The 55,681-nt window shown below is 33.6% G+C and carries 65 protein-coding genes, 1 tRNA gene and 1 pseudogene (1 of these 67 cut by a window edge); 39 read left to right on the forward strand and 28 right to left on the reverse strand.

Translation table 11 applies throughout. The features are described 5' to 3' along the window. Positions 1-149: 149 nt before the first annotated feature. Genes B0A64_RS20655 through B0A64_RS20665 form a run of 3 tightly spaced genes read left to right on the forward strand, consistent with a single transcriptional unit; the run spans position 150 to position 6,784 of the window. The gene (locus B0A64_RS20655) at positions 150-3,356 is read left to right on the forward strand and encodes a SusC/RagA family TonB-linked outer membrane protein (protein ID WP_089481380.1); all 3,207 of its coding nucleotides are present in this window, start codon (positions 150-152) and stop codon (positions 3,354-3,356) included. A 16-nt stretch (positions 3,357-3,372) separates the two neighbouring features. Next, positions 3,373-5,175 (forward strand): RagB/SusD family nutrient uptake outer membrane protein, encoded by a 1,803-nt coding sequence (locus B0A64_RS20660; RefSeq protein ID WP_089481381.1) that lies wholly within the window; start codon positions 3,373-3,375, stop codon positions 5,173-5,175. 43 nt (positions 5,176-5,218) lie between these two features. Further along, positions 5,219-6,784, forward strand: a complete 1,566-nt coding sequence (locus tag B0A64_RS20665) for a DUF5123 domain-containing protein (protein WP_089481382.1) — start codon at positions 5,219-5,221, stop codon at positions 6,782-6,784. 117 nt (positions 6,785-6,901) lie between these two features. Here the strand turns inward: B0A64_RS20665 and B0A64_RS20670 are convergent, their stop codons facing one another. From B0A64_RS20670 to B0A64_RS20705, 8 genes are all read right to left on the reverse strand, one after another. Beyond that, complete coding sequence (locus B0A64_RS20670; RefSeq protein ID WP_089481383.1) at positions 6,902-7,474, reverse strand: pentapeptide repeat-containing protein; 573 nt, start codon at positions 7,472-7,474, stop codon at positions 6,902-6,904. A 41-nt stretch (positions 7,475-7,515) separates the two neighbouring features. Beyond that, positions 7,516-7,716, reverse strand: coding sequence for a hypothetical protein (locus B0A64_RS20675; RefSeq protein WP_089481384.1), 201 nt, complete (start codon positions 7,714-7,716; stop codon positions 7,516-7,518). A gap of 70 nt (positions 7,717-7,786) precedes the next feature. After that, positions 7,787-8,707 (reverse strand): helix-turn-helix domain-containing protein, encoded by a 921-nt coding sequence (locus tag B0A64_RS20680; RefSeq protein ID WP_089481385.1) that lies wholly within the window; start codon positions 8,705-8,707, stop codon positions 7,787-7,789. Positions 8,708-8,710: 3 nt separating this feature from the next. Then, positions 8,711-9,274 carry a DUF6642 family protein gene (locus tag B0A64_RS20685; protein WP_089481447.1) on the reverse strand — a complete coding sequence of 188 codons (564 nt, stop codon included), beginning with the start codon at positions 9,272-9,274 and terminating at the stop codon, positions 8,711-8,713. Between the two features lie 233 nt (positions 9,275-9,507). Next, positions 9,508-9,855, reverse strand: a complete 348-nt coding sequence (locus tag B0A64_RS20690; protein WP_208863559.1) for a hypothetical protein — start codon at positions 9,853-9,855, stop codon at positions 9,508-9,510. A gap of 310 nt (positions 9,856-10,165) precedes the next feature. Continuing rightward, complete coding sequence (locus B0A64_RS20695; protein WP_089481386.1) at positions 10,166-10,492, reverse strand: DMT family transporter; 327 nt, start codon at positions 10,490-10,492, stop codon at positions 10,166-10,168. A 66-nt stretch (positions 10,493-10,558) separates the two neighbouring features. Then, a complete protein-coding gene (locus tag B0A64_RS20700) occupies positions 10,559-11,122 on the reverse strand; it encodes a Crp/Fnr family transcriptional regulator (protein ID WP_089481448.1) in 564 nt (187 codons plus the stop codon). Positions 11,123-11,155: 33 nt separating this feature from the next. Beyond that, positions 11,156-12,661 carry an aminotransferase-like domain-containing protein gene (locus B0A64_RS20705; RefSeq protein WP_244285460.1) on the reverse strand — a complete coding sequence of 502 codons (1,506 nt, stop codon included), beginning with the start codon at positions 12,659-12,661 and terminating at the stop codon, positions 11,156-11,158. 43 nt (positions 12,662-12,704) lie between these two features. Between B0A64_RS20705 and B0A64_RS20710 the strand changes: the two genes are divergently transcribed. The 5 genes from B0A64_RS20710 to B0A64_RS20730 all read left to right on the forward strand — a co-directional run bounded on the left by B0A64_RS20710 (position 12,705) and on the right by B0A64_RS20730 (position 18,904). After that, positions 12,705-14,567: a TonB-dependent receptor plug domain-containing protein gene (locus B0A64_RS20710; RefSeq protein WP_089481387.1), complete on the forward strand. Its 1,863-nt coding sequence runs from the start codon at positions 12,705-12,707 to the stop codon at positions 14,565-14,567. A 366-nt stretch (positions 14,568-14,933) separates the two neighbouring features. Next, the gene (locus B0A64_RS20715) at positions 14,934-15,782 is read left to right on the forward strand and encodes a helix-turn-helix domain-containing protein (RefSeq protein ID WP_089481388.1); all 849 of its coding nucleotides are present in this window, start codon (positions 14,934-14,936) and stop codon (positions 15,780-15,782) included. 79 nt (positions 15,783-15,861) lie between these two features. Next, positions 15,862-16,587, forward strand: coding sequence for a siderophore-interacting protein (locus tag B0A64_RS20720; protein WP_089481389.1), 726 nt, complete (start codon positions 15,862-15,864; stop codon positions 16,585-16,587). A 275-nt stretch (positions 16,588-16,862) separates the two neighbouring features. After that, positions 16,863-18,122 (forward strand): putative DNA modification/repair radical SAM protein, encoded by a 1,260-nt coding sequence (locus B0A64_RS20725; RefSeq protein ID WP_089481390.1) that lies wholly within the window; start codon positions 16,863-16,865, stop codon positions 18,120-18,122. Positions 18,123-18,127: 5 nt separating this feature from the next. After that, positions 18,128-18,904: a TIGR03915 family putative DNA repair protein gene (locus B0A64_RS20730; RefSeq protein WP_089481391.1), complete on the forward strand. Its 777-nt coding sequence runs from the start codon at positions 18,128-18,130 to the stop codon at positions 18,902-18,904. Between the two features lie 122 nt (positions 18,905-19,026). Here the strand turns inward: B0A64_RS20730 and B0A64_RS20735 are convergent, their stop codons facing one another. The 5 genes from B0A64_RS20735 to B0A64_RS20755 form a co-directional block, all read right to left on the reverse strand. Next, complete coding sequence (locus B0A64_RS20735) at positions 19,027-19,572, reverse strand: nuclear transport factor 2 family protein (RefSeq protein WP_089481392.1); 546 nt, start codon at positions 19,570-19,572, stop codon at positions 19,027-19,029. 4 nt (positions 19,573-19,576) lie between these two features. Further along, entirely contained in the window at positions 19,577-19,978 is a 402-nt protein-coding gene (locus B0A64_RS20740) for a tautomerase family protein (protein ID WP_089481393.1), read from the reverse strand. Between the two features lie 51 nt (positions 19,979-20,029). Further along, positions 20,030-20,605, reverse strand: a complete 576-nt coding sequence (locus B0A64_RS20745) for a Crp/Fnr family transcriptional regulator (protein ID WP_089481394.1) — start codon at positions 20,603-20,605, stop codon at positions 20,030-20,032. 100 nt (positions 20,606-20,705) lie between these two features. Continuing rightward, positions 20,706-21,470, reverse strand: coding sequence for a type I methionyl aminopeptidase (map, locus tag B0A64_RS20750; protein WP_089481395.1), 765 nt, complete (start codon positions 21,468-21,470; stop codon positions 20,706-20,708). Positions 21,471-21,558: 88 nt separating this feature from the next. After that, the gene (locus B0A64_RS20755) at positions 21,559-21,921 is read right to left on the reverse strand and encodes a nuclear transport factor 2 family protein (RefSeq protein WP_089481396.1); all 363 of its coding nucleotides are present in this window, start codon (positions 21,919-21,921) and stop codon (positions 21,559-21,561) included. A 398-nt stretch (positions 21,922-22,319) separates the two neighbouring features. Between B0A64_RS20755 and B0A64_RS20760 the strand changes: the two genes are divergently transcribed. Both B0A64_RS20760 and B0A64_RS20765 read left to right on the forward strand, forming a co-directional pair. Then, positions 22,320-22,730 (forward strand): hypothetical protein, encoded by a 411-nt coding sequence (locus B0A64_RS20760; RefSeq protein WP_089481397.1) that lies wholly within the window; start codon positions 22,320-22,322, stop codon positions 22,728-22,730. 2 nt (positions 22,731-22,732) lie between these two features. Further along, positions 22,733-23,992: a hypothetical protein gene (locus B0A64_RS20765; RefSeq protein ID WP_089481398.1), complete on the forward strand. Its 1,260-nt coding sequence runs from the start codon at positions 22,733-22,735 to the stop codon at positions 23,990-23,992. Positions 23,993-23,994: 2 nt separating this feature from the next. Here B0A64_RS20765 and B0A64_RS20770 read toward each other — a convergent pair whose 3' ends face one another. Further along, a complete protein-coding gene (locus tag B0A64_RS20770; RefSeq protein ID WP_089481399.1) occupies positions 23,995-25,794 on the reverse strand; it encodes a glycoside hydrolase family 2 protein in 1,800 nt (599 codons plus the stop codon). Positions 25,795-26,125: 331 nt separating this feature from the next. On the opposite strand from B0A64_RS20770, the gene B0A64_RS25620 reads away from it, so the two are divergent. Further along, positions 26,126-26,515, forward strand: a complete 390-nt coding sequence (locus B0A64_RS25620; RefSeq protein WP_244285461.1) for a hypothetical protein — start codon at positions 26,126-26,128, stop codon at positions 26,513-26,515. Between the two features lie 29 nt (positions 26,516-26,544). On the opposite strand, the pseudogene B0A64_RS25625 reads toward B0A64_RS25620, so the two are convergent. The 3 genes and pseudogenes from B0A64_RS25625 to B0A64_RS20785 all read right to left on the reverse strand — a co-directional run. Then, positions 26,545-26,613 (reverse strand): annotated as a pseudogene (locus tag B0A64_RS25625) (GIY-YIG nuclease family protein); the annotation flags it as partial. 219 nt (positions 26,614-26,832) lie between these two features. Then, positions 26,833-27,507 (reverse strand): hypothetical protein, encoded by a 675-nt coding sequence (locus B0A64_RS20780; protein WP_089481401.1) that lies wholly within the window; start codon positions 27,505-27,507, stop codon positions 26,833-26,835. A 181-nt stretch (positions 27,508-27,688) separates the two neighbouring features. Next, complete coding sequence (locus B0A64_RS20785; protein ID WP_089481402.1) at positions 27,689-28,084, reverse strand: helix-turn-helix domain-containing protein; 396 nt, start codon at positions 28,082-28,084, stop codon at positions 27,689-27,691. Between the two features lie 649 nt (positions 28,085-28,733). Here B0A64_RS20785 and B0A64_RS20795 point away from each other — a divergent pair. The 7 genes from B0A64_RS20795 (at position 28,734) to B0A64_RS20825 (ending at position 32,328) form a co-directional block, all read left to right on the forward strand. Continuing rightward, the gene (locus B0A64_RS20795) at positions 28,734-28,940 is read left to right on the forward strand and encodes a hypothetical protein (protein WP_089481404.1); all 207 of its coding nucleotides are present in this window, start codon (positions 28,734-28,736) and stop codon (positions 28,938-28,940) included. A gap of 89 nt (positions 28,941-29,029) precedes the next feature. Next, a complete protein-coding gene (locus tag B0A64_RS20800; RefSeq protein WP_089481405.1) occupies positions 29,030-30,778 on the forward strand; it encodes a hypothetical protein in 1,749 nt (582 codons plus the stop codon). A gap of 18 nt (positions 30,779-30,796) precedes the next feature. Then, complete coding sequence (locus B0A64_RS20805; protein WP_089481406.1) at positions 30,797-31,021, forward strand: hypothetical protein; 225 nt, start codon at positions 30,797-30,799, stop codon at positions 31,019-31,021. Then, positions 31,018-31,362: a hypothetical protein gene (locus tag B0A64_RS20810; RefSeq protein ID WP_089481407.1), complete on the forward strand. Its 345-nt coding sequence runs from the start codon at positions 31,018-31,020 to the stop codon at positions 31,360-31,362. The genes B0A64_RS20805 and B0A64_RS20810 overlap by 4 nt, the downstream gene beginning before the upstream one ends. A 75-nt stretch (positions 31,363-31,437) precedes the next feature. After that, positions 31,438-31,713 (forward strand): hypothetical protein, encoded by a 276-nt coding sequence (locus B0A64_RS20815; RefSeq protein ID WP_089481408.1) that lies wholly within the window; start codon positions 31,438-31,440, stop codon positions 31,711-31,713. A gap of 64 nt (positions 31,714-31,777) precedes the next feature. Then, positions 31,778-32,077 carry a hypothetical protein gene (locus B0A64_RS20820; protein WP_089481409.1) on the forward strand — a complete coding sequence of 100 codons (300 nt, stop codon included), beginning with the start codon at positions 31,778-31,780 and terminating at the stop codon, positions 32,075-32,077. Between the two features lie 5 nt (positions 32,078-32,082). Further along, positions 32,083-32,328, forward strand: coding sequence for a hypothetical protein (locus tag B0A64_RS20825; RefSeq protein ID WP_089481410.1), 246 nt, complete (start codon positions 32,083-32,085; stop codon positions 32,326-32,328). Between the two features lie 288 nt (positions 32,329-32,616). On the opposite strand, the gene B0A64_RS20830 is transcribed toward B0A64_RS20825, so the two are convergent. The 4 genes from B0A64_RS20830 to B0A64_RS20845 all read right to left on the reverse strand — a co-directional run bounded on the left by B0A64_RS20830 (position 32,617) and on the right by B0A64_RS20845 (position 36,742). Beyond that, positions 32,617-33,594, reverse strand: coding sequence for a DUF6438 domain-containing protein (locus B0A64_RS20830; RefSeq protein WP_109746209.1), 978 nt, complete (start codon positions 33,592-33,594; stop codon positions 32,617-32,619). Between the two features lie 95 nt (positions 33,595-33,689). Continuing rightward, positions 33,690-34,274 carry a hypothetical protein gene (locus B0A64_RS20835; RefSeq protein ID WP_089481412.1) on the reverse strand — a complete coding sequence of 195 codons (585 nt, stop codon included), beginning with the start codon at positions 34,272-34,274 and terminating at the stop codon, positions 33,690-33,692. 106 nt (positions 34,275-34,380) lie between these two features. After that, a complete protein-coding gene (locus B0A64_RS20840) occupies positions 34,381-34,983 on the reverse strand; it encodes a hypothetical protein (protein WP_089481413.1) in 603 nt (200 codons plus the stop codon). A gap of 7 nt (positions 34,984-34,990) precedes the next feature. After that, positions 34,991-36,742, reverse strand: coding sequence for a hypothetical protein (locus tag B0A64_RS20845; RefSeq protein WP_089481414.1), 1,752 nt, complete (start codon positions 36,740-36,742; stop codon positions 34,991-34,993). 460 nt (positions 36,743-37,202) lie between these two features. Here B0A64_RS20845 and B0A64_RS20850 point away from each other — a divergent pair, with 460 nt between their 5' ends. The 18 genes from B0A64_RS20850 to B0A64_RS20935 all read left to right on the forward strand — a co-directional run bounded on the left by B0A64_RS20850 (position 37,203) and on the right by B0A64_RS20935 (position 48,941). Beyond that, the gene (locus tag B0A64_RS20850) at positions 37,203-37,907 is read left to right on the forward strand and encodes a transglutaminase-like domain-containing protein (protein ID WP_089481415.1); all 705 of its coding nucleotides are present in this window, start codon (positions 37,203-37,205) and stop codon (positions 37,905-37,907) included. Positions 37,908-37,917: 10 nt separating this feature from the next. Further along, on the forward strand, positions 37,918-38,484 hold the full coding sequence (locus B0A64_RS20855; protein ID WP_089481416.1) for a hypothetical protein: 567 nt from the start codon (positions 37,918-37,920) through the stop codon (positions 38,482-38,484). A gap of 19 nt (positions 38,485-38,503) precedes the next feature. Beyond that, the gene (locus B0A64_RS20860; RefSeq protein ID WP_089481417.1) at positions 38,504-39,073 is read left to right on the forward strand and encodes a hypothetical protein; all 570 of its coding nucleotides are present in this window, start codon (positions 38,504-38,506) and stop codon (positions 39,071-39,073) included. Positions 39,074-39,149: 76 nt separating this feature from the next. After that, positions 39,150-39,713 (forward strand): hypothetical protein, encoded by a 564-nt coding sequence (locus B0A64_RS20865; RefSeq protein ID WP_089481418.1) that lies wholly within the window; start codon positions 39,150-39,152, stop codon positions 39,711-39,713. 72 nt (positions 39,714-39,785) lie between these two features. Beyond that, positions 39,786-40,151, forward strand: a complete 366-nt coding sequence (locus B0A64_RS20870) for a hypothetical protein (protein ID WP_089481419.1) — start codon at positions 39,786-39,788, stop codon at positions 40,149-40,151. Between the two features lie 11 nt (positions 40,152-40,162). Then, on the forward strand, positions 40,163-40,480 hold the full coding sequence (locus tag B0A64_RS20875) for a hypothetical protein (RefSeq protein WP_089481420.1): 318 nt from the start codon (positions 40,163-40,165) through the stop codon (positions 40,478-40,480). Beyond that, positions 40,468-41,232 carry a hypothetical protein gene (locus tag B0A64_RS20880; protein WP_089481421.1) on the forward strand — a complete coding sequence of 255 codons (765 nt, stop codon included), beginning with the start codon at positions 40,468-40,470 and terminating at the stop codon, positions 41,230-41,232. Before B0A64_RS20875 ends, B0A64_RS20880 begins: the two co-directional genes overlap by 13 nt. Continuing rightward, entirely contained in the window at positions 41,220-41,423 is a 204-nt protein-coding gene (locus tag B0A64_RS20885; protein ID WP_089481422.1) for a hypothetical protein, read from the forward strand. Before B0A64_RS20880 ends, B0A64_RS20885 begins: the two co-directional genes overlap by 13 nt. Before the next feature lie 11 nt (positions 41,424-41,434). Continuing rightward, complete coding sequence (locus B0A64_RS20890) at positions 41,435-41,914, forward strand: hypothetical protein (protein ID WP_089481423.1); 480 nt, start codon at positions 41,435-41,437, stop codon at positions 41,912-41,914. Then, positions 41,914-42,342, forward strand: coding sequence for a hypothetical protein (locus tag B0A64_RS20895; RefSeq protein ID WP_123875938.1), 429 nt, complete (start codon positions 41,914-41,916; stop codon positions 42,340-42,342). Before B0A64_RS20890 ends, B0A64_RS20895 begins: the two co-directional genes overlap by 1 nt. Before the next feature lie 109 nt (positions 42,343-42,451). Continuing rightward, positions 42,452-43,084 carry a peptidoglycan-binding domain-containing protein gene (locus tag B0A64_RS20900; protein WP_089481425.1) on the forward strand — a complete coding sequence of 211 codons (633 nt, stop codon included), beginning with the start codon at positions 42,452-42,454 and terminating at the stop codon, positions 43,082-43,084. Positions 43,085-43,186: 102 nt separating this feature from the next. Continuing rightward, positions 43,187-43,882 (forward strand): glycoside hydrolase family 19 protein, encoded by a 696-nt coding sequence (locus B0A64_RS20905; protein WP_089481426.1) that lies wholly within the window; start codon positions 43,187-43,189, stop codon positions 43,880-43,882. Beyond that, positions 43,879-44,217 carry a hypothetical protein gene (locus tag B0A64_RS20910; RefSeq protein WP_089481427.1) on the forward strand — a complete coding sequence of 113 codons (339 nt, stop codon included), beginning with the start codon at positions 43,879-43,881 and terminating at the stop codon, positions 44,215-44,217. The genes B0A64_RS20905 and B0A64_RS20910 overlap by 4 nt, the downstream gene beginning before the upstream one ends. A 33-nt stretch (positions 44,218-44,250) precedes the next feature. Further along, positions 44,251-44,775: a hypothetical protein gene (locus B0A64_RS20915; protein WP_123875939.1), complete on the forward strand. Its 525-nt coding sequence runs from the start codon at positions 44,251-44,253 to the stop codon at positions 44,773-44,775. Between the two features lie 11 nt (positions 44,776-44,786). Further along, entirely contained in the window at positions 44,787-45,269 is a 483-nt protein-coding gene (locus tag B0A64_RS20920; protein ID WP_123875940.1) for a hypothetical protein, read from the forward strand. Position 45,270: 1 nt separating this feature from the next. After that, on the forward strand, positions 45,271-47,529 hold the full coding sequence (locus B0A64_RS20925) for a zincin-like metallopeptidase domain-containing protein (protein ID WP_089481430.1): 2,259 nt from the start codon (positions 45,271-45,273) through the stop codon (positions 47,527-47,529). Positions 47,530-47,636: 107 nt separating this feature from the next. Continuing rightward, positions 47,637-47,843 (forward strand): hypothetical protein, encoded by a 207-nt coding sequence (locus B0A64_RS20930; RefSeq protein ID WP_089481431.1) that lies wholly within the window; start codon positions 47,637-47,639, stop codon positions 47,841-47,843. 3 nt (positions 47,844-47,846) lie between these two features. After that, positions 47,847-48,941, forward strand: coding sequence for a hypothetical protein (locus B0A64_RS20935; RefSeq protein ID WP_123875941.1), 1,095 nt, complete (start codon positions 47,847-47,849; stop codon positions 48,939-48,941). Positions 48,942-49,186: 245 nt separating this feature from the next. Here the strand turns inward: B0A64_RS20935 and B0A64_RS20940 are convergent, their stop codons facing one another. After that, a complete protein-coding gene (locus B0A64_RS20940) occupies positions 49,187-49,546 on the reverse strand; it encodes a hypothetical protein (protein ID WP_089481433.1) in 360 nt (119 codons plus the stop codon). A gap of 217 nt (positions 49,547-49,763) precedes the next feature. On the opposite strand from B0A64_RS20940, the gene B0A64_RS20945 reads away from it, so the two are divergent. Further along, positions 49,764-50,138, forward strand: coding sequence for a hypothetical protein (locus tag B0A64_RS20945; protein WP_089481434.1), 375 nt, complete (start codon positions 49,764-49,766; stop codon positions 50,136-50,138). A gap of 103 nt (positions 50,139-50,241) precedes the next feature. On the opposite strand, the gene B0A64_RS20950 is transcribed toward B0A64_RS20945, so the two are convergent. Together B0A64_RS20950 and B0A64_RS20955 are read right to left on the reverse strand one after the other, a co-directional pair. Continuing rightward, positions 50,242-51,384, reverse strand: coding sequence for a tyrosine-type recombinase/integrase (locus B0A64_RS20950; protein ID WP_089481435.1), 1,143 nt, complete (start codon positions 51,382-51,384; stop codon positions 50,242-50,244). Positions 51,385-51,450: 66 nt separating this feature from the next. Next, positions 51,451-51,524: transfer RNA gene (locus B0A64_RS20955), tRNA-Met, on the reverse strand. Between the two features lie 154 nt (positions 51,525-51,678). Here B0A64_RS20955 and B0A64_RS20960 point away from each other — a divergent pair. Continuing rightward, positions 51,679-52,071 (forward strand): START-like domain-containing protein, encoded by a 393-nt coding sequence (locus tag B0A64_RS20960; RefSeq protein ID WP_026727620.1) that lies wholly within the window; start codon positions 51,679-51,681, stop codon positions 52,069-52,071. A 54-nt stretch (positions 52,072-52,125) separates the two neighbouring features. Beyond that, entirely contained in the window at positions 52,126-52,965 is an 840-nt protein-coding gene (locus tag B0A64_RS20965) for an aminotransferase class IV (protein WP_089481436.1), read from the forward strand. Here the strand turns inward: B0A64_RS20965 and B0A64_RS20970 are convergent. From B0A64_RS20970 to B0A64_RS20985, 4 genes are all read right to left on the reverse strand, one after another. Further along, positions 52,962-53,522 (reverse strand): YqgE/AlgH family protein, encoded by a 561-nt coding sequence (locus B0A64_RS20970; protein WP_089481450.1) that lies wholly within the window; start codon positions 53,520-53,522, stop codon positions 52,962-52,964. The genes B0A64_RS20965 and B0A64_RS20970 overlap by 4 nt on opposite strands. A 128-nt stretch (positions 53,523-53,650) precedes the next feature. Further along, positions 53,651-53,923 (reverse strand): HU family DNA-binding protein, encoded by a 273-nt coding sequence (locus B0A64_RS20975; protein WP_017498096.1) that lies wholly within the window; start codon positions 53,921-53,923, stop codon positions 53,651-53,653. A 180-nt stretch (positions 53,924-54,103) separates the two neighbouring features. Then, positions 54,104-55,051 (reverse strand): methionyl-tRNA formyltransferase, encoded by a 948-nt coding sequence (gene fmt / locus B0A64_RS20980; protein ID WP_089481437.1) that lies wholly within the window; start codon positions 55,049-55,051, stop codon positions 54,104-54,106. Beyond that, positions 55,051-55,681 carry the final stretch of a RecQ family ATP-dependent DNA helicase gene (locus tag B0A64_RS20985; protein WP_089481438.1) on the reverse strand. It continues 1,265 nt past the right edge of the window, so the window shows 631 of its 1,896 coding nt (coding positions 1,266-1,896); the start codon falls outside the window, past its right edge; the stop codon is at positions 55,051-55,053. The genes fmt and B0A64_RS20985 overlap by 1 nt, the downstream gene beginning before the upstream one ends.

Below are 55,681 nucleotides of genomic sequence, written 5' to 3' on the forward strand. Positions count from 1 at the left end.
AATAGTAGTTGTAAATAAGTATAAAAGTAAGCTATTACTGAGAAAAAGAAGCTACAGCTATAATAAAAGAGTCGAAAGGCGAACTTTAAAAATAACCACAAAAAATACCTTAAAACAAAAAAACTAATTAATAACTTAAACAATCAACCATGAATTTTAAAGATTTATTTAACAAAGGAGCAAATTGTTGCTTTGCAGTTGTTTTCTTATTGTGCTTACTTGCGGGCCATCAAATGAATGCGCAGACTGTAACACTCGAAGGAACTATAAAAGATGCTGCAGGACTAACTTTACCCGGCGTTAATATATTAGAAAAAGGAACAAAAAATGGTACATCTACAGATTTTGACGGACGTTATAAATTAAAACTTACCAATCCTAAAGCTGTAGTAACCTACTCTTTTATAGGTTTTAAAACCAAAGAAGTAACCGCTGCCGGAAAAACTAAAATAGATGTTGTTTTAGTAGAAGATGCCAACAACCTAAATGAAGTTGTAGTAGTAGGATATGGATCTGTAAAAAAAGGCGATTTGACAGGAGCTGTTTCTACATTGTCCGGAAATGACGTTAGAAAAACGCCAATTGCAAATGTTGCCGAAGCTTTGACAGGTCGTATTGCAGGAGTTCAGGTAATTTCTTCTGAAGGTTCTCCGGATTCTGAAATCAAAATCAGAATTCGTGGCGGGGGCTCTTTAACTCAGGATAGTTCTCCGTTGATAATAGTAGATGGATTTCCGGTGAATAGTATGAATGATGTTTCGCCATCGGATATCGAAACAATTACCACTCTTAAAGATGCGTCGTCTACTGCAATTTATGGTTCAAGAGGAGCAAATGGGGTTATCATTATTACCACTAAAACAGGTAAGGATGGTAAAATTGCCGTAAACTTTAATATGTTTTATGGTATGAAACAAATGGCCAATCAAATTGATGTTCTTGCTCCGGAAGATTTTGTAAAATGGCAATACGAATATGCTTTGCTTGCCAAGGATGTTAATTCGTATGAGAAATATTTTGGATCATGGCAGGATCATGACTTATATAATGGATTGAAAGGAGACAACTGGCAAAAACAAATCTACGGTCGTACCGGAGAAGTTCAAAGCCGTGATTTAGGAATTCGTGGTGGTTCTGATAAAATAAATTTCAATTTTAATTATGCGCATTACGATGAGACCGCAATTATGCAAGGCTCAGATTTTAAAAGAAATAACTTGTCTCTTGCCTTAAAAAGCAAAGCAAGTGATAAGGTAGACCTTACCTTTACAATGCGTTACTCTGATACTCAAATTAATGGTGGCGGAGCAAATGAGCAAAATGAATTTTCGTCAAACGACTCCCGTTTAAAACACGTCGTAGGATATTCTCCAATACCAATGCCGGGTTTAACTACAGATAATACAGACGAAGCTTTGTCCAGTTATCTTGTAAATCCTTTTGTTGCTACGGCAGATAATGACCGTGAGCAACTTAGAAAAAACTTTAATATGCTGGGAAGTTTTTCCTGGAAGCTAACGGATAAACTTGTTTTTAAAACAGATTTAGGCTTAGATAATTATAATTATTTAGATTATCGTTTCTACGGACGCACTACGTATTATGTAGCAAATAAACCTGCTGCTACACTACAAGGAATGCCCGCAATGATTATGAGCGATAGAAAAGATACCCGTTTTAGAAATGCCAATACCCTTAATTATGATTTCAAAAAATCATTAGGGGACAACCATAGTTTAAGAATCCTTTTAGGAGAAGAATCGATAAATTATCAAAGAAATGACGTAACAGATGTTTTGCAGGGTTATCCAAAGTTTTTTGACTTTGATCAGGCAAAAAAGCTGACTTCGCAAGCCACACCAATCGCAGTAGATAATTATTACTTTGCAGATGATAAGCTACTTTCGTTTTTTGGACGTGTAAATTATGATTATAAAGACCGTTATTTATTTACGGCAACTTATCGTGCCGATGGATCAAGTAAATTTTTAGGCAATAACAAATGGGGATTTTTTCCGGCTGCAGCAGTAGCCTGGAAATTATCTGAAGAAAGTTTCCTGAAAAATGTTTCGTGGATCAACACCCTAAAAGTTAGGCTAAGTTATGGTCAGGCCGGAAACAATAATATCCCAACGGGACAAACGTCTCAAACGTTTCAATCGTCGCAATCTTCGTGGATAAACGGAGCAAATAACTATTGGGCGCCTTCGAACACATTGCCTAATCCTGATTTGAAATGGGAAACTACAGTGACGCAAAACTTAGGATTGGACTTTGATTTTTTCAAAAGCCGTATCAATGGATCTTTCGAATTGTATAAAAATGTAACGCAGGACCTTTTGGTTAATTTTCTTATTCCGGGATCCGGATATGCGACACAATATCGAAACATGGGAGAAACACAAAATACAGGTTTCGAGGCTACTGTGAATGTTGTGGCACTTCAAAAACAGAATTATGGTTTAAATTTCTCTTTTAATATCGGAGTAAATAAAAATCGTATCAATTCGCTTGGAGTAATGAATAATTTTAATGCTTCGAGCAACTGGAATTCTGCCATAGGCGATGATTATCAGGTAAATGTTGGTGAGCCAATAGGTATGATGTACGGGTATAAAAATGATGGCCGTTATGAAGTTGCTGATTTTGATTTTGACGGAACAAAATATACCTTAAAACCAGGAATTGCAAACAGTTCAACGATTGTTGGAGCGGTACAACCCGGAACAATGAAACTAAAAGATCTAAATGGCGACGGTGTTGTTACTACGGCAGATCGCGCTATTATTGGGAACTCAAACCCAAAATATACAGGAGGTTTTGTAATTAATGGTAATGCTTATGGTTTTGACCTTTCGGCTTCTTTTAATTATAGTGTAGGCAATGATGTTTACAATGCTAATAAAGTCGAGTTTACGAGCGCTACTCCAAACGGACAATACAGAAATTTAAGTTCTGAAATGGCTGACGGAAAAAGATGGACCAATCTTGATCCTGCAACAGGACAGTTGGTAACAGATCCTGCTGCGCTAACAGCACTTAATGCCAATACAACAATGTGGTCACCGTACATGAATCGTTTTGTTTTTAATGATTGGGCAGTCGAAGACGGTTCTTTCTTAAGGCTTAATACCCTTACGCTAGGGTATACGTCTCCAAATTCTTTAACGTCTGCAATGGGGGTTTCTAAATTGAGATTTTACCTCACCGCTACGAATGTTTTTCTTATTACCAACTATTCAGGACCGGATCCTGAGGTTTCGACAAGAAGAAGCTCTCCTTTGACACCAGGTGTAGATTATTCCGCTTATCCGCGTAGCAGACAGTTGGTTTTTGGTTTAAACCTTAATTTTTAATTTAAAACGTATCAAAATGAAACATAAAATAATTATAGCAGGGTTACTCGTAGCGGGACTTTTTAGTTCTTGTCAGGATGATTTCTTAGAGGCTCCGGCACAATCTACAGTAGAAGAAGAAGCCCTTTTTTCGAATGTAGGTCTGGCCAAAGGTGCTGTTGACGGAATAAAAATACCTTTTGGAGATACCAATGGACATAGAGGTCGTTTTTTGCCTTATTATGGATTTAATACAGATGTAGAATGGTTTAATGCCTCAGAATCTACCTCTGATGATAAAGCAGATTTAAGTATTTATGATGCAAAAGCGATCAACAGCCAGATGGATGTCGAAGTAACTGTTGGCGGTGGCGGAAATCCATGGACTTCCATGTATTCCGGGATTGAGCGTGCCAATGTTTGCATCAAAGGTTTACGCCAATACGGTGATCCAAAACCCGGAACTGAACTGGGGTATTTGTTGGGTGAAGCCCTAACCTTGCGTGCTATTTATTATGCTGATTTAATGAAAGCACATGGCGATGTACCGGCTCGATTTGAACCTGTAACATCAGCTACTATTTATTTGCCAAAATCCAATCGCGATATCATTTACAAACAACTAATTCAGGATCTGGGCGAAGCTGCTACATTAGTGCCCTGGCCTAACGAAACTGCTGCAACCAATAGTGTAGAACACGTTAATAAAGCATTTGTAAAAGGTTTTCGTGCTCGTTTAGCCTTAGTAGCGAGCGGATTTCAGCAATATCCTGATGGTGTTCGAAGAAGTAAAGACGCCGATCTTTCTGTCGAAAAAATGTACAAACTGGCACTGGACGAATCAAGAAGTGTAATCGAGAGCGGAAAAGCACACCTGGAATCTTCATTTGAGACTTTCTGGAAAAAATACAATCAGGAAATTACAGCTGCAGGAGGAGAATCCCTTTGGGAAATTCCGTTTGCAGATGGTAGAGGACGAATGTTGTTTAGCTTCGCAGTCAGACATACAGACACAGATCAGTTTCATGCCAATGGAGCCAATCGTGGTGGAACTGCAGGACCATTACCCTTTATTTTTTATGATTATGATCCGGCAGATACGCGAAGAGATGTTACCTGTGTTCCTTATATCTATGGGAAACCTGTAAACGGAATTGCAAAGCAGGAATTAGGAGCGTTGAACAAATGGTGTTTTGGAAAATACCGTTACGAATGGATGACACGTCGTGTAACCTCAACAAATGATGATGGGGTTAATAAAATTTATATGCGTTATGCCGAAGTACTTTTAATTGCTGCCGAAGCTGCAAATGAAATAGAAGGACCAGCTTCTGCTGCGCCTTACTTAAAAGAAATACGCAGACGCGCTTTTGCTCCGGCAGTTCAGGCAGATAAAGTAGAAAATTATGTAAATGCTTTGACCGGCAAAACAGCTATGTTTAATGCTATTGTAAACGAAAACAAGTATGAATTTACCGGTGAGATGGAACGCAAACAAGCTCTTATTCGTTGGAATTTGCTTAAAGTAAAATTAGAGGAAGCAAAAGCAAAAATGTTCGACTTGCAACAACATAGAGGTGAATATGCTACCGTACCTACTACTTTGTATTTTAAATATAAGACAGATAATGTGTCACTTGATATTTATGGCTTAAACAGAGGAGAAAATGTAAATCCGGGAGCAGATTATACTTCTTTTGCGTGGAGCACTCTGACAGACAGTAAAATAAACTCTCTCTATAAACTAGGAGTTAATCCGGATAACAGACAGTTTTGGCCGGTATGGCAAAAACTTATTAACGGAAGTAATGGGCAATTGGTCAATGATTATGGCTATTAATATCTCAGAAAAAAATAATTATAAATTATAAGTTATTATGTTTATGAAAACAAAATATATACTAAAAGGAGTAATAGCCACATTATTATTCGCATTTGCAATTTCAGGTTGCGAAAGTTTTAATGAGGAATTGATGGATGGGATAGGAGCGACCAGAGAGTTTTCTCCGTTAGGAGTTACAGCAGTAATAAGAACTCAGACGACAGTCGAATTAAACTGGACCACAAAAGAAGATGCAGATCATTATGTGGTAGAGTTTAGTGCCGATGATACTACCTTTAAAACGATTTATAAAACGGTTGAAGTTACTGCAAAACAATTGCCCTTAAAAGTGCAATTAGAAGGAGAAACTACATATTCTATACGAGTAAAAGCCGTTAGTGCAGCAGGTTTGGCAGATTCTAAGTGGTCTGTTATTACCGCAACTACATTGTCTGAGCAACTTTTTCTTGCTTCTGTAGATGGTGATATCGATGCCAAACAAGTTACCCTAAGATGGGTTGCCAATAGTAACGTAACACAAATTGTGGTTAACCCTGGTGCTATTACGCACACCATTACTCCAGCAGAAAAAACTAGTGGTATTGCTGTTGTAACCGGCTTAACTGGCGAAAAAGCCTATACGGCAGACTTGTTTAACGGTACTAAGAAAAGAGGTAATAAAGCATTTACAACTGCAATCGATATTGGAGACGGGATTCTGGTAAAAACTACCGATGACTTAGTACAAAAAATTATTGATGCTCCGGCAGGTTCTGTTTTAGTTTTAGAAGCCGGAGATTATACAGCTCAAATTGCGACTATTGCTTTGGCAAAATCGATAACAATTAGAGGTTTAAGAAGTTTTAATAAACCAAAATTAAAAGTAAACTTCTCTTTGCTTGCAGGAGCTGCAAATGTTAGTTTAATCGACTTGGATCTTACGGGTGATGTAGCATCGGCTAAAAATGATGTTATAAAATATAATGAAGCAGGAACCTATAGTAAACTCATCGTTAGCGGTTGTACCATTCATGATTACAATGGTTCATTTGTTAGCGCAACTAGTGCTGCTGCCAGAATTGAATCGATCACGGTAGATAACGCCTTAATTACAAATGTTGGAGTGGGGTCAACCGGAGAATTTATTGATTTAAGAGGTAGTTTTACAGCTGCTATTAATCTTACCAATAGTACTTTTAACAATTGTGCTCAGGCAAGAGCTTTTATTAGAGAAGATGTCAGTGCTGCATTTGGTACTGGTTTGGTAACAAATACATTAATTGATAGTTGTACTTTTTATGGTGTAACAAATACTATTGCACAAAGCGGTTATCAAATTCTCTATATTCGTTTTGCAACCAATGCTACAATTGTTCGTAATTCGTTATTTGCAGAAACAGTTGCAAGATATGCCAATCAGGCAGCAACTGTAGCACCAACATTCACCAACAATAATTATTTTAATGCAGCAACACTTAATGCAGCGGCACCCGTGTCGCCTTTAAAATCTGATGCTTCAGGAACTGCCTTAAATCCACAATTTACAAATGCTGCTACAGGCGATTTTACACTTAAAAATCAGACCCTGATAGATAATAAAATTGGAGATCCGCGTTGGAGACCATAGTTTTTTTTAAAAAAATTGTTACAAAAAAGGGATGCAGTCTAAAAACTGCATCCCTTTTTTTATAAAGTATAACAACGCTTGTCAAAGTTTTGAAACGCCGGTTACAGATAATTGCAATTATTCAATATCCAGATCAAATTTTTCTAATAAACCTGCAAGTGCCGTCTGAGATACTTTTGTTCTTTTTATTTTATTTTCGGAAGGATCAAAAGCATAATTTCTGGAAGTCCTAAAATCAGTTTTCTCCAAAATACAATCTTGAAAAGTAGCATTTGCAAGATCACAATTTTTAAAAAGAGAAAGCGATAAATCAGTATTCGAGAAGTCGACATCTTTTAGCGAACAATCGATGAAGTTTGTTTTTTTTAGTTTTTTGTAAATAAAAGTCGAATAGTCAAGAAGACAATCCTGAAAAGACATCGAAAATAAAAAACTATTGCTCGCACTAAAATCAAGACCCATTAATTTGCAACCAATGAATTTAATGTTTTTTAAGCCTGTGTTTTTAAGAACCGAAAGCGAAAGATTACAGTTTTTAAAAGTACAATCTAAAAAATCGATAGAACTGAAATCACTTTTCGAAAAATTACAGTTGATAAACTCGCAATTGATAAATTCAGTATCCAATAATTTTTGATCCGTATAATCGATCGTATCAAATGTTTTGTTTTGATGTAATGCTGCTTCCATAGGAGTGAGTTGAGGTTTGAAAAATAATAAGCGAAAGCGATTTATTGTAATTCGATACAATCGAAAATGTCATTTTGTAATGTCATTTCGTTTATTTCGGCTTTGCTTTCAATTCTTAAAATATTATCGCAATCCTCAAGATCAAAATTCCATAAAGATTCAGGAAGCCGGTCATTAAGCAATGCATTTGCGAACTCTAATTTCGATTTAGAATCAACGGAAGTTTTAAAAACATAAATCATAATTTGCTTTTTTTTACAGGGCAAATTTCAACAAATGCTTTTTGAGTTGATAGGATTTTGTAAGCAATAATTAGGATTTATCAATCAATTTTCGATATTGAATAGGAGTGATTCCTTCTTGTTTTTTAAAGAAACGACTAAAGTAAGAATGATCCTCATGTCCTACCTGCATTGCTATTTCATTGATAGAAAGAGTAGTTTGAAAAAGCAAATATTTAGCTTCAAGCAAAATGGCATCATCAATCCATTTGGTAGCGGTTTTGCCCGTTGCAGATTTTACTGATTTGTTTAAATGATTTGGCGTAACATTAAGTAGCGAAGCATAATAATTGACCTGATGATTTGTTTTGATGTTGGCAAAAATAAGTTTTTTAAACCTCGAGGCGAGCACAGCAGAAGCCGTTCCGCTCTTTGGTGTTTTGATGTTATTTTTGTTCATTTCGCAAAACAATGCCATGAGATAGGACTGTACAATATCAAAATTTGTAATATCGCTTTGGACATATTCAGCTTGCAAACGATTAAAAAGGTTAAAGATAAAAGGAGAGTTGGTTTCGGAGAGACTAATTTTTGGATTTCCTCCAACTTTCAGGAAATCAAAATCATTTAACAATTCCGTATTTCCATATTTGCCAACCAAAATATCCGGATCAAATTGACAAATAAATCCGGTGAGCTCATTGTTAATTTGTTCTATCGAAAAAATTTGTTCAGCAGGAACTATCATGATTTCATTTGAAATATAAGTGTATTCCTCGAAACCAATTTTTAAGGATTGCGTTCCTGAAGTGAGAAAAAGAAAAGTATGAGAAAAGTGTTTTGAGGGCGGAACCGGAATGAGAAGCTGATTGATGTCTTCCATCTTTAGACAAAAAAAACGTTCCGAACCTGATTTGAAAAGCTGATGTGCAGGATCTTCCGGATCCAGGAATTTTTCGCGGAAACCCTGAAAACCATACGTTTTTATTTTTTCATTTGTTTTACTTTTCATGGTTTAATAATACAATCTAAAATCAAGTAATTTGCACAAGGCATAATGTTTTTGATACAACTCTTCCACAACCTCTGTAATATCATCATTTTCCTGATACAGGCTAAAAAATGCTTTGTCAATTGTACTGCAACTCGCGATTTTATTATAGGTCGAGCCATATCCTGAAATGGCTCTTGCACCGGTAATATCCAGAAAATATTGGGCTTCGTCATCCTTAAGATCTAATACCTTAAGATTCGCAAAATGTATGATTTTGCCTTTCATTTTACCTTCAAAAAGTTCGGCTATTTCTTCCAGGCTGTAATAATAATCATGAAGGCAAATGGTATTTGCTTCGCCGGGCATAACGAGATAGATGATTTCATAATCCTTAAAATTATGATCTTCATAAAGTAACACATTCAGGCTTTCTTCAAGACCTTCGATCGTATCGCAAGTTTTATAGATACTGGCAATACCTTGATCAATCGCAATTTCTTCTAAATTTTTTACTACCTGAGTTGCCCTGTCATCGTCTACGTCCGGAACACCTTCGAGGCAGAAGATGAATTTTTCGTAATCCATACCATTATGTTTTCTTGTTGCTAATAAGTCTTTGTTTTTCTTTCTCACAAAAGTATTTTTTATTGTCGAAAAACTGCTACGACAATAAAATTTTAACGCATTTTTTACAGCGAAGCAACAATCAGTTATTATTTTAAATAAAAAAAATCCACTTTTAGAAAAACTAAAAATGAATTTTAAAACTAAGTATGAAGGGTTTAATTTTTCAGGTTATAAACACTGTTGGGTATAAATTATTCGGCTCTGTTCAGGACTAATAATTTCTGCCACCATTTAGGTTCTTGTTCTTGAAGTGTTTCGCTATAATTAATAAGTGTAGGCTGTTTTTTATGTCCGCAAGCGGCACAGAAAGCAGCCTTAGAGGTACGATACGGTTTAGAACAATTCTCACATGCTGAACCGTACAACTCGATTCGGTGGTGCATAATCGCATTGGGATTTGTTTCTTCAAATCCGGATAATTCTTTATAATAATCAAGTAAATCCTTGAACCGTTTCTTTCTCGTCATATTACATTTCCCTGTTTTAAAACCATCACGATAGAGATGAGAGGCAATTTTATATTCCGCTTCATCAAGCATAGGAACTTCCATTTTACAACGCCAACACCAAAGGTCTTTCATGGTTATATTTTTACAGGTTAAAAGGTCTAATTATTGTTTTTGTAATATTTGACTTTAATGTCCGGCTAATTTACAATGGTTTATTAAGATTAATTTACGGTTTTTCACATTTCAGTAACAAAAATCGTTTTTTTTAACACTTAAAACAATAAGTAGAAATACCTGTTTTTGCAAAGGCAATTTAAATTTGACAAAAAAAAGCGAATTAGTTGAGGCTAATCCGCTTTTGAATAATTTTGAGATCTACTACTAATAGTATTTGTGTCTGTTAATGTGCAATGAATTTTAGACCTACAATAGAACCAATTAAAGTGCTAAGAAAAAATATCCTTAAAAAAGTTACAGGTTCCTTAAAGACAATAATTCCTAAAAGAACAGTTCCCACGGCTCCAATTCCTGTCCAGACTACATATACGGTTCCCATAGGCAGGGTTTGTAATACTTTAATCAAAAGCCCCATACTCATGACAATAGAAATGGCAAACCCCAAATACCATAAGTACATTTCATTGCCCGTAGCTTCTTTTGCTTTTCCCAGACATAAGGCAAAAATTACTTCAAATAATCCTGCAATCACTAATAAAATCCAATTCATAACTTTTTTTTGCAAAGGTTAGAAAACGAATTGGCAGAGAATTTTACATTTGTTAAAAAATCAAGATTATCTAATTTCGGCTCGAATCCTGCTCAGGCTTACTTGCGAAATTCCCAAATACGAAGCAATATGTCCTAATTGTACACGCCTGATTAAATGAGGATAATCTCTAAGGAGTTCTTTGTAGCGTTCTGTAGCAGTACGAAACTGACTTGAGATAAGACGTTCTTCGGTTTTTACCAATTCTTTTTCTGCAAATTTTCGTCCCCAATTGGCAATGTTTATGTCCTGCCCGAAGAGTTTTTCGAGATTCTTGCTTTTCAATTCATATAATTCGCAGTCTTCCAGAAGTTCAATATCTTCATATCCTTTTTGGTTCGCAACATAACTTTTCATCGATAAAACGGTATCTCCTTCCTTCCCAAACCAAAAAGTTACTTCATTAGCATCGCGATTCGCATAAGCTCTGGCAATTCCTTTTTTGATAAAATAAATAGAGGATTCAATCTTATCCGCTCTCAATAAAATATGACCTTTAGAATACCTTACTTCAGTCACACAGTTTTGAAGCAGCCGTTTTGAAGCTTCCGGTAATGGATATATCAAGTCAAGAATTTGTTCTATTTCCATATCATATTTTTTCATGAATTATTTTACTAAATTTTATATAATTGCATCAAGGGACAGGCGTAAAATTGTTACTGCATTTTCCATTTCAGTTTTATCTAAATGTCCAAAACCTAAACGGGTTGCGGTAAGATCTTTGGTCTGGTATAAAATGGTTTTTGGCAAGAATAAACCGTTTGCAGCACATTGCTTTTGCAGTTTTATCAAATTGAAGTTGTCAAGCCACTCTACCCAAATTGCCAAACCCCGAAGCGGAACCTGAAATTTGATTTTGCCACTTAACTTTTCCTTTAGCAATACAACAAAATAGTCTCTGCGTTCTTTATAGATTTTTTTATTTTTTTTCGAAAGACGATGTACCTCACCTTCCCTGATCCAATCTGTCAAGACCTGTTCTTTGATAACATCAATTCCAGGCTCCAGAATGTTTTGATGTTTTTCGAGTTCTTTAATAAACTCAGCCGGAGCAGCAATAAAACCATAACCAAAACCTGCCGGCAAAGATCTGCCAAACGATCCAATATAAACCACTCTTTCATTAGAATCTAAAGCTGCAAGCGGTAAAACAGGATTGTTGTCGTAATGAAAATCAAAATCATAATCATCTTCCAGAATAACAAATCCGTACCTATTGGCCAATTCCAATACCTCCATTCTTCGTTTGGCACTTAGAGAAGTTGTCGTAGGATAATGATAATTAGAAGTAAGATATAAGATTCTAATCGTATTCTCTTCGCAAATTTGTTTTAGATATTCGGTATTAATTCCTTCTTTATCAACCGGAATAGAAATAATTTGAGCACCACTATCTGTCAAAGTCATGTTAGACATATAATAACCCGGTGAAGCCACAACCACTTTATCACCAGGCGAAATGAGCAGTTTTGTCACCAGGTACAAACTAATTTCATGGCTGCTGGTGGTGAGTAAATTTGAGGTCGAAATGCGAATGCCTCTCGTTAGGTTTAAAAAATTAGAAAACTGGGTTTTAAAATTCAAATGTGATTGTGTTTGAATTTGTTCCCAGGTTTTGGCACTTTTCCTGCTTTTTAATTTCGAAACATAAAGTCTTGCCAAAACATCTGTCTGAACCAATCGCAAATCAGGTAAACCATCCGTAAATTGGTACGGTAAAATACTTGTTTCTTTTGGGTTTTCGAGAATTGTAGAATGCTTAAAAGTAAAACCGGAGCTTGCTCTCGAATTGTTTTTGCTTTCTGTTGGAATAAATTCGTCCTTCTTTTTTTGTTGTTTCTCTGTTAATATAAAAGTTCCTTTATTGGGCAGGATTTCGATCCATCCTTGTAACTCTAAATCCTGGAAAGCTTTTATGAGCGTGTTTCTATTAACGGCTAGTAATTTGCACAAAACCCGCGTTCCAGGAAGTTTTGTGCCCTCTGGAAGTAAGCCTATTTGTATCGCTTTTATAAATTCAAAAACGATTTGCAGATACAATGCTGTCGTTTCTTCAGGCTTGAGCTGAATGAAACTTTTAAAAGGAATTTGAACCGGACTATCCATTTTTGCAAAACTGGTATACATTAGTAGTACGGCAAGATACTACTTTTGCAAAAAAATAAAAAAAATGACAAAACTTTATTTTGCTGCACTGGCTCTGATAAGTGTTAGTTTACAGGCTCAGGTGCAAAAAGATACCATAAATATTGATGAAGTAATTATTCATGAAAATAGGTTTAGTACACCAATATCTAAGAAAAACAGAAATGTTTATATCATAGATAAAGCTACAATTGCAAAATTACCGGGACGATCTATTCAGGAAATCCTACAATATGCAAATGGAGTTGACCTGAGACAAAGGGGGCCTTTTGGTAGTCAGGCAGATGTAAGTGTAGATGGCGGAAGCTTTGAGCAAACCGTAGTTCTTTTGAACGGAACAAAAATCATTGATTCTCAAACGGCACATAACATGCTCAATTTGCCTGTTCCGGTTGAGGCAATCGAGAGAATAGAAATAATCCGTGGTCCTGCCGCGCTTACTTATGGCGTGAATAGTTTAACAGGAGCGATCAATATTATTACTAAAAAACCAACGAAATCCGGATTTTTGGTAAATTCTTACGCAGGCTCGAATTTTGAGAAAGACACACAAAATACAGGTGATACCTTTTATGGCACCGGAATTCAGGCAGGTGGTGTTTTGAGCAAAGAAAAACAACAACATTCGCTTTTTGCCTCTCACGATAAAAGCAACGGATACCGCTATAACACGGCTTTCGAAAATAATAAAATATTTTATCAGGGTAATTTCCAGCTTAATAATACCAACGAGATTTTAACCTCATTTGGATATATTAATAACGGATTTGGAGCGAACGGATTTTATGCGGCTCCGGGAGATAAAAACTCAAGCGAGGTCGTGCAAACCACATTTGCATCTGTGCAATCGAAACATCAATTGTCTGAAAAATGGACGTTGATGCCCCGAGTGAGTTACAGATACAATTATGATGATTACCGTTACTACGGAATCGCTAATCTTAAAGCAGGCAGAAGTCAGCATTACACCAATTCGATAGCGGCAGAAGTGAATACGACTTATAAGATGGAAACGGGAGAATTAGGTTTTGGTGCCGAAGTTCGAAGCGAGGATATTTCTTCGTCTAACATTGGTACGCATGACCGCGAAAACTATGGCATTTATCTGCAATACCGTACTACTTTTATCGAAAAGCTGGATGTAAATTTTGGTACTTATCTTAATTATAACTCAGATTATAAGTGGCAGGCTTATCCGGGACTTGATGCGAGTTATGCTATTACTGATGCTTTTAAGATCATAGGGAATATAGGAACAAGCCAGCGTATTCCGTCTTTTACGGATTTGTACCTCAACCAGCGTCCGGGAAATATTGGGAATCCTAATCTGGAAACCGAAAATGCTTTTCAGAGCGAAGTAGGATTCAAATATATCAAAAGAGATTTTAGTTTTAATGCAAATTATTTTTTCAGAAAGATCAGCAATTTTATAGACTGGACAAGAAACGTAACGACAGAGCCCTGGCAGAGTAATAATTACGGAAATCTGAATACAAATGGATTTAATCTACGAACGAATTACAGAGCAAACCTGTCCGAAAATTCTAAGCTTAATATCAATCTGGCATATTCTTATTTAGATTTTAAATTTCAGGATGTAATTCCGGTTGTTTATTCTAAGTATCTGGTTTCGTCTTTAGAACATCAGGTAACGAATACAATAGATTTTCAACATAAAAATTTTACGGCTTTATTTGCAACACGTTTCAATCAAAGAATTACCGGGCCATCATATTGGGTAAATGATTTCAGAGTAAGTCAGGCGATTAAAAAAGTAACCGTATATGTCGATGCACAAAATATCTTCAATGCTACTTATTATGAAGTAGGAGCAGTGCCGCTTCCTTCAAGATGGTTTAGTCTGGGAGTAAAACTGGTGACTTTTTAATTTTCTTTTTTAGTTTTATTATAATGAAAAAAGCCCTTTTATCTGTTTATGATGAAAGGGCTTTTGTATTTACAATAGATTTTTGTCGAGACAATAAGTTTGAGATTAATTTTACCCGTTAGGTGTAATTATTTTTAACACATAGAAACATTAGCATTGTTGCACTCAGTAAAGGCGTTTCACTTGCAGTAACAAACATAGCTATGTGTAAGAAACAAGTTTCTTTTTGATTTACTTTTTCATAAACATAAAGTCTATGTTTCTATGGGTGCCAATTATTTTTTTTATGCATTACACCCAACGGGTTAATTTTATAAGTTTGTAAAACTTCATCGTTTACTATTTATAATTACAAAAAAAGAAATTTTGAAAATTCCTATTTACAATCAGAGAGCAGAAGCCGTAGGAGGTATATATATCGCTGAATTAACCGCGTTAGGAAGAGATGCAGATAGGGTCAATAAATTAGGGACGCATCGCGATGATTTTTATATTTTTTTGGTATTGACAAAAGGAAAAGCAATCATGGAGTGTGACATGATCGATGTAAAAGCGAGTGAACAAAGTATTATAATGGTCAAACCGTTTCAAATTCATGCACCAAAATTTATTTCGCCAGATGCCGTAGGATATTATATTGGTGTAGCTCCATTTTTAATTCCGAATAATTGTGCTACGGTATTTCAAAACTTAAAAATTACGGATCAGGTTTATAAAATCGATAAACTACAAAAGAAAGATCTCTTAGAAACAGTAGGTTTATTGCATCGTGCTTTCGAGACTATTGCGGTAAACAAAACGGCAATTGTAAATGGATTTTTTACAGCCCTTATATACCGTTTTGTCAATTTATATTCAGAATCAGATCGTTCGTTATCAGAACATAAAAATCAATCGGCTCAGATTTATTCTAATTTTAAAAAGTTAATTTCAAGTACCACTTTTTTAGAAAGTCCTTCTTTTTTTGCTGAAAAGCTAAATATTACTACTTCGCATTTAAATTATTGTGTGAATGCTTCAACTGGTAAATCGGTAACTTACTGGTTGCAAAACGCCATGATTTTAGAAGCACAACGATTGTTGTATTATACAGAATATGATGCCAAAGAAATTGCCTTTATGTTAGGTTTCGAAGATCATACTTATTTTTCGAGATTATTCAAAAAAGTAACTGGAGAAACGCCATTATCCTTTCGATTAAAATTCCGCGAATAGTCCAATCATCCCTATTGGTTATGCAATCTGTATTTCTGGTTTTAATATCAATTTTGCATTTATATTAAAACAGACCACTATGAATTCGATGCCCAAAATTATAGGAGATTTTATGGAACTTGCTTTTACAAACAAGATTACTAAAGTAAAAGTTACCGCTACTCAAATGCTCAGCGAAAATTTAAAACAAATACAATTTAAAGGTCATTTTCCGCATATTAAATTTAAAATAGGACAAGCGATCATTATCAGAATAGATGATACCAATTATCGCAATTATACCCCAAGTAAATGGAATAGTGAAGAAGGCACGTTTGAAGTGATTTTTCATATTCATAAAAAAGGTCCAGGAAGTTGTTTTGTCGAAAATATCAAACCAAATGATCAAATCACAGTGGGATTACCACGAGGTTTTGAGTTTTTTAAGACCGAAGAAAAATATCAGTTTTTTTACGGAGACGAAACCTGTATTAGCGTTTTTAAAAGTTTTAAAGACGAAATTAATGAGAATGAAAACAACTATTTAGGAATTTTAGAATTAGATCCGGCTTCTACAGAAGTGCCAAAAGATTTAGGACTTGCGGTTGACATTATACCAAAGTCTACCAATAGTGCGGATCGTGCCGTAAATATTCTAAATAATTTAGAAGATACAATTTGGGATTTATGGCAACACGCACATTTTTATTTAATGGGAAATGCAAAGTCTATTCAAACTTTTAGAAAAGCCTTAAAAGCAAAAGGTATTTCGAATAAAAAAATCTATACACAGGCGTATTGGGCAGAGGGAAAAATTGGGCTTTGATCATTTATTATTAATTAGATTTAATTGATTAAAAAGGCAATACATTTCTCTTATTGAGATAGCTATGTTTGTTTTAAATAAGTGAAACGCCTTCTTTAAAGAAACCAAGACTATGTTTCTATGTGTTAGGATTATATTCTTATTATTAATCACTTAAGATTGTTTTATTGAAATTTGATACAATTTAGAACAATCAATTTCAGCTGTTTTGCATCTTAAAAGAGTAGTTTTGAGGTTAAACAAATTTAGTTTTTTAACCACTAAAAAGACTCAAAATGGTACATGAAAGGGTGATGGAGAAGTTGGCAATTTTATCAGATGCCGCCAAATATGATGTTTCATGTTCTTCTGGTCAGAGCAACAGGAAAAATAAAGATAAAGGATTGGGCGATTCGTCCGGATATGGCATTTGCCATTCGTATACCGAAGATGGACGTTGCGTTGCGTTGCTGAAAATTTTACTGACCAATCATTGCATTTTTGACTGTGCATATTGCGTAAGCCGAAAAAGCAATGATGTAAAACGTGCCGCTTTTACGGTACAGGAAGTCGTTGATCTGACTATTGGTTTTTACAGAAGAAATTATATCGAAGGCTTATTTTTGAGTTCGGGTATTTTTGATAATCCAGATTATACGATGGAACGTTTGGTCAGGATTGCAAAGAAATTACGATTAGAAGAAAATTTTAATGGTTACATACATCTTAAAGCGATTCCGGGAGCAAGTGATGAACTTTTGAAAGAAGCCGGAATGTATGCGGATCGCTTAAGCGTAAATGTCGAAATGCCTACAGAGCAAAGTCTGAAGTTACTGGCACCCGATAAAAACCATATTGATGTGATTAAACCAATGGAATATCTAAAAAAGGAAATCGTTGGGCATAAAGAAGAGAAAAAACTAAACTATAAAGCACCTGTTTTTGCTCCCGCAGGACAAAGTACACAAATGGTTATTGGCGCAACCCAAGAAAATGATCTTGAGATTTTGGGTATGGCAAATTATTTTTACGAGCAAATGAACATGCGACGGGTCTATTATTCCGGTTATGTGCCTATAAGTCATGATACTCGTTTGCCGGCTATTGGAACTCCGGTTCCTATGATTCGGGAAAACCGATTGTATCAGGCTGATTGGTTAATTCGTTTTTACGGATTTAATGTAAATGAGATTGTAGGGTTTGACCAGCCGAATCTTGATTTGGATATTGACCCAAAACTAGGGTGGGCCCTGCGAAATATGAATCAGTTTCCGGTTGATATCAATACCGCCGATTTAGAACTTATCAAACGCATTCCGGGAATAGGATTTCTGAGTGCTAAGAAAATTGTGGCAGCGAGACGATTTAAAAAACTGGTTCCTCAGGATTTACAAAAGTTAGGAATTGCATACACACGAGCCAAATATTTTCTGGCATTTGCAACACCATTTCAATTGCAAAAAGATTTAACGTCCATGCAAATCAAAGAGCATATTTTAAATATTCAAAAGAGTAAATACAAAAATGACTTTTCGAACCAACTTGCTTTATTTTGATAAAAATGACACAAGTAATTTACGATGGTACTTATGAAGGCTGGGCTACAGCCATATTTGAAATTTATGAATATAAATTGCAGGATGTTGTTTTTGCCAAAAACGAAGCTTTGACCGATTTGCTTTTTTCGACCAATCATACTGTTATTACAGATGAGGTAAAAGTAAACCGGGTTTTAAGCGGATTAAAAAAACGCCTTTCCAAAAATGGATTTCAAGGGCTTTATCATGCCTTTTTATCGGATATCAATAAGATCGAAGAAATCATGTTTCGATATGTGCAATATGTATTGTCGAGTTCAATAAATATAGAAGATGATTTTAGCAACAATGATGTTTTAGAGATGCGAAAAGCAATTAGACTGACCGGAAAAGAAGCGCATCGAATGGAAGCATTTGTTCGTTTTAAGCTAACAAAAGATCAATTGTATTATGCAATCGTTGAACCTGATTGTGATGTTTTGCCTGTCATCGAAAATCACTTTAAAAACCGTTACGCAGATCAGCGCTGGTTAATTTATGATGCAAGACGCAAATATGGGGTTTATTATGATCTTGAAAATATTTCGACAGTCAATCTTCAATTTGATACCAATATGGCTTCTTCAAAATTTTTAGCCGAAATATGTGATCAGGAAGAAGAACTTTTTCAGGATCTGTGGCGAAATTATTTCAAGAACGTAAACATCGAATCCAGAAAAAACACCAAACTTCATCTTCAGCACATGCCAAAACGATATTGGAAAAACTTGATAGAGAAAATCCCTGTGATTAAAAAGTAATGAATCCACCGTTAAAACATAGGATTAGTTTAGTGTTTAGGATAAAACTGCTGGGTGTAATTATTTTTAAGACGTAGTTATTTAGTTAAAAAATATTTTTTTCCCGAATTACACCCAACAGATTATAGTTGTTGTTTTTTATCTTTTTGCCTTTTTGCAAGTGAAGGCTGTTCAAAATAAGACACAAGTTCTAAGGAATAAATAACGCTGGTAATTTTCCATTTTCCATCTCTTTTGATTAAAGTTAAATATTTACCTCCCCAATTTGTCATTTTGTTATTCGCCCAAAAGCTATAATCCATTGTTACAGCTGCAACAGTTCCGTCTTCGATAATATGAATGTTATCAAATTTATCTTCGGTGGATTCGTATTTAAATAATCCTCTTAGAAAACCTTTATAGCTTCCGGTAAAATAATTGGTTCCTGCTTTTTCCAGACCTTTTTTTTCTATCTCTTTACTTTGCGATTTGTCCTTAATGGCAGCACACCAGGTAACAGTTCCTTCATTAAATAAAGTATAAAAAGTGATAGAATCTTTTTTTATCACGCTCTCGCTATATTGATTTATAATTGCGGATATCTCTTGTTTATCGGTTGTTTTTTGCTGTGCATTTGCATGCAGAAGAAACATTATACAAGCGATAATAAATAATTTTGGAGTTTTCATTTTTCTATTTTTTACGATTGTTAATCCATTTATATTCAATCGTTAATCCGTCATAACCATATGCATCAGCTTTCATTTCTTCGATAGCGGTATAGCTTACCGGATGCAGTTTGCCCAGACGCAAAAGCAAGGCTTCATGAACGGCATCGATATATTGGGCTTTGTCCTCTTTTAGATTGGTAGAGTCAGAAATCTTAAGGGTAAGATAAAAACTATTGGTCTTTAATTCCGTCAGGGATTCTGAATTTATAAACCACAGATCGTTTGACACAAAGGAAACCGTTACCACCGTAACTTCGGGTTTTTTGTTTAATACCTCTTTGGTAAGTTTGCTAATGGTGTGGGCTAATTCTTTGGCTAAAGCAGGATTTTGTTCGCCGCTTATTTTTAAATTGATTACAGGCATACTTCAAATATTTTAAATTAATGAAGTACAAAGCTCTGTATAACCAGAACATTATTTATTGATGTAGGTTAAGAGTTTGATTCGGCTTAATGATTCCGGTTTAATACCTAAATACGAAGCGATATGATATTGAGGTACCTTTTGCTCGATGCCCGGATAAAGTACTCTAATCATTTGCAATCTTTCGGCAGCAGAGTTTTTCAGGAAAGAGGTTTCTCTTTTGCACTTTCTGATAAAGTAATTATCAGAGATGTATTTTGCCAGTTTTAAAAAACCGGTGTCTTTTTCGATTAAAGCATTAAACTGTTTGTGTGTGATGGTGTATACTTGTGAGTTGCTCAATGCTTCGATATTGCAGTTTGTAGGCATTTGTGTCAAAAAGCTTGTATAAGCACTTGCAAAGCTATTTTCAAGATAAAAATCATTGTTAAACTCCCCATCATTATTTTGAACATAAGATCTTAATGTTCCTGAAATTACTATGGCAATAAAATCACAAACAGTACCTTCCTGAATTAAAAATTCTTTTTTCTTTAGCGTTTTAAGGTGCAGTTCTTTATGAAATTCTTCAAAAAGAGCATCGTTTAGCCCCAGTACTTCGGTAAAAATAGCTCTTAGTGATTCCATTGTATTTTATGAGATAAAGTGCTGTATAAAGATAATTATACAAGAAACAAAAAGAGGCAGTCAAAGCCTCTTTTTTATATTTCTAATCTTTCACCGGATTTTAATTCCAGATTCCGTTCATCTCTGTCAAAATGATAGGTTTGCCGTTGGTAACTACAATCGTATGTTCGTGCTGCGCCATGTGTCCGCCTTTATTACCCACCATAGTCCAACCATCCTTAAGTTCTACCGCAAGAGAGGAAGATGTAGCTATAAAAGTTTCAATTGCTACAACCGAATCCTTTTTAAAACGCCTTTGGTCAAATCGGTTTTTATAGTTTAATAATTCATCTGGCTGTTCGTGTAAACTTCTGCCAATACCATGTCCACCCAGATTTTTAATGACTTTGTAGCCTCTCTTTTTGGCTTCTGTTTCTATAAGATATCCAATCTCAGAAATTTTTACCCCACCTTTTATATTGTCTATTGCTTTTTGTAAAATATCCTTTGAAGCATCAACCAATTTTTGATGTCCGTTTTTATCTTCGCCAATCACAAACGATCCTCCGTTGTCCGACCAAAAACCATCTAATTCTGCCGAAACATCGATATTAATTAAATCACCTTCGTTTAAGATTCTCTTATCAGACGGAATACCGTGACAAAATTCATTATTTACGCTAATGCAAGTCCATCCCGGAAAACCATACGTTAAATATGGTGCTGATTTTGCGCCTAAATCGTTCAGGATTTTTCCGCCATATTCGTCTAATTCCTTTGTTGTCATTCCTGCTTTGGCAAAGTTTCTCATTTCCTTCAAAGTATACGCCACAGCCTCACTTATCTTTTGCATTCCTATTAATTCAGATTCTTGTTTTATTGACATGATTTTATTTTTTATCGAACTGCTATTTTATTATTCATTATTCCCTTCAATAGTTTCAGAAGTTTGAAAGAAATTATAAAAGGCAAAATTAATTATTTTCTGCCAATTCAATATCCATTGTTTTTATTAATCCGTTCTCAAAAGAGTAAATGTGTTTTACTATTCCGTCAAAAACGATATTGTCCTGCAGGTCTTTTACATTTTGATATACGCTAACTTCCAGGCTTCCGTTCTCTCTTTCGTTAAAACCAACGGGTTCCACTTTCGGATTTATTTCAGTCCATTGTCGGGTCCAATATTCCTTGATTTCCTTGTGTCCGCTTATGTAGCCACCTTCCCAGGCTTTTGACCATTGCACATCGGGCTGCATTGTAGATAATGCATTGTCAATGTTTCTTTCGTTAAAAGCAGTATAAGCTTTCTTGATAATTTCGCTGAATTGATTTGCCATTTTTATTTGTTTTTTTAGTCCGTAAAATCAACCATGCCTAATAACTTTGGTAATACTCCTCGTTAGTTTTAGACGTAATGTTCCTGATCCGTCGACAAGTCTTTTTGCAGGTTAAAACTAAGAAAAATATTCTTAAAAAAATTGGCACTAATAAGTGTTTTTTAAGTATCTTTTAACTTTTATATTTCATGTGTTAATCGCTAAAGAAACCACCTTGAATTTTAAAAACAGCTATTTCAGTTTAATTATCAGGTTGTTGTGTTTAGATGATAATGAGATGAAGAGAAGAATGAAGGATAAACAGATTATTGATTATATATACGAACAGTTAAAAATTATAAAAATCTCGGAAACCGAAAAGAGCATTGTAGAGTAGGTAGTATTTTAAATTTTGAATTATGGCTAATGAAGTTTATCATATAGGAAAAAGCGGAAAAGAATTAAGTCTCACAGTAACGGTAACGACTCCCGGAATTGCTACTACTGAGGTAAAATTATTTTTGTCTGACGGTACAATTATAAACAAAGGAAACTCTACAAATGGAGCCGGATTAATTAGTGACAGAGATATTGGGATCGATATAAATCTCAATAATTCGACGATAAAAATTGAAACCTATATTTTATTGTCAAAAATCCCAAAAACAGCATGGGGGAGTTGTTATGAAAATTTAGAGATCAATTACTATTTATATTACGGCAAAGTAGGTCAGACCAATCCCATTAAATTACTAGCGGGAGAAAAGAGTAAGAGTTCTAATGGCGAACTTATATCAGGAATAAAAAGAATTGATCTGGTAAACATCTAATTATGAAAAATAACTTTTTATTAATTCTGGCATTATTAAGTTTTAGTTTTTTGCAGGCCCAAACGGTTAAAATTGAAAATTTGAAAACTCCGGATTCCCCTGGTTTTCAAATTTTGGATGTATCACCCTCTTCAATAGAAAAACCTTTAAATCCAAAGGCTTTAGGCGCTACACTTTTGAGTTTGGCAAATGATAAAAATGCTATTCCTAAGAATTTTGCCTTAGAATTCTCGCCTTATTGGTACTTTAAAGATCGTAATGCGAGCGTTCATAAATATTTGAATATTGAAGACGAAAAAGGACGTGCAAATAACTTTTCCGGCATACTCAATAAGTTAAGTGTTTCTATTGCCTCTGTTTATAGTGATACTACAAGTGGAAGTTTATTGGCCAAAACAAACTATTTGTCTTTTGGTTTAAGAACAAACCTTTTTACGTATAGAAGCCGTGATCAAAATGATAAGATAAAAGCAGCCTTAGTAGGGTTTTCGAATAAATTTGTAAAGCTAATACCCAAAAAGGTGTCTACAGATTCTTTAGAATCTTTGCTCCGGGTAAAAAAAACAGATATCATCAATTTGAAAAAAGCAATTGCCGAAGAACAAGACGAAACTAAAAAGAATCTTTTTATCAGTTCGTTAGAAAGCAACATCAAAGATTCAGTAAAATTAGAACTCTTAATCAGTGCTATCGAAAAGCAGGCAAATGACGTTATTCTGGACGCTGTAAAAAAAGATGATTCGATCAATTATTATTTAAAAGAACTAGATCAACTTCCGCTTATACAAGTAGATGGAGCTTTTGCTTATAGTGAGGCTTTTGCAGATAACACTACAGCAAAACGAAGGTTTAATAGAAGTGGTGTCTGGATAAATGCTTCATTTAATTTGTTTAGTATTGATAAAGAGAAGTTAAATGACAATTTATCGGCAATTTTTTTAGGCAAATATATAAGTGATAACATATTGACAGATGAGGTTACAGGTCTCTTTAAACGACAAAATGCTTTTGATTTTGGGATAAAAGTAGATTATACTGTAAAAGATTTTTCTTTGTCTTTTGAGCATATCAATAGAAAATACAATGATTCTGCTCTTGAAAGTACCAATAGAAACGTTTTTATGATGCAGTATAAAATAAGTGATGGTCTTTATTTAACAGGCAGCTACGGGAAAAATTTTGGAGAAGTGAATAATCTGTTTTCTCTCTTTGGAATAAATTACGGATTTGGAGCAACAAAATTAAAAACCATAAGTGAGTAATCTTATTTCTTTTCAGGAATAGATTTATAATAGTCCTGCAAAATGTACCATGCCTTTTTTTTATCGCCTCGGTCTGAGAGTAAGCCTTTGCGATTCCATCCGTTTTGGTATATAGGATGCATCCTGCCAAGCGATCGATAGTCTACAAGAATCCACGGGCAAACACCGGCCAAGTTGGGGGCCGTCTTAAACATGGCAATCTGGTCTTTATAAATTTGTTCCTGATATTCTTCAGTCCAGTATGCTGCTTCGTCAGTTGGTCCGTAATGACTGGCATAAAGTGCTTCGCCGCCAAATTCGGATATTATAACAGGTTTGTTTGCGACCAGTTTCCATTTTGTATCCTGCGGTTTACCTTGCCAGGGTACATACCAGCCAATGTATTCGTTTAAAGATATAACATCAAAATAATTGTATAGAGGATCATTGACATCCAATATATTATTACTATATCCCTGATTATTGATTACAGATGTTATCAATCTGGTGTCATCTATCGCTCTGCATTTTTTAGAGAGATCTATCAGGGCTTCATTACGATTGGCAGTTGTAGAATAGGTTTCGTTAGAGATACTCCAGATAAAAACACTGCATCGGTTTTTATCCCGTGCGATCATTTCTTTAAGCATTGTTTCCATTTTATCGGTAACACCCGGAGTAGCAAATTCAATATGTTGATAAACGGGCAATTCGTCCCATACCATCAATCCCATTTTTTCGGCCATTTTTACCATATACTCATTGTGAGGATAATGCGCTAAACGAACAAAATTGCACCCCAGTTCTTTTGCCCAGCTAAGTAAAATTAAAGCATCAGACTCTGAAAAAGCCTTTGCTGCAGTAAGTGGATTTTCTTCGTGTATGTTGGTCCCTTTTAAAAATATCGGTTTCCCGTTAAGTAAGATTTCCGTGCCTTTGGTTTCGATAGTGCGAAAGCCAATTTCATCCCTGACAGAATCTGTTTCACTCTCAATAATAACCTCGTATAGTTTTGGGTTTTCAGGCGACCATAATTTAAATTTTGACGAAAAATGTATTGCAGCTTTACCGTTGTTGTCAGTTTTAGTGATAAAGTTAATCCCTAATTCAGGAATCTTTACCTTTATGGTTTGTGCAGTAGTAGTACCTTTTAGTTGTACCCATCCTTGCACTTCTTTTACGGATGACTTTTTTAGCTGAATAAAATAATCTTCAATAAAAGAGTCGGGAGTAGCTACAAGGTTTACATCGCGGGTAATTCCTCCATAATTAAACCAGTCGTAACCAAGACCAGGTAAACCGTCTTTTAACCGTTGATTATTTACTTTTACAATCAGACTATTGTTACCATTAGATGCCAGATCGGTTATCTCAAACTGAAAAGGAGTAAAACCACCTTCATGGCTGCCAAGAAATTTTCCGTTAAGATATACCGTGGCAACATAATTAACGGCACCAAAATGAATAAAATAACGCTTGTTGGCTGTTTTATTATAAGTGAAAACCTTTTTGTACCAAACCACGCCTTCGAGATACGTTATTTCGGGCATTTGGGTATTAAAATCTCCAGGGACATTTAGTAGCGGACTGCCATCAAAAGAATATTCTATAAAATCTGTTTTCTTTTCCGGTTTTTTTTCCAGCCATATCTGTCGCCAGTCCCCAACATTTGTTGGATCTATAATAGCTTGCCATTTGCCATTAAGTGATTCGGTTTTTCTGGATGCAATATTCTGTAAGACAGTTTGGCTTTCACAAAAAAAAGGATTTAGTAGTATGAAAAAGTATAATATAAAATAAAGTATTTTTTTAGGCGCTAACATATTTTATCTGAACTTGGTTTCTTAATTGTTATACAGCCGTATTATTTTAAGATTAATGTGTATTACACACTTTAATAGCTGTTTGGTAAAGCTATACTTTTTTTAACAGCTAATTGATTAAAAAAACACAAAGTGTTATAGGATATTTGCACTTTGTATTTTGTTGTTTTACAATAGCAGACTTATTTCAATATCTTGGCAAACGGCAACTGTAGATCTGATTATAAACTAATGTTTTATGTGTTAGATTCTTAAAAAGCGTAAAAATACGGGTTGCATTTTTAATCTATAATAAGATATTTGCTTATATAATCTAAAAAAAAATATTTATATGAGTATAAGTTTGCGTAGCGTCAAGAATGCTAAAGACCCAGATGATGAGTTTGTATGGCTTAGAGCAACTGCTAACACTAGTCTAGAGGGATATGCTATAGTTGACCGAACCTTTGATGATAGTGAAGAAGTTTCAAATGAGTTTCGTCATATTTTTTTCTTTCCAGATCTTGAAGTAGAAAAAGATGATTGGATAGTATTATGCACTGGAAACAGTAAAGGTAAAGATAAGAAAAAATATAAAAAGCTAATAAAGGATGATTCGGTCTTTCATAGTTTCTTTTGGGGGTCAAAAGAATGCGTTTGGAACGATAATGGTGATGACAGCGCTTCTTTAATCAAATACTCTAGTATTAAAAGCGTTAGGGTACCTGCTGTAGAAAAGTAATTATGAGATTTAATTCTTTCAATTAAGTTGGAGGTAAATCCGGTATAATTTTTATTAAATCTTTCAGAATAAAGAATATAGACGACAAATTCTTCCATGCAAAATGTTTTATAAACGAAAAAAACACCAACTTTTCAGTGGTGTTTTTTTATTTTGTAGCGAGGACGGGAGTTGAACCCGTGACCTCAGGGTTATGAATCTGAAAGTGAATCTTACCCCCCTTATTGTGATGTTTTAAAAAGCTTTTTTTGATTAAAAAAAAGATAAATCGTGTTCGTTTGAGTGTTCTGTTTGTATTTGAAAGTTTAAAGTAGCTTTTACTTAAGTTCAAGATGTAATTTTTCTAAAAATGTGGTGAAATTCTGTTCCAGTCTTGTGAAAAATATTTCTTTATCTTCTTTTCTAGGAAAGGGTAAATTTTTAGTTGATATTCTTTTTAGTATTTCTTCTATGTAAGTGTATGTGATGTTAGAATGTTGTTGTAGCTGTTTAAAATCATTTGAATTAAAATCATATTTATATAAATGACCATGCATTAAACTAAACGAATCAATTAAATAAAAAAGATTTTTATAAAAAACTAAGTTCACTTGCATTTCTTCAATATAACTGTTTAAATCTGCATTTTGATCTCTTGCAATAGCTCCTTCTATATATGCTAGTTCTTGATATAACTTAAATTTATTCTGTCTTATTTGCATCAAATAGATTGATATTTTCTCATAGCTATCTAATTTTCTTAAAAGTAAATTGACATTTTTATTATGTTCACTTGAGTTTACGTTTACTATGTGTGTCAGGTATGCTAGTATTATTAGACTAGCAAGAGCTATGATTGTATTCAGAGTTCCTCCAATATAATCGCCAAACGATCCCCACTGAGTAATATCATTTGATATCTTATGTTTACTAAAGTTTATGATAAAAACTGAAATAGGAAATAACATAAATAATAGTCCAACAATTGATATAATCCAAATAAATTTTTTCATTTAATCCGTTTATGCAATTTTATTTTAATACGATTCTCGTCTGTTTTTATATCTTTTAAAATTTTGTAAGCTTTGATTATGGTTTCTTATTTTGATTGGGGCAGTTAACTGATACAGTCCAAAAAATAATATTAAAAACAATATTAAACATGATTCTTTATTCCAAACTACCCGCATAGATTTATGCGGTTCGACTTTTCTCTGTGTTTACGTTTAAAAGATTTTCTAAATTTTGTATTTTTTCTTTATAGAGTACAATTATTTCTTGTAGTTGTTCTTTACCCTCCCTTAATAATTGATTTTGTTCTTCTAGGAGTCTCATCTTTTCTACTAAATTTTTTGCGTTTTCAGTAGGTATTTCTATTCCTCGAAACATTTCGCCATTTCCAGTTAATAAAAAGTCTGCCGAAATATTATTGCATTTTGCGTACAAAATGTCAATATCAAAAGTACCTCTTGAATACCAAGAAGCTAACGTTTGTGGTTTTATCTCTAAAAACCTAGCGAAGTCACTATCTTTTTTAAAAGAATAGTGATTTTTTAACTTATTTAAAATCAGTGACTTGTCTTGATTCATAAAAATTATTTGTAAAATGTACTCAAAATTGTATATTTGTATTCAAAATGTAATTACATTTGTTTCATTCAAACATAACAGATGTGTTACTACGGTTCGAAATACATATAACTACGAAGGTAGTAAAAATCGCATTGCAAATGTTTTAATTTTTTGTAGGAATCATAATGTACAAAAGTAATGAAAAACAAGTGCCAAACTTTACGGAAAACCGTAAGAACATCAAGAGAGAATAGACGATACCGTTTGCATCAGAAATTAAGAAGAGCGAATGTAAGATTTAGTTCGAACTTAAAAACTGTTTTTGTGCCATTTGACAATGATTTACAAAATCGGGATATTAAAGAATTGCAAAATGAGTACAATTATCAAATACAGCTAGAGATATGATTTCTAAAAAAGAGAAAAAACTAATTATTGAAATGTTAGGACATCAGTATACACCTAAAGTGATGCCGTATTTAAAAAATTAGGTATTAGAAATGAAAAAAATAAAGACTTCTCTGTCGATAGTATCCGTATGATAACAAATGGTTTTCGTGAAAATGAAACCGTAGAATTGACAATTATGCAATTAGTGAACAAGACAATAAAAGCAAAAAAGGCAATGGCTTTAAAACGTAAAAAGCTTTCAAAAAAATAAATTCAAATGAATCCAAAGGTATTATCAATATTCAACAATGCAAAGATTTTTCTTTCCCCAGAGGAATTGAAAGAGCTTGCTGTTTGTATTGATAATGAGTTTGGAAAGCCATTACCTAAGAAAGCTAAAAAACAAACTGTCTTAGATAATTGGACACTTGAAAGTGTTACTGAAAGACTTTTAGCAACTCAATTCAATAAAAAAAGAGCATAAAAATACGTCCAGCAAATGCTGAAAATTCCTAGATGCATTCGGGCGTTTTGCGTCCGATGCTGAAAGGTTATTAGAAAAAAAAGTAATTTATGAATAAACAGAAAGTAGATAGTAAGGTTTTTTCGTTAGCATCTAACCTTTTTGGTTTTGGTAATAAAATCGAAAAGAAAGCAGTAGAAAATAACATTGCAATTGTCGTTGCAACTTCATTGCAACCTGAAAATCGCATCATGGCTGTTTATCCTGCAATTAGTATGGAAGCATTTAGTGCGACTATGGATAGCTATAGAAAGTATATTGCTTCTTATAATTTTAAGACTAATGCTGAAAATGATCTAACAGAAAAACATAATGATTCTGTTAGGTCATTTTTAAGTAAAAATACTTTGTCAGATGTACAGAGAGAATTTTCTAAAATTTTTCTATTTAAAAGCAGATCGCTAAAACCTAGAGCTTTTAACGAGCAAGCAGATGCCTTTATGAAAGATCACGGTTTGATTATAGAGAAAAGGAAAATTCAAACCGTAAAATATGCTACAGAATTGGTGTTTCAAAACCTACTACATCTTTATAATTCGCAACTTATGAAGCGTAATGAACAATACATTAGATTGGGAGTTACAGCAGTAAGACCAATTGAAGAATTTAAAATTAACTCATTTTTAGTAACTGCATTGCAGCGTAACGGTGTAACCAGTTTAGATCTATGCAAGAAGACTGTACGCAATCACAGACAACGTTTAGAGGAATGCGGTGTATTTGTCGATTATCATTTTTCAGGGCAAAATAGACCAGTAGAAGTACATATAAATACTAGGATTTTGACGGTTTTTGATCTCAAAACTTCAAAATTAAAAACTACTGAAAATCAATGTGTTACTTCTGAAAACGGGAAAGTTTTACCTGATAACAATGAGAATACAAGAACAGATTTAAATGAATATCAAATGAATGAGAATGTTAAGAACATTTCTCATGATAAGGAGTTCCCTTCGGTCACGCCTCTTAATTTGTTTTTTACAAGAACACGAGCCTGCAATACAGAAAATTCAGAGGGGGACGGGGTGAAAAATGTTAAAGTTTTAAATACATTATCTGAAAAGCTTGAAAATCTGATAATTCACCCGCAAGAACTGGCTCTAAACCTTAGTAGTCACGAATACGACAATTATAAGCCTATTGATCTTAGAGTTTTGTTTAAAGAAGCATATTCCGGAACAATGTCAAAAGAGAATTTTAGAGAATTGGTAATTCAGGACTTTTTCAAAAGCATATCTAAAATTTATAGAAACAGCACTCCTTATGCAGGTTCTTGGAAAAAAGCTGTCAATTTTTATATGCAAAATAAATTTATAGCCTTTACTGGTGATTCTTTTAATAAACAATCTATCGTCGATGATATTCATGAACTACGTTGGCGAATTGAGTGGGCTAGAAAATGGTTTGCGAAAAATAGCAATGTAACTCCTTTGTTTCCTTCTGATTATTTTGATATGACACGAAAAAATGCAAAAGAAGTAGGATTTGAATACACGAAATTAAAATATAGTGAGCATTTAAAATCTAAGGCAAAATACGAGGTTTTGAAAAAGAAGCTTGAAGCTGATGGAGTTCGAAGAAAAGCAACAATTAACCATGCAAAGAAATTCGAGAATGAAGTAAATCGATTCTTTAAAGATAAAATTACAATGCCACAATTGTATGATTATGTAGAGAAGAATTTACCTGCTGAATTTTTAGAAAAGTTACCACAAATGATTTTAGAGAAGTCATTAAAAATAAGCCAACGAGTAATTTTTGATGATGATTTTTTGAAATATAATTTATCTGAGTTTTAACCTAACCAATTTTTAACTATGCCAGTATTTGCCCCAGAACAATCTAAAATTAAAATGGTAATCCTTACCAAGACTAAAGAAAAAAATGCCGTTTGGTGGTCGCCAATCAATCAAAATAAACGTAATACTGAATCTGTAGTAACGAGTATGCTAAGACGTTTTGAAAAACACGCTTTAGCCAAAATTACTAATGTAGTTCAGTTTTATGAGAATGGTAATTTAATTGCAACAAAAAGATTATGACAACCATAACGCTAAAAAAAATTGATCAGGAAGATTTTTTAATACTTCAAAATGTTGTTGCTCAATTACGTCAAAAAGCATTAAATAAATTACAAAATAGCAAAGTTGATAATGCTTATTTCAATAACATTCTGTTCGTGGATATTACTACAAGTATTTTTTTCAGGATAAGAACAAAGATTGAAAATCAGACTAAATCATTTTCAAATCTGAAACTTAAAATTTATGAAGCAATTATTTTACTTCAATGTTGTAATGACTACGAGTCAAGTAATGCAAAAGAAAAATTCATATCAAGAAAATATTTCAGCCAAATTCATAAACACATAACTAACCTTTAAAAAAGTAGATTTTTTTGAGAACCTGGACAAACTGCAGCTGCGGATCTATTCAAAAAAAATCTACAATTCAACAACATGATAAAGAAAAGCACTTACATAAGAAGTTTTACAGTGTTGCAACAAAAACAACTTGAAAAGGTTGGTAAAGAACAAAATTTTAAGACTACTCCCGAGATATTATTTTTTGCATTAGACAGTTATTTGGAACAACAAAAGGAAATTGAAAGATTGAATCGAATTATAAAATTGAAGCAAGAAAAAATGGAACTATTAGATTCTAAAATTGATTTTTTTAAATCAGCTTCAAAAAAGATCAATGAGCTAAACGAGTTTCTAAAGAAGGCAAAATAAGACTCAATTATCAATCAAAAATAATTAGTAAATAAAATATTGAATAACTAGCAAACCCAAATTTATGAACTTAAAAACTTTAAATTATATACGAAACAAAGCCCAGTTGCAGGACTTATTTATAAGCCAATTTTCGGCAGATTATATCCGAAAAGAGATTCATGAAATATTAAAGGAAACCCGTAAAAATGCAACAGAGGGTGCAAGACTTTTTGCCAAAAACATTTCAACAAAGGAGCTAATTATTTTTATGGACAGAAATGGCAAACCTGACGGTTATGTTCTTTCAGATGAATTAAAAATCATGCTTCAAGATCACCGAGAAGAAGAATTCAAAATAAGAAAATTGCAAAATCAATTTTAGAATCAATGGCAAAGAAATCCGACAATCCCACAAATGCACTCATAAATCGAAACTTCATTATCCGAGTCTTAGAGAATCCTAAAGTAAATGACGTTAAAAATACCAAATTAACCTCTGCAAACAAACTTTCAAAATATTTACTCGACGAAGAAATTAAAATAAAGCTATTTAAGAAGATATTAGACGAAGGGAAAGACAAATATACTTTTCTTATAAGAAGTAGGCTTAAAATTGATTTTCAGTCAAAATAACTTTCAAGTAAAATAACAAAAAGACATTTTTTACAATGCTGTAAAAAATGTCTTTTTGTTGTCTTGTAAAATAAAATTTCTATCTAAGAATATCATTCTATGTCTTGTTCAAAGGCTTCGATTATCTATAAATACCGTCTATCGCATCTATGAAGACAGTCCATTTGCCCCCAATTTTTGTCAAAAGTAATATCGAAGTTTTTAAGTATTGATATGTTTTAATAATCTGTATTTTCTGTAAAATTTTCAGACTCTAACTTTCTAAATAATTAATCAAATGGATTATAATTAATAGTTCCAATCTATTTCTAATGCTATATTTGTCATCTTATTATATATTGAATTTAGGCCATAAGTTCCTTGGTAGCCGTAATCTTTTATTTTTTTGACACTGCCATTTTTAAATTTAATTTCAAGCCATACTGTAGGAAAATCGTAGCCATCTAGAGTATACTCGTTTGGCAAATCCTGAATATTAATATATTCAAGTAGTTCACTCATTTCTTTAAAGATAACCTTATCAATTTTTTTTCTTGACTCTCCTTTGTAATAGTTATCCTTTAAATTTGAAATATTCAAGGTGTCTAAGCAAGTATAATGAGCATTTTGATTGTTATCAATCTCAATTTCAAAATTGTTATCAGAAGTAAATTTTATATATTCTATATCATAATTAATTACTTTCTTATTCATTTCTATGAAAGAATTAAATTTATATGTTAGAGTATCAGTAAAATGAATAATTTGTCTCTTGAATATAGTTTCAGGATCTGTTTTATAATTGTTAACCAGCAACTCATTTTTATTGTTTACAATTATAGGTTTTACAATTTTACAGAAATAGTCTATGTTATTTGTCAAAGTAAATAACTCATACTGACTTAATTTTGATTCTATTATAGCATATTGATAATAAGTGCCATACCAGTAACCTGTAAAAATTAAATCAGTTTTGTTATCGTTATTAAGGTCAATTTTTTGCCAATTTTGAATATTCCAAATTTTATATAGGTCACAATTATTTAATTCCTTAATAATTAAATCGGTGGGCTTTATCTGTAATTCTCCGAAGTTCCCGTGTGCAAAAGCAGGATTTATAGTTTTTGCAAATTTAAGAACATCTTCAGTTGTTTGTAAATTATCTATTTTATTCATACCACCCCGCAGTAAGCCATCTTTTGAAATCGTATTCAAATTCTTTTTCTGACCTAAAACACAATTACAAAGAAATTGTGATATAATAAATGTGTATAATATTTTTTTCATATTCGTATAACAAGACCAGAAGAGTGTATTGTTGCTATCAATCTGGAATTGCGCCAACAAACTTCTCGATAATTAAGTTGTTTCTAAGGTAAAATTTAATAAAATGCATAATCTCCAATTACTCTTACAACAACCCATTTTTCTTTTTCTTTTTTCATAATTACCACTTGTGGTTGATTACTGCCGAAAAAAGATGCTTTATTGAAATAAAACATGATGTATTTTTTATCCATATAATACATTGGTTCAGATATAATTAAAACATACTCTATGCCGGTATTCATGTATTTGTCATAAAATGCCGATCCTAATAAACCTTTTTTATATTCTAGTAAAAAATCAAATTCAGGAAAATCTTCTTTTTTCCAATATTTTTTTATCGTATCCTGAGCATACTCCTCATACATTTTTTTCCAATGTTTCTCAACAAATAAACCATCTGTATAATCGAAATGATTCTTAGGATCTAAAATATGATCAAGTCCTTCGCCGCTATTAAAAATTTTTAAAGCCTGTTTATTTGCAGCCTTATCACTTTGCAGAATGTAATTTTTATTCTTGTTGAGTTTTTGTGTTTCTAAAAATACATTGACAGGTTCATAACTTTTTATATATTGTGCGCTGGCACATGATAAAACGAAAAAAGGAATTAATAGAAATGTTTTTATTAACTGTTTCATGATATTATTTTTTACAAGGAGTTCCTAAAGGTAAATAGTCCCATACTTATGGTAATTCTGTAATAATAATCACTTTTACTAACCTTGATTTTTTCAAAGGCTTCGATTATCTATAGATACCGTCTCCTACATCTAAGAAGACAGTCCATTTACCACCAATTTTTGTCAAAATTAATACAGAACTTTTATCGATATTTTTATAGTCAGTTGTTGTTGACTTGATAGTAAATACAGCGTACTTTTTATGTTTATAATATATTACATTTGAGAATGAAAAAACCTTGTAGTTTTCTTGAAAATCAAATTTTTCATATTTGCCGGGATTAGGAAATTTTTCTTGTTTTATAAAAATAATATTTTGATGTTTGAAATCTTTTAAAGTCCAATAATCTCCTTTTATCCATTGGTCTTTAATATAGTTATTTTCATATTTGGTTTTCATTTTCTCCCAGTCTTTCTTATCATATAAAGGCTCATTTAGTCCTTCGTTTCTTTCATATTTATTTGTATATGGCTCATAGTAAATATTTCCCTTGAAGATTTCAATAGTTACATTATTATTGATTTTTTCCTGAATAAGCATGATCTTATCTGAATCTTTTAAATCTAAACTTGAAATATAATCATTAATAGGAGCATTTTGATCTTTACTTGCAGAACAACTAAAAATAAACTGAGATATAATAAATACATATAATATTTTTTTCATAATCTGTTTAATTACAAGGTTTGCCCATTGGGGTTTGTTGTTGTGCAGTACCTTCGCCTATTGCATGACCAGTTTGCTCGGCAGCTAGTCTATTATCAATTCTCAATCTTTCTGCAGTTCCAGTTGGAAATGTTTTTTCATAAATAGGGGCTTCTCTTAATCCTCCCCAAGCTAGATCGGTATAGATTTGATCTGGTTTTACTCCATTTGCTAAAGAAACTCCTGTTTGAAATTCCTGTAAAGCTGCGCCAATAGCTTCTACATAATTATTAGCCATTTCTAAGTGCTGTTTATCTTCTGTTTGTTGGGGATATTTTATATTTACATAAGCCTGAAAAAGTACTGGAAATTCATTAAATACAGCAGGATTATCTGAACCATAATAATCCTCAACTAAAGTCAAAAAAAACGCGTGCGTTATCTCATGCAATATATTAGCAGCTTTATACAATTGTGTAGAAGAAGTATAAGCTTTATTATTTAGAATGGTAGTAAAGTTGTTTTTACTACTTCTACTAGTATATGCTGGCTTATTTCCTGCGTCTCCAGAAATAATATTAACATTGTATACATTATTAGCATTCAATTTTGTAAATACATTAGCAATATCACAATTTGTAGCATTTTTTAATTTATTCAAAACTGCTTTTGGACAAGGATCAAGTTGAGAGTCATCTATTCTTTTTTCAATGTCTTGAGCAATCAGTAGATTAGTTGCCGGAATTCCAATCCAAGAATCTGAGCCTTGCTCATACGTATAGAATATGCGGGTATTGGGGTCGAACACTTTTTGATTATTAACAGGAAATTGGTAATCTAAAATGCCATAATTATCCCTGTTATTAGCAATTATAATATTAGGAAGCATAACCTGCAAAATTTGCCAAGAATTTGTGAGAGTATTAAAGATATAGTCGGTACTTACACCATCAGGATCAGTAAATCTATAAACTTGATTCTGGACTGGGTGTAAGGGAAGATTTGGCTTGTATGAAGTAGAAGATGATGCACCTGATCCACCTAAAAATATGGTTCCACCATTGTCACAATTGCTCATTTTAGAAGCTTCCTCGCCACCGCCACCGCCGCCGCCGCTGCAATCACAGATTGTGAACAAAAGAACCTGGCTAATAATTTCTCCTCCATATCTTATTATATACCAATATTCAACACAGCTTGCTTGTGTTTTGCCAGTTCTCTGACCTTTGCGAGTAGGGCTTAAGGTTGCATTTTCGATTATTTTACCCTGATCATATTTATTATATAACAGTTTTGTTTTTGAGAGACTTAAAAAAGTAATTTCACCCGAATAGTTAAAACCTATTTTATCTGCATTTAATACAGCGCTAATAACATTATCGTAATTTCTATTAGTTTCATTAGTTTTTAATGTTACAATATTTGAACGTACTATTTTATTTTCATTTAGATAAAAAATAACTTTAGTAATTCCGTCTAATCCCTGTAATGATTTAGCATCTGCAATTAGTAGTTTTTCTGTCGTTCTTAAATCATATATTTTTAAACTATTGATATCAATTGCAGTTGATAATTCTTCAATTATAGATAATTGTTCCTCATTGGAGTTTAATTTTAATTGATTCCAATAATCATTTACTTTGACTTTATGAATTTCTGAGGCTGTATGATTATTTTCTTGTATTGGGTCTTCCCTTTCTTGACAATTTGACAAAAATAATACTAGAATTAACATTATTGCTTTTGTTAAACAAGTTTTTAAAAATACAGTTTTCTTCATAATTTAAATCTTCTTAGGGGTTAAAAATATCTTGCAATCTTCTAGCTTATCTAGCTGTTGTTACATTGTATTTATCATAAAATATCAATAATAAAGTTTTTTTAGCTGACTTTGCATCATATAATTGACTTTTCTTAAAGCTAATATAAGGTATATTTTACTACAATTATTTTTTTACTTGAAATAGAGATTATTTTTTTGTAAGAAATATTTTTTATTTAATTAGATTTTTCTAATAGCTACAAAATTATTGAAAGAGTTGGCATAGATTGACACGCTACAGAAAGAAATTAGCATTCTTCACAAAGGTTTTACAATTCCTTTGCAAAACCTTTGCAAAGCTACTTTATACTTTGATAATCAGACGCTCCCTTGTCAATCTTTCAGGGCATCATCATAAGATTCTAATATTTGTAATCGAAAAGCCTAACAACCTAATACAAGAACGAAAATGAGATAAATGGATATTGATAACTTGTTACAAAGGAACATCTTAGGCGGTCAGGAGTATGAGCCGTTGTTTCCACAGGTTAGCTGTGATAAGACTAATCTGGGCAACGGTAATACTTTTGATACTGTCAAAATGATAAAACAAATGGTTATAAAGTATAACCATCAGACAAAGGAAGTTGCAAAGCTGTTGCAACAAAGTTCATTGAAAGAAACGTGTGATCGGATTTATTGGTTTTTGTACAATCATATTCAGTATAAAGCCGATGGAGTAGAACAAATGCTTAGAAGTCCAGCCTGTGCGTTTAAACAGCGTGCAGAAGGTGTTGACTGTAAGACGTATTCGATTTTTGCAAGTTCTTTACTTGTCAATATGGGTATTAGGCACTACATCAGGCAAATCAAACAACCGAGTTTTCGACCTGATCTGTACACACATGTTTATGTGGTTGTACCACTTAATCAAGAATCAGGCGATATCAAACAAGGCTATTTTATTATAGACGGAACAACCAGTACTAACCGAGAACCTATTCACATTATGGCACATGACACAGAGGTCAATTTACCTCACTTTGGGCTAAATGCTCCCAAAACAAACCGCAAAGGCATTGCAAAGAAAACAACAATCGTTGCAAAGAAAAGTTCTAATCTTCCTGTCTATTTAGGAATTGGTGCATTATTAGGGGTTTTATTTTTAAAGGAATCTAATTAAACAATGAAGTATGATAATAATTAATGAACAGGAAACGGGATTAGGAAAGTCCTTTTTAAAGAAAATCAGGCTTAAGGATGTCAGTTTGAAAAACGCAGTTAAGGTGACCAAATTCGCTGCTCCCATTGCAGCAGGCTTTATCCCTGTTGGTGGCGGTGTGGCTTCAAAACTTTTAAGTTCTAAAGGTGGTAAGCTTGTCAATAGAGTTGCAAAGTCTAAAGCCGTTAGAAAAGGTGTTGCCCTTTCTAAAACCAAACTTGGAAGAAAAGTAGTAAGTGCGGTGCAGAATCAGCCAAGAGCGGAAATTGAACCCGTAAATGCTATTACTGCGGCATCTTTTGCAACTGCATTGCCCGCAGAACAAAGCCAAAGCAGCTACAGCGAATCCTCTGAGAGTGTCCTGGCCGATAGTCAACCCGTGGGGGAACTTACTCCGGTAAAAGCAGTTTCCTCTGCAAAGATGGCTACTGTAGAACAAATACAGCCCGTAACTCCTGCAAAGAATAATACAATGCTGTATGTTTTAGGAGCAGTGGTTTTAGGTGGCGGGATCTATTTTGCCACAAAGAATAATTAATAATCAAAATTAATCACAAATGAATAAAGAAGTAGTAGTCATTGGAGGAGGAATTGTTGGCGGTATGCTATCAAATGGAGCGAGTACATTATTACCTCAGTCAGAAAGCCCAATTATGAACATTGTTCTTGCCGCTGCATCAGCCTTTGGCGCAACTAAAGTAAGAGGCGCAAGCACAAAAGACAATTTGCTCAGAGGGGCGTTAATGGGAAGTACAGTGGTGCAAGCCTTACTTGCAGTGAAAAAAGTATCCGATAAACACCTGAGTTCAAAACTCACAGGAACTGGAAAAGGAACGTTGTTTGCAAAAGGTGCAATAGGTTTAGCCTGTCCTTACGATGAGGGTTTAAACGGTCAGTTTATGGGTGGCGATGGTCATGTATATGAAATTGACGAGCAGGGTTTAAACGGTACTTTCATGGATGAAGCAGGAAACGTTTTCCATACCGAGGAAGGTTTAAACGGTGCCGAGTATGAATACTTGGACGAGGAAGGCTTGCACGGAGCAGAAGCAGAAGTGTACGGAGAAGAAGAGCACGGTTTACATGGCGCAGAAGAAGAAGCTTTGTTGCATGAGCTTTACCAATAAAAAGTCAAAAAAACAATAACACAAAGCCGTAAAAGGTTTGTGTAAATTATCAATCATCAATCAAAAAACAATTACAATGAGCAGAAGATCAGAATTAGCGTCAGCGGTTGCGACAATTAAGGCTAAAAGAAACGGAGCAGTTCCAAGAGTGGGTCAGGTAGAATTAACAGACAAAACCTTGTATTTGAATGTTGCTATCAAAGGACAAGCGGGTACTGTTGGAATTGTCGATGTGAATACCAAACGTGAAGTTGGTGTTACCAATATTGACGGTAACAAATTAAATGCAGGCAGAGATTACATCATTGACAGCATCAGAGTACTTAGAGGTACTGGAAGCGCTACCCTTAAGAATGAAACTTGGGATAACACCAACATCAATTCAAACAAATTGTTTGATGGTGCTTTTTTAAATGCAGAGCTGCGAATCAAACAAGATGGAAATGTCTTGATTGACATGCCAATGACCGATTTGTTAGGAGATACAACGAATTTTTTCAGAAGTATTTCTACTTCACCTTTAATTCGTTCCAATTTGGAGTTTGAGATCGAAATCGAATACCCGAAAGGAGTTTCTGTAACTGCTGCGTCAGATACCAATGTTCGTTTCGAATTCAGAGTTCACCAAGCAAAACGATAATAATAAAGGTTTATTAATCATAATAAAAGCCGTAAACGTAAGTAGTTACGGCTTTTTTTAATCATACAACACATGGCAGTAAGAGAAAAGGTTATCAATTTAAAACTCGCAGCTGGAGAAACGGAAGTTTTACTCACCACAGCATTAGAAACTGGTTTTGTTCTGGGAGCGGAATTACACACCAATCATACCGATATAGACAATTTTGCAGAATATGGCATTTTTGATGATAGCGGTGTAGCATTTTCAAAACCCACACACGTAGATCACTGGAAACGTCGAGAAGGAGCAGGATTTGAAGACAGTTACAAGCCTTTGTTTTTCGAGACGGAATCTAAAACCTTTACATTCAAAGCAAAAACTACTCAGGCAGTTATAAAAGACACCTATTTTCATTTGATTTTGATGTATAAAATTAATTCTGACACTTGTCTTTAAAATAAAATCAAATGGTACAAGACATTATAAAAATTAATACAGGAGTTGTTTTTTTTAAACTAACGCAAGACAAAGAAATCACCATTGAGAATGTAACTACTCTGCAAGTTAGAAATAACGGTATTCTTAGTGTCTTTATCAATGATTTTGAAGTTGCAAGTAAAGAAAGCTTCGTTTTAGTTCCTCCTGACGGCACGATTTCAAAGATTGATTTAGACATTCGCTTTGATACCCCAAACAAAGGCAGTATAGAGGAATTATCGACATTTAGCTGGAGAGAAAAAGAGATCAATATTATTTATAAAAAGTTAATCAAATGCAAGAATTAGACAACTTAATAGAAAAACTAAATACCGATTCTTATTCGGCAGTCTCTGTTTTTGATTTGGACACTAATTCATTTCTTTTTCGTAACAAAACCCATGCTGAAATTATACAAGAATACCAAAGCGCAGAAGATTTCTTTGAATCCTTATTTGCTAAAGGGCATCGTCGTTTAAGTCTTTCTTTAAAACGCAAAAACGGAAGTTCTTACAAAGTGGACGGAAAATCATTTGAAGTGAATTTCTCTAAAGAGAATCAGGCTGCACCAGTTCCGGTACAACAAGTCAAAGCCCCGCAGGCAGATGTTTTTTCTAATTCTTTCGGATTGGGAACTCTTGACATTATGAACCTTATGGTTGCCAAGAATGACGCTTCAAGACTTTTTACGGAAGTAGAAACTTTAAAGGCAGAAAACAAGGAATACAAAAAGAAGTATGAAGACATCAGAGAAGAGCAACTGTTATCAAAATACAATGCAGACAAAGAGAGCGGTTTGTGGGGCGCAGTTCAGGGAGCAGTCCAAAACGCTCCTGCATTATTAGCCGCTTTTAAAGGAGTTGCACCCGTTGCGGGATTAGCTGCACCGATGGAAACCTATTCCAGTGAAGCCAAACAACACTTTGCAACGGCTTTGCAAAGCATTGACGATACTGTTGTAAATGTACTGGATAGCATCAATAAGGGACTTAATACAAATACTGAATTTTCAACCGAACTCGCACAATTATTAAAAAAACACCAATTATGGGAAGCGTAAAAACTACTGTCGAAATAGATATCAAGACTATTAACCCTTTTGAGGTTAAAGCAAAAACCAAGGCACTTAATGAATTAGCTCAATTAGATAGCGAAGTGCTTGTAAAGCTTGCAGAACTGTCGAAAAGTTCTAAAGCAATCATGCAGATCAAAACCAATTTTCCAATGATAAAAGGTTTTTTGTCTAACTAAAACCACATCAAATGAGAAAAAAAGGATTGTCTAATCCTGCTGTAGTTGCAACTGTTCTGGCTAGTCCACAGGGGCAAAAAGCAATTGCCAATTCGCAGGAAAATGCAAAACAGGGAATCAGCGCAGGGATCACGTTATTTAAATTTTTACTCGTTGGTGGCTTAGTGACTGTTATATATTACAAAGTCTTCAAAGGTTTTTCTAAGCTTCAGGAAGATGTAAGATACAAACCCAGTAATATCAATGTTACGCAGGCTAAAGCAAGAGCCGAAGCGATTTATACAGCACTGCTTGGTTTTGGAGCGAATTACAAAACAGTTGAGAATAATTTAACCGGACTTAATCACAACGGATTCATACGGGTTTATAATGAATTCGGAGAGCGCAGAAGCGCCACCCTTGTCAAAATGAATTTAGTAGAATGGTTACAGGATCAGTTTAAAGAAGATGATATTACCAAATTGAGATTTTTAATAAAAGGATTTTTCTAATGATGACAACACAGAAAAAAGTAATTATAGTAACTGCATCGGTAGTGATTTTAGGTTTAGGTGCTTATTTCTTAATTAAAACCAATAAAAACGGAAAATCTCTTTTAGGCGGTAATAAGAAGTATATCGATGAGGGAGACGTGAATTTAGTTCCTGTTTTCTCTGCCAGTCAAAAAGTAGCCTTACTCTATGAGGCGATGAACCGATATAACGGTACAGATGAAACTTTGATTTTTGAAACCCTCACAGGTGTTTCTCAGGCTCAGTTTGGACTTATCAATAAAGCTTTCGGGCTGAAGAATTACAATCGAATTTTAGGTTACAATACCATTGGCGGGAGTAAATTACCCCTTAAAACATGGCTTAAAGAAGAGCTTAACGATGCGGATTATTCTTTGCTTAGAAAGAAGTTTCCCAACTATTTATAAAATAAATTTCGAAGATTAACAATCCTATAAAGTAGATTTTATTTCTAACCTGGACAAACTGCAGCTGCGGATCTATTCAAAAAAAATCTACAATTAAAAAAGAGAAAGCATGAAAGTGAAAAATGAAGATAAGGTATTAATTGGTGTAGGACTTGTAACGGTTGGCGGTATAGGGTATCTATATTGGAGAAAAAAGCAGCAAGAAAAAGAAAATGATCTTTTAAACGCTGTTCCTGAATTTACACCTGACACGCCAAAAAGCGAAGTGACAACTATTTTAAATGCAGGAACGGCTTTAAACAAAAACAAAATGCTTGGCAGAGGAAGCAAAGGCATTGAAGTCCGAGAATTGCAAAGGCTTTTAGGAGTTGGAATTGATGGCGATTTTGGAACCAATACACTCAGCGCTTTGCAAAGTCGTAAAGGAGTTTCAAAAATCAGCATTAACGCCTACTTAAAAACAGTTTCTAAAACAGCCCTAAAAGAAAAACCTACAGCACTTGTAACACCAAGAGTAGGTCAAAAAGTAATGGCAAGCCAAAACAATGTTAGTGTTTTTAATGCTAAGAAAACAGCAAGCGGATCGTATTTCAATTCCGGTACAAAACCCTTTATCGGAGGAAGTTTTGATTATGGGGAGCATATTGGTGTTTTTGTTGGCTCTAAAGTCGGAGAACAATATTTAATCAATCGTGACGGGGTTTATTATTTTGTAAATGCCAACGCAGTAAAAGGATATTAAAATGGGAAATACGGAAAAACTGATTATTGGTGCAGTAGCCCTCACGGGACTTCTTTATTTGCTGACCAAAACAAAAACAACCCCTAAAAAAGTGATATTATAATGAGTTTTATTTTAGATAACAGTAGCATTTTTTTAAATGCATTTGTCAAATACAGTTTGAATACACCTCTTAGGATAGCGCATTTTTTAGCGCAGTTATCCCATGAATCGGGCAATTTTACCCGTATGGTTGAAAACCTGAATTACAGTCCTGAGGGGCTTTTGGCAACCAGTCCGTTTAATTCCAGACTGACTTTAGCTGAAGCCAAAAAATATGGCAGAACAGCCGATCACAAAGCCAACCAACAAATGATCGCTAATATTGGTTATGCCAATAGTAATGGTAACGGAAATATAGCAAGTGGTGATGGATGGAAATACAGAGGTCGGGGCTTAATACAACTTACAGGCAGAGCCAATTATGAAGCCTATAAAAAGTACTCAGGTTATGACGTGGTAAACAATCCCGATTTGCTTTTACAAACCGCAATTGCGGTGGATTGTTCGGCTTGGTTCTTCTCAGTTTATAAAAATTTAAACCCTTTGGCAGATGCTAATTTAATCACGGACATTACAAGGAAAGTAAACGGAAAAACCAACGGATTGGCAGACCGAATCACCAAATTTAAATTCTATAAAACTCAAAACATCAGTATTGAGTTATTAAAAAAAAAAGCGAAACCACTACCTAATTTTAGTAGTATCAGCGCTTACGCTTGGAATTGGCTTACACCTTATAAACAAAACCCAACATGAAAAACACAATCTTAAATGAACTTAAATATTATCAGGATTATTTTTTATTCCTAATTGTGGTACTCGCAGGAGTATTTACCAAAATCTATCTCGCTATTCAAAAAGGCAAGAAACCAAGCCTTAGTTGGTTTTTAGCCGAAGCAATCATAAGCTTTTTTGTTGCATTCTCGGTTTATGCCGTTTGCGATCAATACCTGAACATCAATAAGATGTTTACCTATGTGATGTGCGCTTGGGGTGGGTCTTTGTCAACCCTTATTCACAGTGAAGTAGAGGAACTCATAAGCAGCCTTTTTGATAATTTAAAAATAATTCTAAAACTAAAAATGAAATAGATCATGTGCAGTACTACAAATCAACAAAACCCAATGAAACTATTTTTAAAAGTGCTTTTCTGTGCCTTGTGCTGTTTAGCTCTTTGCCTTGCATTATACGGTTGCAAAGCCAAACCCAATGAAACTAATCATACAGTTGAAACAGTTTTAAGCCAAAAAAAGGACAGCGTAAAAAGCATTGTTGTAAACGGTGCCATTAATGATACTCTGAAAATTCAGGTTCCTGAAATTCGAACTTCAAAGCCCGAATGTGACAGCGTAACAAAAGCAGAATTACAATACCTTCTTAGTTTACTTGATAGTTATAAAAAGTCAGGGGATAATGAATCTGGGATTTATTACGACAAGTTAAAGAAGCAAATCATCGCTTGGCAGAAAATAGCACAGACTAAGAATGAAAATACAGTTACAAATACAAAAACGATTTATATCAAAGGGGATAAATTAATAAAATATGTTCCGGTAAAGTATATTCCTCTTTGGGTTAAAATACTGGCTTTTATTGGTGGTTTGGCTATTGTGTTTTTATGCTGGCGAATAGCCAGAATCTTTATTTAAAAATCAAAGAAATGAGTCTTAAAAAAATAGTTATTGGAGTGGGAATAGTTGGCGTTGCGGGCTATTTCTTTTTAGAATATAAAGTAAAAAAGATAATTGAACAATTTGAATTTGTAAAGATCTATCCCGTAGCATTTAAAAAATTGGATGCCAAATGGAACGACGGCAAACCATTTGTAACATTCAATTTGGATTTTAAGCTAGTGAATCCGACTTCTGAGAATTTCAGCGCACAAATTCTGGCAGTGACCTTAAAGAGAATTTTATTTTACGATAAAAAAAATATACTGTTAGGGTCAGCAAATGTAAATGTGAGCGCGGTAACCATCAAAGCAAATTCAAGTATAGTGATTCCTAATGTACCTGTTAAGCTTGATTTACAAAGTGCCATAACTAATATTCTTTCAGTTGTCAATACCAATAATTTTAATAGTAATGACATTCGAATGGAAGCTATTGTAAGCATTCTGGGTACAGAACATAAAATTTCTTAAAATGACATTAGCACAAGAATTCAATAGCCTTAACGGGCTGATCGTTTCGAGAAAAACACTTGAAAATTTGCTTTTAAAAGCCGAAAAAGAGAAACATACGGTTATCTCTAAACGAGTTATAAAAGTACTACAGGCTTTTAAAGATGATACGTTTTTGATCGAAATAAATAACCTTGTTGAGCCTTATGGACTAAATGGTGTGGATGCTGAAATGCTATTACCAACCTTGGAGTACATTTCGGAGGATCACAACGAGGGATTAAACGCAGTTTCTCCAGATGAAATTTACAATTACATTACCGATTTGATTATCAATACCATTAAAAAGGTAGGTCATTTGCCTTGGCAAAAGGAGTGGAAAGGTTCAGGAGCTAGTAATTCAGTTATGAATTATGTTTCTAAAAAGGAGTACTCAGGAGCGAATTTCATTTTGAATTTTGAAATCAAATTCGATCAGGATAAACAACCTTATTTAGTTCCTGCAAATTTCATACAGCCTTATTACTTAACGTTTAATCAAATTGAAGAAGCTAAGGCAAAGCTTAAAAAAGGAAGTAAAGCAAGACGGGTGATTTATTACACTTTAATTCATGATTACCAAAGCGAGAACCTAAAGTTTAAAACCAACGATAACAAAAAGTTTAGCGATTTTGTAAAGACACATTCCCTTAGCAAGGAAGATTTAAAAAAGAATCTAACCAAGTTCCCAGTTTTAAAGTACTACAATGTGTTTCGTGCTGATGATTGCGAGGGATTGCAATTTCCACCGGAAAAAGACAAGAAAAGTGTAAACCCTATTGCCGAGGCACAGGCGTTAATTGATGGGTATAAGAACCCGCCCAAGTATACTAATGTTGGAGATAAAGCTTATTATCGCCCGAGTACGGACGAACTTAATATGCCAATGATTGAAGCTTTCACAAGTGAAGCCTTTTATTATTCGACTTTCTTTCATGAAGCAGTACACAGTACAGGCGCAGCGCACCGACTCGGTAGAGATATGACAGGAACCCGAAAAGGTGGCGGTAGCGGTAATTATGCCTTTGAGGAATTAATTGCAGAACTAGGGGCGGTATTTCTGTGTAGCGAATCAGGAATCTTGTTTCATACCAAAGAAAATTCAGCCAAGTATTTAAAAAGTTGGAACAATCATTTGATAGATGAACTAAGTGATGATAATCGTTTTTTCTTAAAAGCATCGGCACAGGCACAAAAAGCAAGTAATCATATTTTAGGGCGTGAAGCTGCAAGTACACAAACAGCGGAAAAAGCACCAGAAAAGGTTATTGTTAAAAAGAGCGTTAGAGTTAAGTCTACTTTAAAAGAAATACAAAAGCCAGTTTTCAAAAGAGCCGTAAAGCAAAAAGCAAAACAGTTGGATTTGTTCGATGGTTTAAACGGAGTGATAAACAACAAAAAAAATATTTCAGTAAAAAAAGCAATTGCAAAGCGATCCATAAAAAAACAGATCATTGCAAAGCCTGTTGTAAAAGCGATAAAACCAGTTATAAAAGAGACAAAACCCGTTGCAATGGTCAATGTCAATAAAAATTCACTGGCTTATAAAATGGCAAATAAACCTTCGAAGGTCGATTTATTTAAAATTGAGAATACGGATATCTCGGAGTTTTTAGGAAATATTGAGCAAAAAGAAAAAGAAAGTGTTGTCATTACTCTTACTGGTGGTCAAGGTTCAATGAAAACAAGAATGTGCTTTCAGTTTATGAATGCCTTGGCACAAAACTATAAAACGGGTCATGCCAGTATAGAAGAACACCCAGAGAGTAGTTTGTATTACAATAAAGCCGCTGAATATTTAAATGCAAAGGCTTTGCAAAATATTGAAGCCCCTGAAATCAAAAGTGTTTCGGATTTAGAGAAGCTTATAAATAACAACGATGTTATTGTAATTGATAGTTTCTCAAAAATGCAGGAAATGCATAAAGGTTTCGAAGTCGACAAAGATTTGAGAAAGAAATATGACGGGAAATTATTTATTATCATTTTTCAACAAACTTCAGACGGCAAAATGCGTGGAGGGAGTAAAAGCCAGTTTGATGGCGATGTAATTTTGTTTACCGAGAAAATGTCTAATTATAAGGAAAATTACATTTGGGCAGATAAGAATCGTTATCAGGATAAACCGCTTGACGAATTGAAATTCAATATTTTCAATAAAAAACTGGTGCGGGCGACACCCCAAGCAGTGCCAGAACCACTAACAACCCAAATTAAAAAGTTATCGTTCACAGTAAACTAATAAAGTAGATTTTTTTGAAAGCCGGCAGCTCATTTCTCCAGGGAATTTCGCTTCAAAAATCTACAATTTAAAAAATTAATTATTCAATCAATCAAAAACAATCAATCATGGCAGTTAAGAAAAAAACAGTAAAAGGATTAAAAAAAGTATGTAGTGGCGTTTTAAAAGCTACAGGGTTAAAAACCGACGGTACTTTAAAAAAAGGATTCAAGTACATTAAAGGTGGGAAAATCGTAAAAACGGCAGCTAAAAAGCCAATCGTTAAAAAGAAAGTAGCCCCAAAGAAAACAGCGAAAAGAACCGTTAAAAAATAAGTAATGATAACCGACAAGACAAAATACTTTGAAAAGCGAAACGGCAATATCGTTGCTTTAATGAACCAAGATGAAGGGATCGCTTATGAGGTATGTTCTTTTGCTGCAAAACAAAGTGTAAAACGATCAGATGAAGATTTTGAATTAAAGGCAGATCAATCCGCTAACTGGGAAACTCAGTATTTAAATTTCAATGATTTTAATCTTGAAGCGTTCATCCCTCCTTTATTAGCTAAAAATGCTAATGAGTTTTTTGCACAATTATCTAAAAAGTATTTTTCAATTTCATTTGCTCCAACAGCAGAAAAAAGAATCATAAAGTTTGTAAAAGCAAGTAACGGAAATGTCTTACTGATGAAGTTGGATAATACTTTGATCGCTTCGTTTGCATCAAATCAGAGCGTTGTAAAGGATTTAAATCGTCCTGATGTGTTTATGATCCTTTCAGAAACTGCGTATAATGTAAATCCTCTAGTGTTTAATTATCAAGAGGTTTGGGGGGAGCTTTGCCAGCCTGCAATTGATAACACTACAATGGACAATTTGCTCAATGCTCTTTCACAGAATTTTTTCTTTGATAAGGATTTGTCTGCGGTGCAGCAAGTATCTGTAAATAATTTTCCTAAAGAGGGAAACAAGTTCTTTAAGGTTTACGATTGCCCGCAGTATAGAGGAAATGTCTATGGTTTTACTTCTGCGGTCAGAATTCCTTTTATTGTTCAGAGTGTATTTAATATCGGGAGTACTTCTGCTATAGCTGTATGGAGTATTAATCACTTCGACAATCAGGGAGGTGAAAATAACATGCCGCAAGATTTAGGCGAAAACAGGCTCTTTCCAATGTCTGAAACTTTCCAGTTAAACGGAATGTACATTAAAATTACTTCGACATTTAATTATTTTGGAGGGAAATATCATTTGCTCAGAATTTATCAGGATGCCAGAACAAACGAGGTTTATCTACTTGTAAATAGTGGTGATGCTACTGGTGTTTATGTTCCGTTTGATTTTAATTCTATTCACGCTGTAGACGGTGGGTTTTCTATTGCTTGTTCAATCTTTAGCCTGAGTGTGGAAATTAGAAATAAGTTTTTCTAAATGTTTTGAAACTTATATTTATTAGAAAGATAAATTTATAAAAAAGAGCAAGTAGTAATACTTGCTCTATAACATGTCTTTAAAAACAGATAAATCTTAAAGATTTGTTTCCGTGATTTTTCGCACATGGCTGATAGTATTGGAATTATTTGTGCAGTATTCTTAAAGTGCAAATAACACAATATCAAATATATACAAAATTAATGAGATTTTTGTTTTTTTATTAATAATTGTTTTTTTTTCACTTAGTAAGGTGTTATTTCTTTTCCTAAATTATCATAAGAAAGTTTTTTAAGAGCCAGTTTAAATTTTAAGTTAAGAAGTGGATTAATATTATGATCTATGAATTCGCTTCCTGATGTGGTTACGGCTACTAATGAAACTGAATAATAAAAATACTCAGTAAGATTTATTTGTAAATAATCAAATAATTTTGATTGGATGTCATCGTATTCAATTATAAATGTTGATTCGCAATAAGAATTGATACTAGAATATCCTGTATTTCCTAGGACACATAATATGTATCTTTTAGCTTCATCATAGTTTTTGAAATCTGTTTCAACGTCAATTGCATCATAAGATAAATGGTATTTTCTACTCATAAAAAAGTTTTTTAATTAGTTAAATACAAATTTATGAAAAGTTTTTTGCGAATGTATGAAAAGTAGATTTATTTCGATTCCTGGACAAACTGCAGCTCCGGATATGATTGAAATAAATCTACATTTTATAAGTTAGATTCGCAAAAAGCTTAAAAATGAGGGTTGTATTAGAAAAAGAAGGATCTTTGTTTATAAAATAATTTCTAAATATCTTATTATGAGTCTCAATTTACTTGGCGTAGAAAACGCTACAAAACCTGATGATGAATATGTAATACTTCAAGCAACTGCTAAAATAAGTTTAAAAGGATATGCTATAGTTGACAAAACTTTTAATCCAAATGAAAAAGTTTCAAATGAGTTTCGTCATATTTTTTTCTTTCCAGATGTGGTTGTTGAAAAAGATGATTTGATAGCTTTATGTACGGGTAAAGGAGAATATGAGAGAGAACGGCTCAGTAATGGATCGTTTACTCATCAGTTTTATTGGCAATCCAGTGAATGTGCTTGGAATGATAATGGTGATGATAATGCCTCACTAATTAACTATACTATTTTAAAGGTTGTTCCGGTACCTGCTGTAAAAAAGTAATAAAAATATTTAATGAGTAGTTGACTTACTACTTTAAATTGTAGATTTATTTCGATTCCTGGACAAACTGCAGCTCCGGATCTGATTGAAATAAATCTACTTTTTATTTTATATACTGCGAATAATCATCAGGTAAAACAGCATCAATGTCACGTAAATATTTCTCTAATGCACTCATAGTTGAGTGACCAGTGATAAGCATTAATTTACTTTTTGCTTCGTTAGGAGTACTATCTTTTACTAATTCTTTATATAATTTGGTTATGAATGTATGTCTGAAACTATAAAGCCCATAATCCTTGCTCAGTTTTAAACTGTCTTTTACTTTTTTAAATCGATCCCCAAAATAGCCTCTTTTATCTGTTTCGTTCGTTGTCCATTCTAATCCTATCCCTTTTGGCGTAAATAAAAAGCTTTCTTTATCAAATTTATCTAACTCAGGTAGTTCTTTCAATAGAATTTCAGGAATGATTTTAGTTTTTACAGGTTGATTCTTTGCTCTAACATATATAAGTCTATCTTTTATGTTTATATCTTGTATTCTTAATCGAACAACTTCAATTGGGCGCAGGTGGTTAAATGAAACAAATTGAATGAACAAAAGCAAAAGGTTGTCATACTCTAATAGGTATTCTAGAATGTTTTTTTCTTGTTCAGTACTAAATGTCTTATTTCTTTCCGGTGTAGTTTTTAAAACATTAATTTTTTTAATGAAATTATCCGTAACAATTTCATTGTCTTCGAGAGTTGCAAAAAACATAGAAAGATTTGCACGAGTATTGTTTCTATTTCTAGGACTTGTACTGGTAAGTACAGTGTTTAGGTATGTTGTAACAGTTTTTTTGTTTACTGTTGTGATGTATCTGTTTTCTTTTAACGTGCTTTTGTTTAATTCAAGTGCAAAAGTTACCGCATCAGGAATATTGTAATTCTTTAATTTGTCTACTGGTTCTGAATCTTCAAAAGGATTGTATCCATTGACAAGAATAGTTTCAACAGCATCACGTAGTATTTTTACTGCTGCTTTGCGTTCTTTAAGAGTTTTAAACTGATTTACGCCAGCATACACATGGGTTTGACGTTCTAATTTTTCTGTAACAGGATTTCTAAAAGAGAAGTAAACATACCAACGTTTTGATAAATCGCCATTTGCATCGTAAATATTTGGGGTCGAATATTTCTTTTTATAACTCAAAACGTGTGCGTTTTTGTGTTCTTTAGATAAGAGGGCGTGAATTTTAGGCATAAAAAAACGGTTTTAAATCACTCTAAAACCGTTTAACTTGTTGTTTCCTAAAAACTTAACTTTTTGTAGCGAGGACGGGAGTTGAACCCGTGACCTCAGGGTTATGAATCCTGCGCTCTAACCAACTGAGCTACCTCGCCAAGATTGCAAGTGAACTGTGTTCCTCATTGCGGGTGCAAATATAAAAATAATATTAAAGCTTACAAGCATAAATTGAAGAAAAAAAAATATTTTTAAAAATGCATTGTTTTTGGACATATATTCTTATATTTCCAAAAAAATTAAAAGTAGCACATGGATTCAAAAATACGTTACGAAATCGAGTTTCCGATCAATTCTTCTCCGCAATTATTGTATCAATATATATCAACACCATCCGGTTTATCAGAATGGTTTGCAGATAATGTAAATTCTAGAGGCGAATTCTTTACTTTCATTTGGAATGACTCGCAGGAAAAAGCGCGTTTGGCATCTAAAAAAACGGGAGAAAAAGTAAAATTTAAATGGGTGGATGAAAGCAGTAAGGATACTGAATACTTTTTTGAACTACATATCTTAGTTGATGAATTAACAAAAGATGTATCATTAATGGTAGTTGATTTCGCTGAAAAAGAAGAAGTAGGAGAAGCTAAACAATTGTGGGAGAATCAGATCTCAGACCTGAAACATCTTATAGGATCAGTTTAGTAAAATTCTATTTTAAACCTTATATTTGCCCTGAACAAAATTCAGGGTTTTTTTATGATCAATTTTAACGGAAACATTGCAGCACAAGACGATAGTATATTAACTCAAAATCGTGCGTTTTTGTATGGAGATGGCGTTTTTGAAACGCTTAAAATAGTTAATAATAAAATCTTATTTCTTGAAGATCATTATTTTAGATTAATGGCTTCTATGCGTGTAGTTCGAATGGAGATTCCGATGAACTTTACTATGGAATATTTTGAAGAACAGGTTTTAAGTCTGGTTGTTCAAAAAGGAATTTCAGAATCGGCGAGAGCCAGAATTACAGTTTTTAGAAATGATGGAGGTTTGTATTTGCCAAAAACAAACGAAGTGTCTTATCTAATTCATGCAACGCCCCTGGAAAATACTTTTTACGGCTTAAATGAAGGCGAATATGAAGTAGATTTATATAAAGACTTCTATGTCACCAAGCAATTATTATCGTCTATTAAAACGACTAATAAAATGATAAATGTTACAGGAAGTATTTTTGCTCACGAAAATGGTCTGGCAAATTGTATTTTAGTAAATGATACTAAAAATGTAGTGGAAGCATTGCAGGGAAATTTGTTTATGGTTGTGGGAAAAAAAATGATCACACCTCCAATTTCTGAAGGTTGCCTAAACGGAATCATGCGCAAACAAATATTAGCTTTGGCGAAGAAAGTAGAAGGCATAGAAGTACTTGAAGAAATAATTTCGCCATTTGATCTTCAAAAAGCTGACGAATTATTTCTGACAAATGTAATCACAGGGATACAACCGATAACTAAGTATCGAAAAAAGGAGTTTACAAGTAATCTGGCTCATTTATTAGTGCAAAAACTAAATGAATCCATATCTGAAAATTAATTCAGATATGGATTTTCAGGTGCGTTAGACCAAATAACATAATCGCCTCCAAGCTCAATAATTTGCTCTTTCCAAAAATGGGTGGTCGATTTTCCGATAATCTTGTTTTTATAACTATTATCAGTAATGATCCAGGAATTTCCCTGCATTTCATTCTCAAGTTGATTTTCGTCCCAACCAGTATAACCTAAGAAAAAGCGAATATTGTTTTTGCCAATAGATCCGTCGTTTATTAAGTCCTTAGTCGATTCAAAATCACCTCCCCAATAAATCCCGTTCGAAATCTCGACACTATTCGGAATTAATTCCGGGATATTGTGAATAAAATAAAGGTTGTCCTGTTCTACCGGGCCTCCGTTGTATATTTTGAAAGTGGCATCAATTTCAGGTATTAAATCATTAATAGTGTATTTTAACGGTTTATTAATGATAAAACCTATTGATCCTTCTTTGTTATGGTCTGCTAATAAAATTACCGATCTATTAAAAGATAAATCTCCAATTATAGAAGGCTCGGCAATAAGCAGGTGTCCTTTTTTTAATTTTTCTGAAATCATACGGCTACAATTTTTACTAAATTTAATAATAAATTTTTTAAAAACCCAAATAAAATCGATAAACCGCACAAAAAAACCCTCCATGAGGAGGGTTTTGATTATATTATAAGTTTAGAGAACTTTCTTACTTAGTTCACTGCACCTTCTAATTCAGCTCCAGCTTTGAATTTTACTACATTTTTAGCAGCAATCTGAATTGTTTTTCCAGTTTGAGGGTTTCTACCGTCTCTTGCAGCTCTAGCAGATACTGACCATGATCCAAAACCTACTAATGAAACTCTTCCACCTTTTTTCAAAGTAGCTCCCACGTTTCCTAAAAATGACTCTAAAGCTAATTTTGCCGCAGCTTTTGTAATTCCTGCATCAGCAGCGATAGCATCGATTAATTCTGATTTGTTCATAATAATTAGTTATTAATTGTTGGTTAAAAAAAATTGTTAATACACAAATTTAGTAGGAAATCCGTTCCTTGCAAGTGTTTTCTTTAATTTTAGCAAAAATTGTTGATAACTTGCTTTTTTTGTTCATAACGCAGCTTGTTTGTCAGGCCAAAGTAGGTACAAACCCCTGTTTTACTGACGTTAATAGACCTTTGCCGTATCAGAAAAAGTTATGCCATTTAGTAATTCGGCAACCTGCATTCTTTTTTTTCCGGGTAATTGCAAACTTAAGATTTGAATGAAACCATCTTTGATTGCTATTTTGATTTCTTTTTTGCTGCTAATCAAGTTTCCAACTTCATAAGAATGGGCTTCTACGACTAGCTTTGCCTCGTATATTTTGATGCTTAACTCTTCGTTTTTGTCTTTCAAAAAGCACCACGAAGCCGGATAAGGACTTAAACCACGAATCAGGTTATTAATTTCATTTCCGGATTTTGTCCAGTCGATCTTACAATTTTCCTTGTTAAGTTTGTATGCGGTTTTAATTTCGGCATCGTCTTCCTGAATAGTAGTAGTAACATTTCCGTTTTCGATAACCTTCAAAGTATCAATTACGGTTTCGCTCCCTAATAGCATTAAGCGGTCGTGCAATTGTCCTGCATTTTCTTCCGGTTCAATAACAATTTCAGAATTCAGGATCATTGCGCCTGTGTCTATTTTGTCGTCAATAAAAAAAGTAGTGACACCGGTTTTAGTTTCTCCATTAATAATAGCCCAATTAATAGGTGCTGCACCACGATAATTGGGTAATAAAGACGCATGTAGGTTAAAAGTTCCCAAGCTTGGCATTTCCCAAACAACTTTAGGTAACATTCTAAAAGCAACAACAATTTGTAAATTGGCATTTAAAGCTTTTAATTCTGCAAGAAAATTTTCGTCTTTTAGATTTGTTGGTTGTAATAAAGTAAGGTTGTTTCCCAGGGCGTATTCTTTTACTGCCGAATATTTTATTTTTTGTCCGCGTCCAGCCGGTTTATCTGCTGCTGTAATAACACCAACAACATCGTAATTGTTTTTGATAATGGTATCCAAAATGCCAACAGCAAATTCTGGAGTTCCCATAAATATAATTCTCAATTTTTCCATTATAATTTTAAAGTGTATTTATTATTCGGTTGAACCGTAATATAATTATTTTCTAATAATTCCTGAAGTGCCAAAATAGTATCGTTAGTATCCAGTTTTATTTTGGTCTGAATTTCTCTTGAGGTCAAAGAGGCTGTTTTTAGTAAAGCCAAAATTTTGTCTGCAACCGAATCAGCTTCTGTGATTTTTCCTTTTTGAGTAATGCAATAAGAGCATACGCTACAGTTTTCAGTAGTTTCTTCTCCAAAATAATCCAAAATCAATCGGTTCTTGCAGGTTTTCTTGTCCTTTATATAATGTAGAACAGATAAGAGTTGGTCTTTTTTAAGCTGATTTTGCCTTTCCAGGTATTTCGAAACCCTGTTTATGGTAAGATTATCTTCGCGAACCTCATTGAATAATATTGTTGCATCGTTATTTTTTGATTTATATTCAATAATTTCCTTCTCTTTTAGTTTGTCTAACACAGCGGAAACCTGTGCTTCGGTATGATTTGATTTTTTTGCAATCAACGAAATGTTAAACGGCGTTTTCATTTCGTAAATTCCCGGATAAGTTCTCAGGATCGCCAGAATAATTTCTTCGTCATTCGAGTTCAGGCTCATGTATCGAATCACTTCTTTGGATTCG

This window comes from Flavobacterium araucananum (assembly GCF_002222055.1).
Lineage (GTDB): Bacteria > Bacteroidota > Bacteroidia > Flavobacteriales > Flavobacteriaceae > Flavobacterium > Flavobacterium araucananum.

Excerpts from the sequence above, each read along its gene's own strand:
- B0A64_RS20655 (WP_089481380.1), top strand. The coding sequence starts at position 150 with ATGAATTTTAAAGATTTATTTAACAAAGGAGCAAATTGTTGCTTTGCA.
- B0A64_RS20660 (WP_089481381.1), top strand. The coding sequence starts at position 3,373 with ATGAAACATAAAATAATTATAGCAGGGTTACTCGTAGCGGGACTTTTT.
- B0A64_RS20665 (WP_089481382.1), top strand. The coding sequence starts at position 5,219 with ATGAAAACAAAATATATACTAAAAGGAGTAATAGCCACATTATTATTC.
- B0A64_RS20670 (WP_089481383.1), bottom strand. The coding sequence starts at position 7,474 with ATGGAAGCAGCATTACATCAAAACAAAACATTTGATACGATCGATTAT.
- B0A64_RS20675 (WP_089481384.1), bottom strand. The coding sequence starts at position 7,716 with ATGATTTATGTTTTTAAAACTTCCGTTGATTCTAAATCGAAATTAGAG.
- B0A64_RS20680 (WP_089481385.1), bottom strand. The coding sequence starts at position 8,707 with ATGAAAAGTAAAACAAATGAAAAAATAAAAACGTATGGTTTTCAGGGT.
- B0A64_RS20685 (WP_089481447.1), bottom strand. The coding sequence starts at position 9,274 with ATGGATTACGAAAAATTCATCTTCTGCCTCGAAGGTGTTCCGGACGTA.
- B0A64_RS20690 (WP_208863559.1), bottom strand. The coding sequence starts at position 9,855 with ATGCTTGATGAAGCGGAATATAAAATTGCCTCTCATCTCTATCGTGAT.
- B0A64_RS20695 (WP_089481386.1), bottom strand. The coding sequence starts at position 10,492 with ATGAATTGGATTTTATTAGTGATTGCAGGATTATTTGAAGTAATTTTT.
- B0A64_RS20700 (WP_089481448.1), bottom strand. The coding sequence starts at position 11,122 with ATGGAAATAGAACAAATTCTTGACTTGATATATCCATTACCGGAAGCT.
- B0A64_RS20705 (WP_244285460.1), bottom strand. The coding sequence starts at position 12,661 with ATGTATACCAGTTTTGCAAAAATGGATAGTCCGGTTCAAATTCCTTTT.
- B0A64_RS20710 (WP_089481387.1), top strand. The coding sequence starts at position 12,705 with ATGACAAAACTTTATTTTGCTGCACTGGCTCTGATAAGTGTTAGTTTA.
- B0A64_RS20720 (WP_089481389.1), top strand. The coding sequence starts at position 15,862 with ATGAATTCGATGCCCAAAATTATAGGAGATTTTATGGAACTTGCTTTT.
- B0A64_RS20725 (WP_089481390.1), top strand. The coding sequence starts at position 16,863 with ATGGTACATGAAAGGGTGATGGAGAAGTTGGCAATTTTATCAGATGCC.
- B0A64_RS20730 (WP_089481391.1), top strand. The coding sequence starts at position 18,128 with ATGACACAAGTAATTTACGATGGTACTTATGAAGGCTGGGCTACAGCC.
- B0A64_RS20735 (WP_089481392.1), bottom strand. The coding sequence starts at position 19,572 with ATGAAAACTCCAAAATTATTTATTATCGCTTGTATAATGTTTCTTCTG.
- B0A64_RS20740 (WP_089481393.1), bottom strand. The coding sequence starts at position 19,978 with ATGCCTGTAATCAATTTAAAAATAAGCGGCGAACAAAATCCTGCTTTA.
- B0A64_RS20745 (WP_089481394.1), bottom strand. The coding sequence starts at position 20,605 with ATGGAATCACTAAGAGCTATTTTTACCGAAGTACTGGGGCTAAACGAT.
- map (WP_089481395.1), bottom strand. The coding sequence starts at position 21,470 with ATGTCAATAAAACAAGAATCTGAATTAATAGGAATGCAAAAGATAAGT.
- B0A64_RS20755 (WP_089481396.1), bottom strand. The coding sequence starts at position 21,921 with ATGGCAAATCAATTCAGCGAAATTATCAAGAAAGCTTATACTGCTTTT.
- B0A64_RS20760 (WP_089481397.1), top strand. The coding sequence starts at position 22,320 with ATGGCTAATGAAGTTTATCATATAGGAAAAAGCGGAAAAGAATTAAGT.
- B0A64_RS20765 (WP_089481398.1), top strand. The coding sequence starts at position 22,733 with ATGAAAAATAACTTTTTATTAATTCTGGCATTATTAAGTTTTAGTTTT.
- B0A64_RS20770 (WP_089481399.1), bottom strand. The coding sequence starts at position 25,794 with ATGTTAGCGCCTAAAAAAATACTTTATTTTATATTATACTTTTTCATA.
- B0A64_RS25620 (WP_244285461.1), top strand. The coding sequence starts at position 26,126 with ATGAGTATAAGTTTGCGTAGCGTCAAGAATGCTAAAGACCCAGATGAT.
- B0A64_RS20780 (WP_089481401.1), bottom strand. The coding sequence starts at position 27,507 with ATGAAAAAATTTATTTGGATTATATCAATTGTTGGACTATTATTTATG.
- B0A64_RS20785 (WP_089481402.1), bottom strand. The coding sequence starts at position 28,084 with ATGAATCAAGACAAGTCACTGATTTTAAATAAGTTAAAAAATCACTAT.
- B0A64_RS20795 (WP_089481404.1), top strand. The coding sequence starts at position 28,734 with ATGAATCCAAAGGTATTATCAATATTCAACAATGCAAAGATTTTTCTT.
- B0A64_RS20800 (WP_089481405.1), top strand. The coding sequence starts at position 29,030 with ATGAATAAACAGAAAGTAGATAGTAAGGTTTTTTCGTTAGCATCTAAC.
- B0A64_RS20805 (WP_089481406.1), top strand. The coding sequence starts at position 30,797 with ATGCCAGTATTTGCCCCAGAACAATCTAAAATTAAAATGGTAATCCTT.
- B0A64_RS20810 (WP_089481407.1), top strand. The coding sequence starts at position 31,018 with ATGACAACCATAACGCTAAAAAAAATTGATCAGGAAGATTTTTTAATA.
- B0A64_RS20815 (WP_089481408.1), top strand. The coding sequence starts at position 31,438 with ATGATAAAGAAAAGCACTTACATAAGAAGTTTTACAGTGTTGCAACAA.
- B0A64_RS20820 (WP_089481409.1), top strand. The coding sequence starts at position 31,778 with ATGAACTTAAAAACTTTAAATTATATACGAAACAAAGCCCAGTTGCAG.
- B0A64_RS20825 (WP_089481410.1), top strand. The coding sequence starts at position 32,083 with ATGGCAAAGAAATCCGACAATCCCACAAATGCACTCATAAATCGAAAC.
- B0A64_RS20830 (WP_109746209.1), bottom strand. The coding sequence starts at position 33,594 with ATGAAAAAAATATTATACACATTTATTATATCACAATTTCTTTGTAAT.
- B0A64_RS20835 (WP_089481412.1), bottom strand. The coding sequence starts at position 34,274 with ATGAAACAGTTAATAAAAACATTTCTATTAATTCCTTTTTTCGTTTTA.
- B0A64_RS20840 (WP_089481413.1), bottom strand. The coding sequence starts at position 34,983 with ATGAAAAAAATATTATATGTATTTATTATATCTCAGTTTATTTTTAGT.
- B0A64_RS20845 (WP_089481414.1), bottom strand. The coding sequence starts at position 36,742 with ATGAAGAAAACTGTATTTTTAAAAACTTGTTTAACAAAAGCAATAATG.
- B0A64_RS20850 (WP_089481415.1), top strand. The coding sequence starts at position 37,203 with ATGGATATTGATAACTTGTTACAAAGGAACATCTTAGGCGGTCAGGAG.
- B0A64_RS20855 (WP_089481416.1), top strand. The coding sequence starts at position 37,918 with ATGATAATAATTAATGAACAGGAAACGGGATTAGGAAAGTCCTTTTTA.
- B0A64_RS20860 (WP_089481417.1), top strand. The coding sequence starts at position 38,504 with ATGAATAAAGAAGTAGTAGTCATTGGAGGAGGAATTGTTGGCGGTATG.
- B0A64_RS20865 (WP_089481418.1), top strand. The coding sequence starts at position 39,150 with ATGAGCAGAAGATCAGAATTAGCGTCAGCGGTTGCGACAATTAAGGCT.
- B0A64_RS20870 (WP_089481419.1), top strand. The coding sequence starts at position 39,786 with ATGGCAGTAAGAGAAAAGGTTATCAATTTAAAACTCGCAGCTGGAGAA.
- B0A64_RS20875 (WP_089481420.1), top strand. The coding sequence starts at position 40,163 with ATGGTACAAGACATTATAAAAATTAATACAGGAGTTGTTTTTTTTAAA.
- B0A64_RS20880 (WP_089481421.1), top strand. The coding sequence starts at position 40,468 with ATGCAAGAATTAGACAACTTAATAGAAAAACTAAATACCGATTCTTAT.
- B0A64_RS20885 (WP_089481422.1), top strand. The coding sequence starts at position 41,220 with ATGGGAAGCGTAAAAACTACTGTCGAAATAGATATCAAGACTATTAAC.
- B0A64_RS20890 (WP_089481423.1), top strand. The coding sequence starts at position 41,435 with ATGAGAAAAAAAGGATTGTCTAATCCTGCTGTAGTTGCAACTGTTCTG.
- B0A64_RS20895 (WP_123875938.1), top strand. The coding sequence starts at position 41,914 with ATGATGACAACACAGAAAAAAGTAATTATAGTAACTGCATCGGTAGTG.
- B0A64_RS20900 (WP_089481425.1), top strand. The coding sequence starts at position 42,452 with ATGAAAGTGAAAAATGAAGATAAGGTATTAATTGGTGTAGGACTTGTA.
- B0A64_RS20905 (WP_089481426.1), top strand. The coding sequence starts at position 43,187 with ATGAGTTTTATTTTAGATAACAGTAGCATTTTTTTAAATGCATTTGTC.
- B0A64_RS20910 (WP_089481427.1), top strand. The coding sequence starts at position 43,879 with ATGAAAAACACAATCTTAAATGAACTTAAATATTATCAGGATTATTTT.
- B0A64_RS20915 (WP_123875939.1), top strand. The coding sequence starts at position 44,251 with ATGAAACTATTTTTAAAAGTGCTTTTCTGTGCCTTGTGCTGTTTAGCT.
- B0A64_RS20920 (WP_123875940.1), top strand. The coding sequence starts at position 44,787 with ATGAGTCTTAAAAAAATAGTTATTGGAGTGGGAATAGTTGGCGTTGCG.
- B0A64_RS20925 (WP_089481430.1), top strand. The coding sequence starts at position 45,271 with ATGACATTAGCACAAGAATTCAATAGCCTTAACGGGCTGATCGTTTCG.
- B0A64_RS20930 (WP_089481431.1), top strand. The coding sequence starts at position 47,637 with ATGGCAGTTAAGAAAAAAACAGTAAAAGGATTAAAAAAAGTATGTAGT.
- B0A64_RS20935 (WP_123875941.1), top strand. The coding sequence starts at position 47,847 with ATGATAACCGACAAGACAAAATACTTTGAAAAGCGAAACGGCAATATC.
- B0A64_RS20940 (WP_089481433.1), bottom strand. The coding sequence starts at position 49,546 with ATGAGTAGAAAATACCATTTATCTTATGATGCAATTGACGTTGAAACA.
- B0A64_RS20945 (WP_089481434.1), top strand. The coding sequence starts at position 49,764 with ATGAGTCTCAATTTACTTGGCGTAGAAAACGCTACAAAACCTGATGAT.
- B0A64_RS20950 (WP_089481435.1), bottom strand. The coding sequence starts at position 51,384 with ATGCCTAAAATTCACGCCCTCTTATCTAAAGAACACAAAAACGCACAC.
- B0A64_RS20960 (WP_026727620.1), top strand. The coding sequence starts at position 51,679 with ATGGATTCAAAAATACGTTACGAAATCGAGTTTCCGATCAATTCTTCT.
- B0A64_RS20965 (WP_089481436.1), top strand. The coding sequence starts at position 52,126 with ATGATCAATTTTAACGGAAACATTGCAGCACAAGACGATAGTATATTA.
- B0A64_RS20970 (WP_089481450.1), bottom strand. The coding sequence starts at position 53,522 with ATGATTTCAGAAAAATTAAAAAAAGGACACCTGCTTATTGCCGAGCCT.
- B0A64_RS20975 (WP_017498096.1), bottom strand. The coding sequence starts at position 53,923 with ATGAACAAATCAGAATTAATCGATGCTATCGCTGCTGATGCAGGAATT.
- fmt (WP_089481437.1), bottom strand. The coding sequence starts at position 55,051 with ATGGAAAAATTGAGAATTATATTTATGGGAACTCCAGAATTTGCTGTT.